Below are 55161 nucleotides of genomic sequence, written 5' to 3'. Positions count from 1 at the left end.
CCGACGCGACCCCCGAAGAGCAGGCCATGCTCGCGAGTGCCGGCCACTTCTGGGACAAGCTCTCGGGCTACGCCAAGGAACAGGGCACCCGCCCGCAGACCATCGGCTATTCCCTCGCCGACTCACCCGTCGGTCTCGCCGCCTGGATCTACGCGATGTTCCAGGACACCTGCGCCACCCCCGGTGACGCACCGGCGTCGTTCACCTACGACGAACTGCTCGACGCGATCATGATGTATTGGCTGCCCAACGCCGGCGCGTCATCCGCGCGGATCTACTGGGACATGCTCAACGGCGGCGCACCCGCGCCGGTCACGGCCGCCTCGCCGATCGCCGTGCCGACCGGGTTCATTCAGCTCGCCGGCGAACATGTCCGCAAGACCCGGCGTTGGATCGAGCGCCGCTACACCGACCTCGTCCATTTCGCCGAGGGCCCCGGCGGCCACTTCGCAGCACTCGAGAACCCCGAGGCGCTCATCGACAGCATCCGCGCGACCTTCGCCACCCTGCGCTGAGCCCCATCGCCCTCATCCCCAGGAGACCTCCTGTGTCCGGCACCCCCACCGTCCTGCTGCCCGACGACCTGATCGGCCTGCTCCGCCGACCCAGCCCGTGCTTCATCTCCACCGTGATGCCCGACGGCTCACCCCAGCTGACCCAGACCTGGGTCGATACCGACGGCCACCACATCCTGATCAACACCGTGGTGGGCTACCGCAAGGCCAAGAACATCGCCCGCGACCCCCGGGTGGCCATCAGCGTGACCGACCCCGACGACGTTTCCCGCTACTACGCGCTCCGCGGGCACGTCATCGACTCCACCACCGACGGCGCGGCCGAGAACATCGAGGAGCTCTCCCACAAGTACCTCGGCACACCCCACCCCGACTTCAGCGGCAAACCCGAGACCCGGTTGCTGCTCACCATCGCGGTGGACTCCATCGCCCACGCGCCCCGCACGTAGCGGACGCACCCTCCATCCCGGTCCCCAACTCTGCTTGTGGACCTGGTTGGAGCGTTACCGTTGACCGCCGGGGCTGGCAGGCTGCAGCCCGGGGTCGGACAGTGGTCTGTCGGCGAGACCGGCGGTGCGTCATGATCGTTGTTTAAACGGGCATTATCTCGACGTAGCGGCTGGACCATGGGCTATGACCACTCGGTCTATGTGCCGACCTCGAGTTGCAACCTTTGCCAGGCGCTTGGTTTGTGCAGGTCGACCTGGTTCGAGATTGATCTGCGGTTCGCGCATGAGACGCCGTCGACGCACGCCGAGCTGGCGCTGATCGCCGGGCCACCGACGACGACAGCTGCGGTGGGGCAAGTTGTGCTGCAGCGGGTCGGTCCGCACTCGGGGATGGTCGGCCAGATAGCTGGTCAGGAACCCGTCGACCGCGGCGTCCTGGGCGTGCCGCAGCTGCGCGGTCAGCAGATTGGTGGCCTCGATTTGTCGTTGTGCGGGATTGACCGGAGGGGCGTGATCGGTCCGCTCCGGGTCGATGCCGGCTACCGACGCCGCGGGTTCGGCACGGTCCTTGTCGCGGCGGCGCTGGCGCGCGGGCCAGGCTATAGGTGGTCGACGACCGCATTTGGCGAGTCGGTGGCTGCACGGGCATCTTGCGCAGCTCAGTGTTGGCCGGATGGTGCGCAGCTGGGCAGTCCGTTCTACTGCTCTCATATGAAGCTCGCGAACGGCGACGACGTCCAAGTCGAAATGACCACGCCAAGCCGATGGCGCTTCCCCGTTAGAATTATTGGTGTTTCCGGAAGGTGTCCGGCAGGAACAGTCCTGCGCCTTGACGCGTACGCCGCTCGTCGCGTTGGCATGAACGGGCGCTCAGCTCAGCCACTGAACAATCACAGCGGCCACTAGCGGTACGACAAGCCAGAGGGGTCCTATTCGCCTAATTCGACCCGCTTCGGTGGCATGCGGCCCGGTCATCCGCGTTGTCGGCGAGCACGCGAGACAGCCCAATTGCGCAGGCGTTCGGCGATCTCGATTTCGTAGCCGTTTTGGGTGGGCTGGTAGTACGTCTCGCGGTCCATGCCGGCGGGGAAGTAGTCGGCGCCGGAGAAGCCGTCGGCGGTGTCGGGGTCGTACTGGTAGTCCTTGCCGTAGCCGAGGTCCTTCATCAGCCGGGTCGGGGCGTTGAGGATGTGCGCGGGCGGCATGAGCGAGCCGGTGCGTCGGGCGGCGCGATGTGCCGCGTCGAAGCCGCGGTAGACGGCGATGGACTTCGGGGCGGTGGCGAGGTAGACGACTGCCTGGGCGATCGCCAGCTCGCCCTCGGGTGAGCCGAGCCGCTCGTAGACGTCCCAGGCGGCGAGCGCCTGCTGAACCGCGTGCGGATCAGCCATGCCGATGTCCTCGCTGGCGAAGCGGACCAGCCGGCGGGCCACGTACAGCGGGTCCTCGCCACCGTCGAGCATGCGGGCGAGCCAGTACAGGGCCGCGTCCGGGTCGGAGCCGCGCATCGACTTGTGCAGCGCGGAGATCAGGTTGTAGTGGCCCTCCTGCGCCTTGTCGTACAGCGGGGCGCGCTGCTGGATGTGGTGGGCGAGCGCGGTGGTGTCCAGGGGTGTCCCGGTGTCCGGAAGGGCCCGGAGCTGTTCGGCCATGTTGAGGAGGTAGCGGCCGTCGCCGTCGGCCATGGCGATCAGGGCGCGGCGGGCGTCGTCATCCAGGGGCACCGGGTGGCCGGTAAGCTGCTCGGCGCGGTCGAGCAGCGTGGACAACGCGGCTTCGTCGAGGCGTTTGAGGACGAGGACCTGGGTGCGCGAGAGGAGGGCGCCGTTGAGTTCGAAGCTCGGGTTCTCCGTGGTGGCACCGATCAGGGTGATCGTGCCGTCCTCGACGTAGGGCAGGAAACTGTCCTGCTGGGCGCGGTTGAAGCGGTGGATCTCGTCGACGAACAGCAGGGTGCCCTGACCGACGCTCCGCCGGTTTCGCGCGGCGGCGAAGACCTTCCGCAGCTCGGCCACGCCGGAGAAGGTGGCCAACACCGATTCGAAGACCAGGTTGCCGCCGTCCGCGAGGAGCCGGGCGATAGTCGTCTTCCCGACGCCGGGCGGCCCCCACAGGATGGCGGAGCCGAGGCGCTGCTGGGCGACCATGCGGCCCAGCGGGGCGTCCGGGGCCAGGAGGTGATCCTGCCCGACGACATCTTCGAGCCGCGTGGGGCGCAGACGGTCGGCAAGTGGCCGCGCGGGCTCCTCGTCGAAGAGCGGCAGGGTCGGTTCGGTCGGTTCCATCGGACTCTCGGGTCGAAGGCGGACGTGTGCGGGCGTGACAAGCGTTGCACGGGACACCGACGAGCGAGGGCTCAGCCGCCGGCGCGGAAGCTCTCGGCGCTCATCGAGCGCCGGGGCGGTCGCGGCGCGGCAGCCGCTCGACGACCAGGTCGTAGGAATTCGCGACGGCGTCAGTGATCATTCGCTCGGTGATGCCGGGACCCGGCCCCAGTGAGATCCAATGCCGTTTGTCGAGATAGCGGCCCGGGGTGATCGAGGCGTAGCCACGTTCTTGCGCGCGGGCGTATTCGGGTTCGCACTTGACCGTGATGATCTGGTCAGCCGGGTCGTCGGTGACGATCAAGAACACCTTGCCGGCCACCTTGTACACGTCCAGGTGCTCGGTGAACGGGTAACCGTGGTCGGTCCCGGGCAGCGCGAGGGCCGCGGCGCGCGCGGCGTCTTGGAGCCGGTCACCGGCCGCACTCACCTGGCTGCCCGGGTGCCGCGGCCGTAGGTGCGCGGGTCGACGGGCCGCTCGGCCTTGGACAGGTGGGAGACCACGAGCAAGTAGGAGTCGGTGACGAGCTCCTCGACCAGCCCCTCGTCGACGCCTTCCCCGGCCTCCAGCGTGATCCAGTGCTTCTTGTTCATGTGGTAGCCGGGGGTGATGTGGCGGTACTGCTCCCGCAGGGCGAGGGCCTCGCCGGGGTCCGCCTTGAGGATCACGACGGGGCGCCCCGGAACCTCGGTCATCAGCATGAACACCTTGCCGCGGACCTTGAAGACCTCCCAGCCGGGGCCGAAGGGATGCTCCAGCCGAGCTCCGGGCAGTTCCTCCGCACGATCGGCGGCCGTCTTCTGCAAGTTCGATCCGTTCATGGGTAGTGGGCCTTCTCAGGTGGTGACGGACTGTGGCAGCGATGGAAGAAGAGGGCGCGCCGCGCGTCCCAGTCTTCCCGCGCAGTCGACCAAGAGGGCGGTAGGCTGCGGACACGTGATGGTCGACAAGCGACACCCCAAGCCGAGCGAACCGGTCGCGGTTCCGTTGTACGGTTTCCAGCCCTCGGGTCGGTACTCCGTACGGCCTTGAGGTGAGCACCGTCGAGGACTTCTTCGCCCAGCACGACGACTGGCCGTGGAATCCACCCCATCCGGTCCGCGTCACCTTCCACTACCTGATCCTGGTCACCGAGGGTGAGTTGCGGCACGACGTCGACCACGTCACGCGGACCGTCGCGCCCGGCCAGTGGCTGTGGGTGCGTCCCGGGCACGCGCTGTGCTTCCATCCGCCCGGCGACGCCCGCGGCCCGTTCATCCTGTTCGAGCCGGACGTGCTGACGCCCGCCACCGCCCGCCTCCTGGCCCCGCTCACCGCACACGCGGCGCCCGCGGTGTTGAGGCCGCACCCCGATGACGCCCCCTGGCTCCAGCAGACGGCGTTCCAGCTCCTGGACGAACACCGCGCGCTCGGGCGCCGCCCTCTCGATCTCCACCACGCCCTGCGCCGCAGCCTGCTCGAATCGCTGCTGCTGCGCCTCGCCAACGCCGCCGGGATCGCCCCTGCCGACGCGACGGCCGGCACGAGCCGTGGTGACCTCTATGGACGGTTCGTGGACACCTTGGAGCTGCGTTTCCGCGAGCTGCACCGGGCCGCGGACTACGCCGAGCTGCTCGGCTGCTCGGTCCGCACCCTCAGCCGCGCCGCTCAGGACGCCACCGGCAACGGGGCGCGTGAGCTCATCAACGAGCGGCGGCTGCTCGAAGCCCGGCGCCTGCTCGGAAGCGCCCGGTGGGACGCCCGGGCCGTGGCCGCCCACCTCGGTTTCACCGATCCAGCGAATTTCGGCCGCTTCTTCCGCGACCGCACCGGCCTCACCCCGGCCGCCTACGCGGCCCGCGACACCACGACCGATCCGTGAGCAGAGCGCGGCGGCCCGCTCGGGCTGGGGTCAGACCCAGTCGGGGATGTGCTCTTCGGCGTAGCGGGCGCCGAATCCGCCGGTCGGGAGGACCTCGTGGATCGCGGCAAGATCGGCCTCGGTGAGGGTGACGTCGGCCGCGTGGGCGTTTTCCTCCATACGGGCGGCGCTGCGGGTGCCCGGGATCGGGACGATGTGCTCACCCTGGGCGAGCAACCAGGCCAGGGCGAGCTGGGAGACGGTCATGCCCTTGGCCGTGGCCAGCCGGCCGAGCCGGTCCACGGCTTCGACGTTCTTCTCGAAGTTGCCGGGCTGCCGGCGCGGGTTGGCGTGGCGGAAGTCGGTGGCGTCGTACTCTGCCGCGGGCTTCGCGGTACCGGTGATGAAGCCGCGGCCGAGAGGCGAGTAGGGGACGAATCCGATGCCGAGCTCCTGGAGGCGGAAAGAGCTGTTCGACGTCGCGCTCGAAGAGCGAGTACTCGGTCTGCAGGACCGAGACCGGCTGGACGGCGTGCGCGCGACGGATGGTCTGCGGACCCGCCTCGCTGAGGCCGAAGTACTTCACCTTGCCCGCGTCGATCAGTTCCTTGACGGAGCCCGCGACGTCCTCGATCGGCACGTCCGGGTCGACGCGGTGCTGATAGAGGACGTCGATCCGGTCGACGCCGAGGTAGCGCAGGCTGTTGTCGGTGACTGTGCGATGTTGTCCGGGCGGCTGTTGAGGCCCAGGCCCTGCTCGGTCTGTGCGAAGCCGAACTTGGTGGCCAGTACGACCTCGTCGCGGAAGTCGCTGACCGCCTTGCCGAGCAGAATTTCGTTGTTGCTCGTGCCCCAGCCGTAGAGCTCGGCGGTGTCGAAGAAGGTGACGCCCAAGTCGTGGGCGCGGCGGATGGCGGCGATGCCCGCTGCCTCGTCACCGGGGCCGTAGCCCATGGTCAGGCCCATCGAGCCGTAGCCGATCGCCGAGACGGTCAGCGGGTCGCAGTGGAGGCGCGCGACACAGCCGCCTCACCCACCGCCATGTCGACCGCGTGGAAGGCCCCGCCCCACATGTGGAAATCGACGCTCACGCCCGCCTCGGACAGACGGCCGGCGTAGCCGAGCCGGTGTCGATGTAGGTGCGCGGCAGCCGGCTGAGGTCTTGGGCGCGGGCAGGCGCGGCGGTTTCGAGACGATGTGTGCGATGACCTTCAGCGGCCCAGGTCTCAGTCGTCCAGGACGACGACGTGCTTGCCTGGAGTGGCGCCGGACTCGACGTCGGCCTGGGCGTCACGGACCTGCTCCAGGCCGTGGTAGACCTTCGCGATCGGGACTGTGAGGCGCCCTGCGGCGATGGCCTGGAGCTGGTGGGCGAAGACGTCGGCTGGGAGGTCGGCCGCCTGACCGCCATAGGACGTCAGCCGCACCCCGAAGGGGATCATGAACGGGGAGAAGTCGGGGATCGTCCACTGGCCCGCCAGGGCTCCGGTGAAGCAGACGGTGCCGTCCCGGCGGACGGTGCGGAGGGTGTCGGCGAGGACCGAGCAGCCCACCAGTTCCAGCGCGGCGTCGACGCCGTCCGGCACCAGCTCGCGCGCTTGTTCGGCGATAGTGCCGTTGTCGATGAGGGGATGGTCGACGCCCGCTGCCCGCAGTTCCCCGGCCCTCTCCGCGCTGCGGGTGGTGGACAGCACGGTGGCTCCGATGTCCTTCGCGATCGTGGCCGCGCTCAGCCCGACCGTGGAGGTGCCGCCGCGGATCAGCAGCGTTTGTCCCGCCTGCAGCCCGAGGCCGGTGGCGAGGGAGCCGTACGCGGTCTGGAACATCTCCGGTAGCGCGCCGACGACCTCCCACGGCAGGCCGGTGTCGAATGGGATGACCTGCTCCGCGGGCACCGTCACGTACTGGGCGTACGCGCCGTCGTAGGAGCGGCCCATGCCGCCCATCATCGTGGCCACCTGCTGTCCCGGCCGCAGCCCGCTGTTCTCGTCGGCCTCGTCGACCACGCCGACGCCCTCGATGCCGGGCACACGCGGGTAGGTGACCTCCGGGCTCGACTCGCCCTTGCGGGTGGTGACCTCGGACTCGTTGACGCCGAACGCTTTTACCTTGATCCGCACCCAGCCGGGCTTGCGAACGGGCACCGGCACATCCTTGATCTCCAGTGCGTCGAGGCCGCCCGGCCGGGTGACGACGACGGCTCGCATCGTCACCGGTGCGGTATCGGCCGCTGCTGTCGATGGGTTCATGCCGAACTCCTTCTCGCGTGCTCAGGGGCGGTCGATGTTCGCCCACAAATCGAGGGCCGCCTGGTAGTGGGCGCCGGCCTCGAAAGGCGGGTGGCCGACGCTTTCCGCGGTGGGCCGGTCGATGACGGCGGGCCACAGACGGGTCTGCTCGCCGGTGGCGAAGTCGAGCACGATGTCGCGGATGCGCGTGTCGCGCTCGGCTTGGCCGGGGCTGCGGCCCGGTTGTTCCTGGCCGACCAGGGCATACATCTCGGTGCCGTGCACGGCGGGCGCGCCGTCGGCGGGCCCGATCGTGAGGAGGTGGGCGTTGCCGCCCGCGGCGGTGTGAGTCAGGGCGCCGCGGGCGGCGGGGAGCGCGAAGATGTAGTCGGTCAGGAGCGCGGCACGAACCTCGGCGGGGGTGCGGCCGCGCTGGTCGTAGGCGTCGACGATCTTCTTCGCGCGGGAGCGGGGAATGCGCCAGCCCGCGACTTCGTCGGTGATGCGGTCGATGGTGTGCGGGTCGAACCGGTCGAGGTCGTTGGCCACCCACCAGCCCATGTCGTCGCTGGCGAAGCTGAGGAGTACGTCGATGTCCCGGTGCGAGCCCGAGGCCAGGACGTCCATGGGGTGGGCGTGCAGCACTGCGCCGGGCTGGCCGGTGTCCAGGACGACGCCGAGGCTCTGGCAGTCCATCCCGCCGCGGGCTCCGAGGTCGGTCGGGGTGACCTGGTGCAGGGCGGTCACCAGGGAGGCCGGGTCGAGGTCGATCAGCTTGTCGGGGTTTTCCGCGACGCCGAGTTCGGTGACGAACCGGTGCGCGAGTTCCTCGGCCCACCAGGCGGGCTGGAGCCGGGTGGGCCCGGCGGAGAACCCGGCGAGTCGCCGGTACAGCCCGTCCGCGGACGACGCACCGAGCAGCCCGAACGTGGAATAGGCGCCGGCGCTGTGGCCGAAGACGGTGACCTGGCCGGGGTCGCCGCCGAAGGAGGCGATGTTCTGCTTGATCCAGGTGAGCGCGGCGATGATGTCCTGCAGGCCGAGGTTGCTGGCCTCGGCGAGCCGCCCGCCGTATTGCGAGAGCGAGACCGCACCCAGCGCGCCGAGCCGGTAGTTGACCGACACGCCCACCACCCGCCCCGACGAGGCGAGACCGGCGGCGTTCGAGGTGATCTGGGTGTTCGCGCCGAACTCGAATCCGCCGCCGTGGACGTACACGGCCACCGGTAGCGCCTTCCCCACGGGCTGCGCGGGAGCCCACACGTTCAGGTTCAGGCAGTCCTCGCCGGTCCCGCTGTCCGCTTCGAGCCAGTCGCCGGTGTCGGGCTGGACGGGGGCGACGCCCTTGCGGTCGTAGGGGCGGTCCGGGTCGAATGCCGCGAGCGCGGGGCGGCGGTACCGCTCGGCGGTGGCGTACGGGATTCCCCACCAGGACCGCACCCCTGGTGCAGTCGGGGCCGTGGGTGCGGTGGCGGTCATGACGTGTCCTTCCGGCGCGGTTGCTTGTTCTCGATCATTTCCCGGGATTCGGTAAGTGGCCCTGCCGGCAGCGGTCATCTGGTGGTCAGCAGGTGACACTCTTCGCTGCCCCTCGTCGTCCCGTAGTCCGAGTTCGGCGGGTTCACCGGTTCGAGTTGTCGATCTCTGTGGGCGACCTGCCCTGTTCGCCGGCGAGCAGGGCCCACGAAGCCCTTCAGGTCCTGCCCAAGCCGCACCAGAGCAAATCGATCAGCGCGGCCGTCTGCTCCCGCCAGTCCTCGCCGGGGCTGAGGTAGAGCAGCCCGGCCAATCCCCGCAGGACCGTCTCCGGGTTCAGGCCGTCGCGGACGGTCCCGGCGTCGACGTTCGCCTTCAGCAGGGTCGAGACCGCGCCGACCATCGCGTGGTACCCGCTCGTGGGCAAGTTCCCCGCGGACGGACGTCTCGACGCGCAGGGCATCGGCCAAGCCGATTTTGGTCATCATGTAGTGCGCGAGATGGTCGGTAGTCCAGACCCGGAACGCCACCTCGGGCGGGTGCGCGGCGAGCAGGCGCGGCACGATGTCCACCAGGTGCCGGACTTCGCGCTGATAGACCGCCAGGATGAGCGCTTCGGACGTCGGGAAATGGCGGTAGACCGTGCCGACCCCGACCTCCGCCTGCTTCGCGATGGCATTGAACGACAGCTCGGCCGAACGAGACAGCGATTCCGCCGCCACGGCGAGGATGCGCTCGTGGTTGCGCCGGGTGTCCGCCCGCCGGGGGCTGACCGATCCCGTCATCATCGTGCCTCCGGTCGTCGAGGTAACCGCACCCCTGGTGCAGTGGGTGCTGTGGCGGTCATGACGTGTCCTTCCGGCGCGGTCCGGGAGTTTCGCGGCGGGTCGCGGCCGGTTGCTTACGGTGACGCTTCGCCATCATTTCCCGGGATTCGACAAACGGCCCTGCAGGCATCGGTCATCTGATGGTCTTCAGGTGACACTTCCGCGGAGAAGTCGAGCCGGACGTTCCTCGCGTGCTTTTGCAGGATCGAGGGGCCGAGCTCCCACACCGGATCGGCAAACCCGGACGTCGTCTCCAGCGCGACGCCGGAGCGCAGCGGCCGCCCCGAAAGCACAAGATCTTCGTCGGCCGGCCGATATGCGGGCGTGCGAGCAGCGAGCGTCACGGGTGCTCCCATGGGTATCCAGCAAGGTCGAGCAGCACATCAGGTGTGGGCTCGCGGCGCGCGCGTTCGACCTCGGCGGGGGTGAGCTTCGGCAGGACGTGGCGGCGGATCGCCGCCCACGTGGGCCCGTAGCGGACCCACCAGCGGTCCGTGCCTCGAGGGTGCGACGCTGATCCAGGGCCTGCTGCAAAGCCAGGATCGCGGGCAGGTGCGCAGGAGTGATCAGGCAGTTCCCGCAGTGGAAGCAGTCCAGAAACGACACCTGACGGCACGGCTGCTGGGCGGCCGGATGCGACTGCGGGTTCGCGCACGCGTTCCACGCCGCCTCAGCCGCGCCCGCGACCTCGGGAGCCACGGTCGTGGCGTGAACTTGCAAAGCAGCGTGGCCGCTTGCGGCCACCGCGCGCTGGTGGGCTCCCAATGCCTCCCGCTCGGCGTCGATGTCGCGGGCCCACTCGATCGTTGTCTGGTCCCCGCGCAGGTAGTCGGCGAACAGCACGGCGACGCTGTTGGACCGTGCTGCCGAGGGCAGGTGACCGCCGACGGCGCGGGTGCGGCGTACCTCCATGCTGGCGCGGAGCCGGACACAGTCGATGATCAGCGGGTCGGTGGAGCCGTCAAGTCGCGGGTCGGTGCGCAGTTCGTGGCGTGCGCTCCAGGCGGGCAGCTTCAGGCTGGCGTCGAGCTTTGTGCGAACAGGTCGCCATGTTCGGAGACCGCGGGCCGGCCGCGGTCGGCGTTGCGCCAGATCGACCAGATCGAACTCGCGGCGCTCCAGGTGCGGCCGTGGGCCATCAGCCGGTGCGCAAGCAGATAGAGCCCGCCCGGCGTGTACAGCTCCCGGTGGGGTAGCCCGATCTCCCACGTGACCGTCTCGGTCCAGTGCTGCCGCCCGCGGCGTCGTTTGATCACCTGCAGCTCGACCGCGCGGTCTTCAAGAATCCGGTGCTCGACGGGCAGTTCCTTGATGGTTTCGACGTTCCGTTGCGTCAGCGCGGTCAGCAGGACGAGCAGCGGTTCCAGGTCGGGCCGAGTGACGAACAGCTGCCCGCCAGCGCGCGCCGGCGAAGGTTCTCGGTGACCACGTCGGTCCCGCTTCTCCGCGGTATCTCCCCTGTTTCGACGATTCCCCGGAGTGCCGCTCGGGCGCCGGACGGGTCGTCGTCGAGGGAGTTGAGGAGGCGTTCGCCGGCGTCGATCCGGTCTCGGAGCGCGGCGACGTCGGCGCGGGCGGCCTGGAGGATGAGGGCGAGTTCGCCGTCGCTGTAGCCGGACTTCGTCGACAGGGGGGATCATGGCTCGGCGGCTGAGATGATCCAGCACGTCAGCCGTGAGCTGTTCCTGCAAGGGTGGGGTGCGAAACAAGCTGCGCAGCCCGAGCAGCTCGACACCAACCGACTGGGCGGACACCGATTGTCGCCGGTGCCGGAAGTACACCTCGACCTGCCTGATCGTCAGCTCCCGCGGACGGGCCGGAGGATCCGGAATCTGTTCGAGGGCGCGGACGAATCGGGCCATCGTCCCCCATACTCCCCGCGCCGACGGCAGCGTCCGGCGGCTGCCCGCCGGGCCGATCAGCCGAGCGAGGGCCGCCGCCAGCGCTCGATGCCAGCCCGGCAGCGGTAGCGCACCCACATCGAACACATGTCGGCGTCCGTCCTCTCCAACGAACGGCACAGCAAGACCAACTTCACACGGTCGGCGACGCGCGCTCCAGGAATCGCAGCACAGCCAGGACTCGCCGGTGATCGCCCTCCGAGGCGGGCAGGTCGAGCTTCGTGAAGATGCTGTTGATGTGCTTGGCCACAGCGCTCTCGCTGACCACGAGCTTCTCCGCGATCCCGGCGTTGGACCGCCCCTCGGCCATCAGTCCGAGCACCTCCCGCTCCCGCCCGGTGAGCCGGTCCAGCGGGGTGTTCTGCCGCCGCACCAGCAGCTGCGCCACCACCTCGGAGTCCAGCGCGGTGCCGCCCGCGGCCACCCGGCGCAGCGACTCCAGGAAGATGCCCACGTCCGCGACCCGGTCCTTGAGCAGGTAGCCGACGCCGGTGGTGCTCGTCGAGAGCAGGTCGGCAGCGTAGCGCTCCTCGACGTACTGGGACAGCACCATGATCGACACCTCGGGCCACTGCCGCCGCACCACCAGGGCGGCGCGGATCCCCTCGTCGGTGAAGGTCGGCGGCATCCGCACGTCCGCGATCACCAGTTCCGGGCGGTGCCGCTCCACCGCGGCCAGCAGCCCGGCGGCGTCATCCACCGCGGCGGCCACCTCGAAGCCGGTGGTCTCCAGCAGCTTGGTCAGCCCCGCGCGCAGCAGCACCGAATCCTCGGCGATCACAGTTCGCACGGAAGCTCCACCACCACCGTGGTCGGCCCGCCGACCGGGCTGACCATCTCGAACCTGCCGTCCACCGAAGCGGCGCGCTGCGCCAGGCCGGCCAGCCCGGAGCCGCGGGCGGCGTCGGCACCGCCGATCCCGTCGTCCGCGACGGACAGCCGCAGCAGGGCGTCGTCCAGCCACACGTCCACCCGGGCCGCGGACGCCTGGGCGTGCTTGGCCACGTTGGCCAGGGCCTCCGAGACCATGAAGTACGCCACCGCCTCGACCGTCGGCGGGACCCGCCGGGGCACGTCCACCGCCAACCGCACCGGCACCGGCGAGCGGGCCGCGATGCCGGAGAGCGCCGCGTCCAAGCCGCGGTCCTCGAGGACCACCGGGTGCAGGCCGCGGACGAGGGTGCGCAGCTCACCCAGGGCCTCCTTGGCCTCCTCGTGCGCCTCGGCCAGCGCGGTCCGGGCGTCCTCGGGCAGGTCCTTCAGGGTCACCCGGGCCAGCCCCAGGTTCATCGCCAGGGACACCAGCCGCTGCTGGGCGCCGTCGTGCAGGTCGCGCTCGATCCGGCGGCGCTCGGCGTCGGCGGCGTCCACCACCGCGGCCCGGCTCTCGGTCAGGTCGGTCACCCGGCGGGCCAGCCGCTCCGCCCGGCTGGGGCCGAGCAGGGTGGTGGCGAACTTCAGATCCCAGCGCACCGAGGCCATGACCAGCCAGGGCGTGAGGTAGACCACTACCAGGCACCCGAGCGCCCTCCACATCGCCAGGGATGTCGGCATGGACAGCCAGTTCCAGTTCGGGCCGAAGACGATCGCCGCGCTCAGCCAGCCGAAGCAGATGAGCCCGGAGATCCACATGGTGCCCGCGATCACGCCGACCAGGTGTGCCGCCGGTCCCGCGATCAGGTGGTAGCAGGCCTGCCGCCAGGTGCGCGGGTGGCGCAGCCGCGCGCGCATCCGTTGGAGGAACGGCGCGTCCGCGGACGCCTTGTCCCGGGCCGTGTGCGGGGCCCGGGGGATCTGGGCGCCCCGGATCTCGTAGTACGCGTACCGGCGCAGCGTCGTGAGCTGTGGGCCCAGCAGCACCGCCGCCAGCGGCGGGAGGAAGGCGCAGGCGAGGATCGACGGCAGGTAACTGGGTGCGAAGAACGCCCACGGCAGCCCGATCAGACCCAGCGGCAGCAGGCTCAGCGCCGAGGAGAGGAGCACGAACCACAGGTCGCGCCACGCCCGCCCGCGCCAGGGCACCAGCAGGAAGCGGCCGATCAGCGCCACGGTGTTCATGGCCCCCAAGGTATCGACCACGTGACCGGTGCTCCATGGCTCTGGCGCCCGATTCGGCCTGTACCTAGCACCCCCCCCGGAACGGAAAGCCGCATTACTGATTCGCCGGGTCACGGCCGCCAGAGTGGTGATCGTGCCCGGCGCACCATCAGACGCCGACGCCGGGCGGAGAGGGGACGACCGCCATGCTCGCCGCCACGGACAGCCTCGGCCGTGACCCCGTCCTCAGCCGGATCGGGTCCCGGCCGAGGCGCGGGCGTCCGGACGCCCGCGCCGACCGCCCCGGCGGACGCCGGCCGGGGGCGCTCGGTGTCGCCTTCGTGCTGGCCGGGCTCGCGATGATCCCGTGGGTGTTCTACCTCTCGGTCACCTTGCCGGCCAGCGCGCGGGACGCGCACTGGTCGCTCGCCTGGGTCGGTCTGGACAGCTGCGAGGCCCTGGCGCTGTTCGCCACCGGCCGGTTCTTGCTGCGACGGGACAACCGGTGCGTGCTGACCGCGGTCGGTACCGCGGTGCTGCTGCTCGTGGACGCCTGGTTCGACGTCACCGCGGCGGCACCCGGCTCGGACCTGGCCACTGCGATCGGTATGGCGGTCTTCGCCGAGATCCCGATCGCGCTGGTCTGCGCCGTGCTCGGCGCGCGTGTCCTGCGCGCGCCGTTCCCGCGCGGCTGACCGGCCACCGCGACCGGTCAGGGCGGTGTGCCGATGCCGACGTCGTGAACGCCGCCGACGCAGGTCAACCACACTCCGACCGGTGTCACCTCGATCAAGTCACGGCCAGACCCCCGGCAGCGGCCTGGAGATCGACGCAGTCGCCCTGGTTATCGACATGCATGAACTCCCGGCGAGTCGGTACTCGGTCGTGGTTCCCGATGGCTCGTTACGCGATCTCCGACCGAACAGAGCTGCTGGTCGCTTGGTCGGGCCGGTGACCTCGTGGGCCGCGACGCACGCTCATGGCCGGACCCCAGTCCTGCTGCCCAGTCTCAAGTAGCCGAATTGCGGATGTCCATTCAACGCTGAGGTCGTTCTTCGCGCGGCTACCAGATTCCGCGTCTGTAGCGCGCTTCTCGTTCCCTTTTGGTCAAGACACGGTTGGGAGACCGGGCTGGGATGGGCGGGGCCGGCCGGCCAGGACGAGCACGTCAGGGCTGAAGTGGCGGGCGGCGGTCGCGGACCGGGCTGACCGACTCGAGTCGTTCGGCCAGTGCGAGGAGGTCGTTGTCGGCCCACCAGGTGCCGATGAGCTGGACACCGATGGGCAGGCCGCCCGCGGTCGTCCCGAACGGCAGCGAGACGGCGGGCAGGCCGGTGAGGTTGAATGGCACCGTCGCCCGCATGACGTTGCGGGCCGGCACTTTCTCCCCGCCGACAACGTAACTGGATTGCGCATGCGGCGGCGCCGGGATCGTCACCACCGGGCAAACGAGCACATCGTAGGCCTGGAACCAGTGCGTGAACACCGACCTCAGTTGTTCCACCTCGCCTTCGGCAGCAAGGTAGTCGGCGATCGTGACGTCCGGTGCCTGGAGCGTCCGCGCGATCACCGGGTGCAACTCCGCCTCCCGCCCGGCCGTGATGCCGCGCAGGTAGGGCAGCATCTCAGCGGTGAACAGCGTCGCCGAGATCCGCGTGCAGTCGTGCTCGGCAAGCCACGGGACGCCGACCTGCTCGACCTGGAGACCGAGGTCGGACAGAGCCACAGCCGCCGACGCCACCGTATCGGCCACCTCCGGGTCGATCGGGCCGAACGCGTCGGTGGTCCAGCCGATCCGGGCGGGCCCGCCGGGCCGGGCGGCGGCCAGGGCGCCCGCGTAGGGGTCCCGCCCGTCGGGGCCTTCCAAGAGCGACAGCGCCAGCCGCAGGTCACGCACGCTGCGCGCCATCGGGCCGGCATGCCACCAACGCCGCAGCGCGTGCGGGAAATGACCGGTGCACGGCACCCGCCCATGGGTGGGTTTGATCGAGGCGATGCCGGTGTCGTGAGCCGGTCCGCGCACGGAGATCGCGACATCACTGCCCAGGCCGAGCGGCGACAGACCCGCCGCGATGGCCGCGGACTCGCCTCCACTGGAGCCGCCGGGGGTGCGCTCGGGGTCGTAGGGGTTGAGCGACCGGCCGGCGACCAGGTTGTCGGTCTCGGTCCAGTACGACATCTCCGGCAGGTTGGTCTTCGCCAACGGGATTCCGCCCGCAGCCCGCAGCCGCGCCACGGCGGTGGCGTCGGCGTCCGGGACGTGATCGGCGAACAACGACGATCCCCGGGTGGTCCGCACGCCTTCGGTGTCGAACGAGTCCTTGATCGTGAACGGCACGCCACCCAGCGGCCCGGTGCGCGGGCGGGCGGCAGCGGCGAGGGCCTGCTCGCCCAGCACGGTGACGAACGCGTTGACCCGCTCGCCCAGCGCCTCGATGCGATCCAGATGCGCCTGCACGACCTCGACCGCGGTGACCTCGTCGACGGCTATGAGGCGCGCCAGCTCGGTCGCGTCGAGCCAGACCAAGTCCGCAGCGTCCATAGTCGATGATCGTAATGATGGGAGCCGGCACTCATCGTGGGCGGCGCCCCGAGCCGCGCAACGCGGCGGCGAGACCGTGACCGCTGCACGCACCGCCTGTGCCGCATGATCAACACACTCATCTGCCGCGGGTCACGCGCAAGAAGTACAGCCGTTGATCGCCGCGATCACCGGCTTGCGGCACGCGTGGATCGCGAGCGTGACGCGGCCGCCGGTGTCCCGGATGCGGCGCAGATCCGGATCGGTGAGGTCGGCCATGTCGTCCAGCGTCGGGCGGCGGGTTTCGTCGAGACCGAACACGTTCCCGGGCCGGTTCAGGTCCATCCCGGCGCAGAACGCGCGGCCGGCGCCGGTGACGATGATCGCGCGGACGTCGTCCTGCTCGTTCACTTCGGTGAACGAGTCGTCGACCGGTTCGCGGGGTTTCGCCCGGACGGCGGCCACCCGGCGCGACGTCACGGGCAGAAGCCTCACCGCGAGTCTCCTGCCTGCGACGTCGCAGGCACCTACGGCGATCGCCGGCCTAACCTTCCAAACGGGACCAGAACGCGGTCAAGGCGCGCGCCGGCGGGTGCGGGTCCGTCTCCGGCCACCAGTGCCCGGTATCGGCGAGTTCGGCGATCTCGGCACCGGCGGCCTCGCCGGCGGACCGGTGCTGCGCAGGCGTTCCACTGGCCTGGTCGACGTCCGCGAGGGCGATCAGGGCCAGGCCGGGCCGCTGCCGCGCCTTCGCGAGGCCGCGGCCCGCGTCGGCCATCACCGGCTGGGCGGCTGACCGCAGCAGCGAGAGCACCGCCCGCCCCATGCCGTCGTCCATCCCGGCGGCCACGCGTTCCGCGGCCGGGCCGGTCATCCCGAGCGCGCCGACGACCTCCAGCCGCTGCGCCAGCGTGCCGCCGAAGATTTCCTTCACCGAGGCCTCGCCCGCGCCTTCCTGTTGCCACACCTGGGCCCGCGCGTGCCAGACGTAGCCCGGATCGAATAGGCCGAGCGCGTCCGATGCCCAACTGCGGATCAGATCCGGGCGGGTCATCGCGATCTGGACGACGTGCGCGCCGCCCCAGTCGTGGCCGACGAGATCGACGGGTTCCCGGAACTGCTCCAGCCGCGCGGTGAGCCAATCACGGTAGCCGTCAACGGTGGCGGAGAAGCCGTCCGACGCGGGCACCCCGAAGCCGGGCGGGGACAGCGAGACCGCATCGTCCCGGCCGAGCGCCTCGATCAGCGGTCCCCACACGCCGGCGTTCTCCGGATTGCCGTGCACGAGCACCAAGGGAACAGACATCCTTACTCCTAACTTGCGTGTATGTACGCAAGTAAGTGTAACAGCGGCCGCTGCCGAGGACCACCGCCGGAAGCTACGGCGTGACCGCGAACGCCGCGCGTACCGAGCGCATGGCCTCCCGGATGAGGGCGGGGACGCCCCGAACCGGAGGTTGGGCGATGAGTTGCAGCCCGGTCCCGCGGACCAGGGCGAGGATCAGCACGGCGGCCGCGGCCGGGTTCGCGTCAGGTCGGATGGACCCGTCGGCGACGCCCTGGCGGACAACGTTCGCCAGAAGCTGCCGGAAGTCGGCGTCTCGGCGCGCGAACAGCGGAGCCAGCATGGGGTCGGCCGCGATCGCCTCGCCCCACAGCTGCAGGAACGCGCGCGCCGACGGCGTCCGCCGCACGACGTTGCGCAGGTACGCCTCGACGATCCGCACCAGGTGGTCCAGGCCGTCTCCCTGGTAGGCGGGGACGTCGAACCGCTGCGCCTCGTCGACCACGGCTTCCAACAGCCGTTCCCGGCTGCCGAAATGGTGGTAAACGATGCCGCGGCTGTACCCGGCGGCTTCGCCGACCTCGGCGAGCGTGACGGCACGGGACCCGCTGCGCGCGATAAGCGCCATCGCCGCGTCCAGCACGCGCCGCTCGGTCTCGGCGCGTCGTTGTTCCTGCGTTCGCCTGGCCGGGCGATCGGTCATGCGTCGTGCTCCCCTGACTGGCATCGTGGTCAACGAAGTGTGCCACGGCGTCCTCCCGCAGGCCTCCGCCGCCCGACCTCGATACCGTTCGTCGGCCACGCCGGGTGTCAGCCGCTATCCGGATCTCGTGGGTCAGCTGGATTCGACCAGCGTCCACGGCTCGTCAGGGACCAGACGCAGTCAGTATGCTGATCACGGCCACGCTTCGTCGATTACCTGGGTGGCCGGATACTTCTCCTACGGGTGCCGGGAGTGCCCCGTTGCCTCGCGCGGTCGCGTGGCGGCGTTCATGAACCGAGCGACGCGCTCGCCGTCGAATCCCCTGCTCCACAGGACCGACTTACCCGACCGGGTGAACAGTACTCCCGACCGACTGTCAAGACCGCAGCCGACGGTGTCCAATGGCCCATCCACCCAGCGCGATGTCGGCCGAGGACCGCAGCGAGACCGGGGGCGCCGGGTTGCCCGCACGGGTCGGCCAGCTCGACCACTAGCCCAGGTCGCTGGTCTGTCTCGCTGCGTCGAAACACCGTAACTGAACCCGAGTGTCAGCACTGGACGCTTCTCGCCCCAGCCTGTGAGCTTTCGAGCGAACGGCCGGGTTCGTCCGCGGATTGTCATCGACGCAACCAACCGACCGATCGTCTCAGAAGGTCGTGAAGTCCAAAACGAGACGGCCGCGGACGCCGCCCTCGGCCAGCCGTCGGTGGGCGTCGGCGGCCCGGTCGGCCGGCAACACGTCGGCCACCCGCAGCGTCAGCTCGCCCGCGCCGGCCTGATCCCGCAGCCGCAGCAAGCGGGCGTGATCGGTAGCCGCATCGGTGACGAAGACCTTGTGCAGCCGGATATCGCGGTCAACCGGGCCGTCCCAGCCGCGGACGACGGCCAGTCCGCCGCCGTCACGGACCGCCGAGACGATCAGTTCGTGCTGCGCCGCGCCGTCGATCAACGCGTCCACGCCGTCGGGCGCGAGCGCGCCGAACCGGTCGGCTACGTCGTCACCCCGTGACACGACCGCGTCGGCGCCCAGTTCCTGCACAAGCTGGACGTCGGCCTCCGAGGCGTCCGCGAACACCCGCAGTCCCTCGGCCTTGGCCAACTGCACCGCGTACCCGCCAAAGGCGCCGGCTGCTCCAGTCACCGCGACGATGCCGCCGGCCGGCACGGCGACCAAATCCAGCGCGAGCCGGGCGGTCAGAGCGTTCATCAACAGCGTGCACGCGGCAGGGAAGTCCACCCCGGGCGGCATCGAGACCACCGATTCCACCGGCGCCACAACGAGTTCGGCGTAGGCGCCGCCGCGCGGACCGTAGGCCCGCAGGATCGCGATCACCTGGTCCCCGATCCGGAGTGAGCTGTCGGTGTCCGGGCCGATCGCGTCGACCACGCCGGCAACGTCCATACCGGGAACGTAGGGGCCGGGGCGGCCCTCGAACCACGCTTTTACGGCACCAGCGCGCAGCATGGTGTCGGTGGGGTTGACCGCTGCGGTGTGCACGCGAATTCGCAATTCACCAGGACCCGGGACAGGATCGGGCAAGTCGATCACCCGCAACACCTCGGGGCCGCCGAACTCGATCAAACCGATCGCACGCATGCCCAGTCCTCCATTCTTGATCGCGTTCTCGGCGCGGTTTCGGCGGTCATCGGCCGGTGGGGATCTTGGCAGCCGCAGGATTGCCCACGGACCAGCGCGAGCTGACCCGGTTGCGGCGGACCAGCCAGACGTGGTCGCGATCGCGGACCAGGTCGGTCTCGAACCGGTTGCCCAGCAGAAGGTGGTCCTGGAACTCGACCGACGGCCCTTCGCCGGTCCGGTGGTGTTGTCCGAGCAGATAGCAGGTCAGTTTGGCGGTGTCGCCGTCCACCCACACCCGGACGTTGGACAAGGCGTGAAATGTGTCCATCGCGGTTCCCACGGTCCGCATCAGCGTTTCGATGACCTGTTCGCGGCCGACGTAGGGCTCGAACACGTGGATGCTGGGGTCGATGCCACCGAGGTCGAACACGACATCCTCGCTGAAAGCGGAACGCAGCAGCTTCTCGTCGCCGAAGTCGATTCCCTCGACGACCCGGGTGACCGCATCCACGATGCCGTCCCGGTCGGTGTAAGCCGTCGCCTCACTCGGCTTCATCGGAAGTCTCCTGTCCTCGATCGAGCCAACGCCGACGTTGGTGTTGGTTCCGCAATGGTCGAGTTCGCCGCGCACGGGTCCGATGGCACCACCGTGACCCGCATCGCTGCCCGCGCCGGCGTCAATAAGGAACGGCGCTACGCCTACTTCGGCGACAAGGACGCTCTCTTCGACGAGGTGCTCACCGAAGCGCTGCAAGAACTCTCCCGCGTTGTCACGCCGGATGGCGTGAGTTTCGGCGACATGGGCGAAGTCGCCGGACGCACCTTCGACTACTACGACCGGCACCCTGAGCTGGCGCGCCTGCTGTTGTGGGAAGGTCCGCGCGACGCTCCACCGGTCAATGCCACCGTGCGCGTCGAGCACTACAGCCGCAAGGTCGCTGCCACCGGCCAGGCCCAACGCGACGGGTCCATCGACGGCGGCATCAACGCCGGCCGACTGGCGCCGAGGCCGACAACCCAGACGAGCGAGCCCGAAGGCGAGCCTTCGTCGTGGAGGCGGCGCGGCGCCTGACCCGGTCACAGGCGGACGTCACGGCTTCCTGAGAAACTCTCTGGAACGCGACTTCACGGACGCGCAGGAGCGCTCGGCCACAGCGAGTGGCAGCGGTGGGTGAAAGCCGCCAACCGCAAGGACCGCTATGCTGCAAAGTCACCGGCACCAGTGACCGCTACCTGAACCAACGATGCCCGCGAAGTCGCTCAGCGCTCTGGCAGGCATCATTCCGGCCGCCCCGCGTCGGCAGGCAGAGCTTGATCGGCCGGGTCCACGATCGTGACCTCCTCGATCGTCTCGAACCTGCCGTCCGGCGCGAGACTGCCGAACACATAGGACTCACGCACCTGCCGGGTACCGTCGCGCATCTCGATCGTGAGCACGTGGCGGTCCGCGTAGGCGGATCCGAGGACCAGCTCGTCCAGCAGTTCGATCTTCACCGAGCGAATCATCGTGCGGATGTGAGCGAGGTTCCGCGCGATCGCCGGCCACTCGGCCCAGACGCCGCCGGTCCGTTGCCGGTAAGTGGGAGTGAAATGTCTGGCCATCACCTCCTCCACCGGAGTCTCCCGCTCGTTCAGCAGCTCCTCGAGCACGATCCCCATACTCCTCATCGATTTCCTCCTTCAGTCGGGCAAGCCGAACAGACCTGACGACTGAACCACCGCCGGCCCCGCGGCACCATCCGTGATCGGCCCGGTTCCATACGCGTTCGACCCGCGGAACCCGGACTAGCATGGCGCTCGTGGACGCGATCAGCAGCGCCATCAACAGTGTCCGGGCGGGACGAGCCAACGGTCGTCGGCTGCGCGCGTCAGGTGCCTGGAGCATGCGGTTTCCCGGCTTCGTCGGCATCGGTTTCCACGTCCTGCTGAACGGCGAGGCATGGCTGATTGCCGACCGGAGCACGCCTGTCCGGCTGCGTCCCGGCGACGTCGTGATCGCACCGAACGGCGCGGAGCACGGCCTCGGTCACGCACCGGCCCGGCTCGGCGAGCTGCCGGAGTTTCCCCGGACCGACCGGCCGGTGTCCCGGCCGGACGCCGAGTTCATCTGCGGCGCTTATCGGCTCGACCACGGCCGGCTCCATCCGATGCTCCGCGGGCTGCCCGAAACGATCGTCGTCTCGCCGGACCACGCTCACTCCCCTGAGCTGAGAACGCTGGTGGGCCTGCTGGAGAAGGAGGTCTCCGAGGTGCAGCAAGGCAACTGGGTGACCCGGTCCGCACTGGTCGACCTCATCCTGGTTCACGCCCTGCGGCACTGGTGCGGCGCACCGGACAACGCGAGCTGGACGACCGGGGCCGACCCGGCCATCGCCGCGGCACTGGACCAGATCCACGAACGCCCGCAACATGCTTGGAACGTCCAGCGACTCGCCAAGGTGGCGGGTATGTCACGTACGTCGTTCAACCGACGCTTCACCGTCCAGGTCGGACTACCGCCGATGACCTACGTGACGTACTGGCGACTGGCCTGTGCCGCCCGCCTGCTCCGGCAGACCACCTTCGGGCTGGCCACGATCGCCCGCCAAATCGGCTACTCCACCGAGTTCGCTTTCGCCACTGCGTTCAGCCGCGAATACGGTCTCGCCCCCGGGCAGTTCCGCGACCACCCGGACCCGGTTCCCGCACCACACTGAACTTTACCAGCGTAAAGTATAGCGTGTCGCTCCTGGCGTCTGACGCCACGACACGACGAAGAGTGGGCGGCAGCGTCCTCCACCTGGACTCCGGCGGCGCTGTCATGTCGAAGCCGTACGGCGAGCACCCTGCGGGCCAGCGGCCGACGAGACCGGGGCGCTCCCAGCTCACTCGCGGGACTGGTCCGCGGCCGCGAACACGATTCTGTCGACCAGGTGCCAGTACGCCTCGGCGATGTCCGTCCGGTCGGCCGCAACGCCACTCGTGACCTGCATCTCGGGACCGAACTCCGACAGGGTGGCCGTGAGGCTGACCATCATGTAGTGGAAGAGGATCGGCTCGACCTCGGGCAGCAGGCCCTGGCCCTGGGCGGCCGCGATCTGCGGAAGCAGCCGGTCGAGCAGCGGCTTGAGGACCGTGTCAGCAGCCCACCGCAGGCGCGGGTTGCGCGTGGACGCCTCCTGACGCATGAAGCGGTGGAAGTCGGGAAACCGGACCGTGTGACGGAACAGCACCCTGTACTCGGCGCGCAGTCGTTCCAGCGGGTCCAGGCCCGAGTCGCGGACGGCCTGCTCGTCCCACTCTTCCCTGATCCGTGCGAAGGTCGCCTCGGCCGTCGCGCGCCACAGCAGGTCCTTGTTCGGGAAGTGGTACGTGATCAACGGGTGTTGCACACCCGCGCGGTCGGCGATGGCGCGGATGCTGGCCGTCTCGAAACCCTTCTCGGCGAACTCGGCGAAGGCCGCGGAGAGGATGGTCTCGCGCGTGGCCAGGGACCTCTGCTGTTCCGCGCGCCGGCGCGGTCGTTCGGCCTCCGTCGAAGCGCCCTGCTCCGGCCGCTTCCCGGCTGCGGACGTGCTTCCCGATACCATGCCGAACCCTAACACCGCAGGTCCGGCGGCCCTGTTCGTCATCGCTCCGGCGAACCGGCTTCCACCGGCGATGTGCGTGGTTTCCGTTCGTTCTCGAGCCGGAAGTCGTACTCGACGGCGTACCCCACGCCCCTGGCCTCCGGGCGCACGACGAGGGAATCTTTGACCCCGTACACCGCGTCACTGCCGAGATAGCGGTCATCCGCCAGGAACAGATGGGTGACGAGCGTCCGGCAGCCGGCAGCGCTGATCATGAAATGGATGTGGGCCGGCCGGAAGGGGTGCCGCCTCATGAGGTGCAACAGCTGCCCCACCGGGCCGTCGGTCGGGATGGGGTAGCTCTCGGGCAGCACCGTCTGGAACTCGTACCTCCCTTCGCCGTCCGTGCGGAAGGTGCCGCGGAGGTGACCCCGCGGCTGTTCGGGATCCTGGCAGTCGTAGAGCTGGTTGCTCGCGGTCTGCCAGACCTCCACGACCGCCCCCGCGACCGGTGTTCCGTCCACTGCGGACACCCGGCCGCCGACCGTGAGCGGTGGATTGCTCTCCGGCCGCAGGAGAATCGAGTCGCCGTTCGCGATCTCCCGTTGCCGTCCGGTGTAGAACGGCCCGAGCACCGTCGAGTCGGTGACGTCGTCCGCGTCGTGCCCGATCGCGTCGACCAATGTGGACACACCCAGGATGTCGGACAGCAGAATGAACTCCTGGCGGTCGTCCGTGCACGTCTGACCGGTCCGGGTGAGGAAGTCGATCGCGGCCGCCCACTCCTGCTGGGTGAGCCCGGCCTCCCTGACGAACGCGTGGAGATGGCTGACGGCGAGCGAGAGGATCTCACGCAGCCTGGGGTCAGCGGGCCGGATCTGGGCGACGACCTGCTCGGTCAGCTCGACGAACACAGCTTCCATGACCGATGGTCTCCTTTCTCAACGTGATGGTCGACGCCCGTGGTAGGCGTCGTCGAGGAGTTCTCTCAGTGCGTCCCTGTCCAACGGCCGCGGGTTCCAATACGGCGCCGTCACGGCGATCTCGGCCACGTCGTCGAGCGCGGCCTCGGACATCCCGATCGACTCGAGCGACGTCGGCGCACCGAGCGCCTCGGTCAGGTCGAACAGGCCCTGAGCCGCGTCGTCCGCCTCGACGGCGCGGGCCACGACCTCGACCTCCCGCGGTGCGGCGGCGGAGTTGTACGCGATGACGTGGGGCAGGACGATCGCGTGCGTCTCGGCGTGCGGCAGGTCGTACGTGCCGCCGAGGATGTGACAGAGCTTGTGGTGCAGGGCCATTCCCACCGAACCCAGGCAGGTGCCGCCCAGCCAGGCCCCGACCAGCGCGTCGGACCGCGCCGCACGGTCCAGCGGATCGGACACGATGGCCGGCAGGGCTCGCGCGAGCAGCGAGATCGCCTGTTCGGCCAGCGCCGAGGTGACCGGGTTCGCGTTCTCCGCGTAGAGAGCCTCTGCCGCGTGCGCGATCGCGTTCAGGCCGGACACGCACGACAGGCTCGCGGGAAGGCCCATGGTGAGATCGACGTCGTACACGATGACCTCGGGCAGCACGCGCTCGGAACGCAGGGTCGTCTTCCTGCCGCCGTCGGTCTGGCCGAGGATCGGGGTCGCCTCGGACCCCGCGTACGTCGCGGGAATCGCGATCTGCGGAAGACCGGTCCTGAACGCGAGGGCCTTGCTCAGCCCCGTGGCCGAACCGCCACCCAGTGAGACCAGGCAGTCGGGTTCCACCTCACGGACGGACCGCAGCACACGTTCGGTCACGTCGATCGGCGTGTGCATGACCACCTCCCTCGACACCCCCACGACGAGGTCGCCCAGCACGTCCAGGAGCCGCGCGGTCGTTCCCGTCGACTCCGGCGCTCCGGAGAGGACGAACACCCGCGCACCACCCAGGGCCCGCACCTCGCGCGGAACGTCGGCAAGGGTGCCGCTGCCGAAGACGACCCGGCCGGTCGGCGGCGTGTACTCGAAGGAACTGGGCGTCATCGAAGCGACCTTCCTGTTGTCTCGGCACCTACCTGCCGGCGAACTCGATCTCGGGTGGCTCGACGCCGGCGTCGAAAGCCTTGGCCGTGTTCACGAAACCGCGCTGGACGTCCGCGCCGTCGTAAAGTTCCATGGCCACGTCGAGAACCACTTCGTCAGTGGCCGCGACGCCCCCGCTGGACCAGACCTTGAGCAACGTCCGGGTGGCGACGTAGGAGCGCGTCGGTCCGACGGCGAGGCGTCGCACGAGTGCGTCGGCCTCGGCGTCGAGCCGGGACTCGGGGACCACGTGCGTGGCGATCCCGAGCTCCCCCGCCTGGGTGCCGGGGATGGGCTCACCGAGTGCGGCGAAGCGGTGGGCACGCGCCCGGCCCACGCGTTCGGCCAGCCGCTGGATGCCGCCGGCCACCGGCAGCATGCCCGTGGTGACCTCCACGCACCGGAAGACCGCGGTGTCGGCAGCCACGAGGAAGTCGCAGGCGAGCGCCAGCTCGAGGCCTCCACCGAACGCGAGGCCCCGCACGACCGCCACGGTCGGAACGCGCAAGGCCTCGATCGCCCGGTACGACGTGGCGACCTCACGGACGAACGTGCGGAACCAGGTGCCGTCCCTGCCCGGCCACTCGCGGACGTCACCGCCCAGGCTGAAGTTCGGTCCTTCCGCGACGACGGCGAGCACCCGGATGTCGCTTTCACCGGCCGCGTGCACCGCGTCGCGCAGGTCGGCGGCGTACCGGGTGCCGACCCGGTTGTGGGGTGGATCCGCGAGCAGGATCCGGCCGATGCCGCCCTGCCGCTCGAATCGAACGCTGCCCATGTTGCGCTCCTTCACTGACGGTTCCGGTTGTCTCAGGCTGTTTCGGGAATGACGGGGAGCAGGAGGTGCGACGGCCGGTCGGCGTCGTGGTAGACCCGGTGGGTCACGGTCTCGCTGCTGCTGACGTGGTAGGGGATGTACTCCACGCCGCTCATGGCTCCGGTTCCGGTCGGGACGTCCATGCTGGAGATCTCCAGGCAGATCCGGTGCCCGGCCCGGAACGTGTTGGCGGTCGCGAGGATCTGGATCCGGTACTCGGTGACCGCTCCCGGTTCGACCGGGGCGACGGAGTCACGGGTCAGTTTGTGGAAAGGCTCCCAGGGCGTGGACCGCTCCTCGTCCAGCGCCCGGTACGACGCTTTGAGCCAGCCGCGGGTGAGTTCCCGTTCGGGGAGGTCCGCGGGCAGGTCGCGTTCACCTTCACGCGCCGTGCGCACGGACACGTCGGGACCCACGTCCTTCAGGACGATGATCCAGTTCGTGTCGGGCTTGTCGATCTCGGCGTACAGGGTGAGGCTGATCGGCCCCACCACCGTCAGGTCGTGTGCCAGCGGCTCGCCGAGGTAACGCAGGCGCTCGACCGTCTTCGTCCTGGTGAGCGGCATCTGCGTGAAAACGTCGGGCTGCCGTGCGGACTCGCCCGTCTCGGCCGCGGGTCGCGGGGGTTCGACGCTCAGCGATTCCCAGGCACCGAGGTGGAACTTCGTCCACTCCGTCTGCGGTAGCGGCCAGTCCTCGCCGGTGCGCCACTCGTTGCGGCCCATGAGCCAATAGCGCACCGGCGGCTCGGACATGATGCCGGTGTCGATGCCCTTGAGCCAGTGGTCGTACCACCGGATGATCTCGTCGTGGTACTGGTGGAACGGCCGCTCGACGTGCGCTGGTCCGGTGAAGATCAGCTTCTTCGGCTGGTCGACGTTCCGGAAGTAGTGCTGCGCACCCAGCCAGTGGAGCTTGTACGTGTACGCGTAGGCACCTGAGCCGGTGTAGAACGGGACCTTGATCTTCTTGAAGGTCTCTTCGGCTTGCTCGACGACGCCGTCCGTCTCCCACGGATGGGTCATGGCGTGGTACATGACGAACGTGCGCTGGCCCTTCTGGGTCAGGATGTTGTACAGGTTGACGTACTGCTTGAAGTCGGGATTCGCCATGGCCTGCCGCCACAACGCCTCCTCCTCGTCCGGCAGCGGGCCGGGCCGGTCCCGCGACTCGTGCACGGTGCTGAACACGTCGAGCAGGTACGGGAACGTGTGCAGCACCCCGCCGGGGTGCAAATCGCGGAACCCGAACATCCCGCCGTACGCACTGCAGGCGTCGTACGGGAAGATCGCCTTGAGCGCGGGATGACCCTGCGCCGCGGCTCGCCACTGCTCCCCCGCGTAGCCGGAGATGCCGACCATCCCGACATTGCCGTCGGACCACGGCTGCTGCGTGATCCACTCGATCAGGTCGTAGTGGTCGGTGTCCTCTTCGCCGTAGTGCCCCTCTGACTTCGCCGATCCGCGCGGTTGCGCGATGACGTGCACGTAGCCGCTGGCGACGAATCGTCGCGTGTCCCCGGCCTCGATCGGCCCGAACCACAGGGGCGCGTGCGCGGGCTGGGGCGGCAGCACGTCCGCGATGTCGGGACCTTGGATGTCCTTGTTGTGCAACGCACTCGCGTAGAGAACGGGGTGCCCGCCCGGCGCCTCCGGACGGTAGACGTCCACCGCCAGACGCGTGCCGTCCCGCATGGTGACCAGGATGTCGCGTTCCTCGATCATGCTCCGAACTCCCTTCAGCGGGGCGCCGACGCGAGCGGCAGGCACCGGGCGGGTCGACCAGATCACTAACCTTTACGGTCGTAAAGTATATGACCGCGACCCCGACCGCAAGGACGCACCGGCGACATCGAGGCCAGCAAGCGCTTCCCGGCACGATCACCGAATCGCCGAGCATTCAGCGCCTCCAGGTACTTGACCTCCAGGACGTGAGGCAGGATCCAGCACGCGTCTTGTGACGATTGCCGCAGACCTGCATGTCGCACAGCGCCCGCGACCGCTCCGTGAGGTGTCATGGAACGCCCACCGGCAGTCCGGCGCCGCGCAGAGCCTGATCCGGCTCCACTCCCCGCGGTACACGGCCACGGCCACGGTCTCGACGATGACATCCAGCCAGGCCCTTCCTGACCGGGCGACGAGACGCAGCCCGTCCCGCCGGCCGGGCGCAAGCAGCAGCGGGTAGTCCGAGAAGGCCGTGGCGGCATCGAAGTCACCCTCGAGCGACTGGTGCATTGCCGTGCGAAGGCGGGTCAGTACGGCCAGATCTTCCTCCGTCACCGCCAGGCCGCCATCGGCAAGGCCGGTGCTCGCTCAACCAGGCCGCCAGCGGCTGCACCGACGTCAGCTGTTCGCCGCCAGCGCACTTGGCCGTGTCGGCTGAACGAACGCTCGTCGACGGTGTTGAGAACTCCTCGATCAATCATCAGCGAGGACGCGTTTTTCGGGGCCACCGACACAGAGGGCTTCAGCCGGCAGCAGGCCCCGACGCGAGCGTCGGGGCGACGAGACGCAGCCATCTGTTCTGCTTCTCGCACAAGCGCCGGAGCTTTCCCCGGAGGCAGCTAACGCCTCGCTTCGGCGGGATGAGCAAGGGCGAACGCAACCGGATCAAGATCCGCGTCCGCACCGCCATGGCCGCCCAGGCCTCCGTCGAAAGCCGACTCCTCGGCGGCCGACCGCCCTACGGCTACCAACTCGCCGACGCCGGCCCACACCCCAACCCGGCCAAAGCCGCCGAAGGCAAACGGTTGCACCGCCTCGAACCCGACCCCGTTACCGCGCCGGTCGTGCAGCGGATCCACGCCGAGTTACGGCTCGCGCACGAGGGCCGGTGCCGTAGATGGATTCGTGGGTCTGTCCCGCTCGGAGCGAATCTGGCCGCTACGCGCGCCAAGTGGCGCGACGTGTCGAACGAGCTGGCCACGACGAGGAACCGGCCGCCCGCGCAGCAGCGGCGCGAACTCGAAGCGCCCGAACGACTTCACCGCACACAAGTTCACGCCGGTCAGCGCGGCCATGAACAACAGCGCGGCGGCCCAGGTGGGTGCGCCTGGTACGAGCTGGTGAGCGATGGCGGCACCGGCGGTCGCCTCGAACGCGAGCACGACCGACCAGTGGCAGGCGTCGAGCCAGCCGATGGTCGCTGCACTGCCGTCGCCCGCCACGATCCCGTGCCCCGGCTTGCTCCGCGACCGCGACTGCGACCCGCAGCCACGCGATCCGCCGTTCGGACGACACAGAACGCCCTGACCCCGCCGTTGCCGGCGCGCCGGTTCACAAGGCCGGAGCGAGGTGCAGCACCAGCGGCTTGGTGAGAACCGCCATCTCGATGGGCGCGCGAGGACACCCGCGGTCCAACCAATCGACCGCGACTCCGACGAGGCCGCCGGCGGCGAACCCGGCAGGCACGTCGTAGTCGTCGTCGGCCGAGTCTGCGCCGGACAGCACGCAAGCGGAGGCGTGGATCGTCGCCGTCGCGCGGGCGAGAAGGTGGGCGAGGACGCGGGCGCTGCCACCCGGGCCAAGGAGGCTGCGGTACAGGCCGGCGTGCTCGGCGAGGTGAGCGAAGAACCTCGTCAGGGCGGGTGACGGGCAGGCGTCCGGATCCTCGGGGCCGACGGCCGCCAGAGAGTCGAGGAGGTCGTCGATCATCGCCGTGCAGGCGGCTTCGGCCAGCTCGTGGACATCGCGGTAGTGCGCGTAGAAGGTCGACCGGTTGACGTCCGCGTGCTCGGCGACGTCGGCCACCGTGAGCTGCGTCAGGTCGGTTTCTTCGACGAGTTCCAGCAACGCCTGCTGCAGCGCGGCCTGGCTGCGGCGGACGCGGCGGTCGGGAGCGGGGCTGGGGGACTTCACCACGCAGTCAGTGTACCTTTGACAACACACGCTGGATATCCGACACATGTCGGTTATCGTAAGAACGGAGACACCGTGACGAAAACCCTGGGCTTCATCGGCGCCGGCATGATCGGCGGCACCCTCGCGCACCTGGCCATCGCCGCCGGGATCGAGGTCGTCCTCAGTAACTCCCGCGGCCCCGAAACGCTGGCCGACCTGGTGGGCGAGCTCGGCGACGGCGCACGGGCGGCCACCCCCGCGGAGGCCGCAGCCGCCGGCGACCTGGTGGTGGCGACCATCCCTCTGGTGGCCTACGACCGCCTGCCCGCCGAAGCGCTGGCCGGCAAGACCGTGCTCGACACGATGAACTACTACCCGCAGCGCGACGGCCGGATCCCGGTGCTCGACAGCGGCGAACTGACCTCCAGCGCCCTCGTGCAGCGCCATCTGGCCGGCGCGCACGTGGTCAAGGCGAGCAACAACATCATCTTCAGCAGCCTGCGCGCGCTGGCCCGCCCGACCGGCGCGCCCGACCGCAGCGCCCTGCCGATCGCCGGAGACTTCCCCGAGGCGAACGCCGAAGCCACCGCCCTGCTCGACACCCTCGGCTACGACACCGTGGACGCCGGCCCGCTCGCGGACAGCTGGCGCTTCGAGCCCGGCACGCCCGCCTACACGCAGCCGTACCTGCCCGGGCAGCCGCCGGAGAACCCCACGATGGAAGAACTGCAGCACTGGTTCGCCGAGACGCCGTCCGTGCCCGTGCCCACCCAGCGGCTGCGCGAACTGCTCGACAGCGCTGTTCGCGGCCCAGTCGGAGGCTTCCTACCGGCGATCTTGTCCTGAGTCCCGACCGGAGCCTGTCCGGGCGGCCGGTGGATTCTTCATCGCCCGGCCGCCCCGGACACGATCGCTGACCACGCTCTGACGACTCGCTCACCCGTTCCGCGCACTCTTTCGCACCGCTGCTCAGGCTGACGGCGTCGTCGCGCATGACCTCGCGGCGTCGGCCGCTGAGAGTCCGCAGCCGGCGCCGCGCAGCGCCAGCGTCATTGCGTTCTTGATTGATGCGACGCTCGGTATCCGGAAGTGACACCTAGTTGGTCGCATATCTCCCGCTACGCGTCCACCCCCGAGTTTCGATACCACTGTAGGTAGAGATCGAACTACTGAGGACCATTCTTTCGTGTCGCAGTCGAAGTGGTCACAGAGGTTACCGAAGTTGTTAGGCTGCCAGCCGACGCGAACTCGTTCTGCTTTCAATGAAGTGCCGGAGGTGCGCGGCATGGCACTCGCAACCCCGCCTGGCCTTTTCACCGCCCGGACGTGGCGGCTCCCGGTCGCCTCCCCGGCGCGGATCCACAACGCCGCCCACGGCGGAACCGACAACTACGAGCTCGACCGCGAAGCACTGGCCGCCCTCGAAGAGACCGCACCCGGCTTCACCGAACTGCTGCGCGCCACCCGCGCCTGGCACGTCCGGGTCGTGCGTCACCTCGCCGGCCGCGGCATCGACCAGTTCCTCGACCTCGCCGCCGGCCTGCCGCACGCCCGCGAAAACACCCACCAGATCGCCCAGCGCCACAACCGCGACGCGACCGTCGTCTACACCAACACCCACCCGCTGCTGCTCAGCTACGGCCGTGCGCTGCTGGACGACAACGACGCCACCCACATCGTGTGCGGCGACCACCTCGATCCCCACCGGCTGCTCGACAGCGAACAGCTGTGGCCCGCCCTGGATCCGCGCCGCCCGGTCGCGGTGCTGATGACCCGCGGCGTCCAGCACGAACTCGACGACCACCGCCTCGGCGCCGCACTGGCCGGCTACCGCACCCTGCTGGCACCAGGATCGGCACTGGCGCTCAGCGGCTGGGTCGAACCCGCGCGGAACCGCGACCTGACGCGCTCGGTCGAGCGGGTGTGGCACACCCACTCCGGCCAGCGCGTCCGCTGCCGGACCGTCGCCGAGCTGCGGCGGCTGTTCGACGGCTACGACGTCCTCGCCCCCGGAGTGGGTCCGGTGCAGGACTGGTGGCCCGACGGACCGCAGCTGCGCCCGGCCGGCGCGGCGATGAGCCTCAGCCACGGAGGAGTCGGCATCATCGCGCCTTGATCCGCACACGTGGTTCGCAACCTCGCCCGGTCGGCCCGTCCGGAACCTTTCGGGCCGATCAGGCCTTGCGGGCGACCGCACCGGCGATGAGCCACTGCGATCCCCGGCTCACCAGCTCCAAGCCCGGCAGCAACTCGCGGACCTCCGCTTCGGTCCGCGCGGTCGCACCGCCGAGCGTTCCCTTCGCCACGGCCTCCTCGAAACGCGGCCATCGTCTCGTGGTCGCCACGGCAACGCGCCGTCGCGGGCAGGAACGATCAGCGCGTCGGGGTCCTTGTCGCCTCCCGCACCCAGTGGTGAGGCGACGTCCACCCGGGCTCTGTCACCGGCCAGCGAGAACCGGCTGGCGCAGCGACGCTTGGCGGGCGTCTCGGACGGTCCGTGCGGCGATGAGGCCGCTGCCGAGGACGAGGTGGCCGATCATGATCGGGTAGATCGCGGCGCGTTCGAACAGGCCGATGTTCCACGCCCAGCCGCTGAACACGTCGGCCATGAAGGCCGCGAACGCGATCAGCCCGAAGACGCCCAGCGCGATGCTCGCGACGCGGCGGCCACGACCCAAACCGATTCGGGTGGCACTGACGCCGACGGCGATCGCCATGAGGTTCCCGGCCAGCATCACGCCTTGCGCACCGTAGGTGTGGAAGACGATCAGGCCGTTCGCGACGTTCGCGTTGGACCCCTGGAAGATGCCGACGAGAGAGACGCCGACACCGGCCAGGACCGCCAGCACGACGATCACGATCGGCCGCGCGCCTCCGCGCAGGTCGAAGGTGAGCACCGCGCCAGCGATCAGCAGGATGCCGTAGAGCACCCAGCCGATGTCCATCACCGCCCCCAGCGGGGAGTTCCCGACTTGTCCGAACGCGACCTGACTCGGGCCGGTCAGGCCGAGGTGGCTGACCCAGTTGTAAAACGGCGAGTAGTGCGGCTCCTGCCAGGCCGACGCCGTAATGAGCTCGGCCACCCACGACACCAGCGGGCCGATGAAGAGCAGGACCGCTCCGAGGCGGGCAGCCGCGCCGGAGCGCACGATCGGCGTCACTTCAGCGCCATTCCCGGGACCCGAGCGCGGATCGCGTCCATGGTCGCCTCGTCCGAGACACCCTGCCAGTCGTACCGCGGCGCGTAGGGAGCGGTGAGCGCGCGGACGTCCTCGTCGGTGAGCTCGACGTCCAGCGACGCGATCGCATCGTCGATCTGCTTGACCGAACCGGCACCGACCAGCGGAGCGGTGACGACCGGCTGGCGGTGCAGCCACGCCAGAGCGATCGAGGCGCGGCTCACTCCCTGGTCGGCCGCGACCTTGCCGACCGCGTCGATGATGGCGTGGTTCGACGCCTCTTCCGCGGGCGAGTAGAGCAGGTCGGCGTAGCCGCCGTCGGTCTCCGAGCGAGCGGTCGACTTCGCGTCATCCCACGCGCGAGCGAGCCGGCCACGGGCCAGAGGGCTCCAGATGATCGTGCCGACACCCTCGTCGAGGCATAGCGGGATCATCTCGCGCTCTTCTTCGCGGGCGAGCAGGTTGTAGTGGTCCTGCATGGACACGAACCGCGCCCAGCCGTGCTGCTTCTGCAGGTGCAGGGCCTTGGCGAACTCCCAGGCGAACATCGACGACGCGCCCAGGTAGCGCACCTTGCCTGCCTTCACCAAGTCGCTGAGCGCTTCGAGGGTCTCCTCCAGCGGCGTCGCATGGTCGTTGCGGTGCACCTGGTAGAGGTCGATGTAGTCGGTGCCGAGGCGCCGCAGGGAGTGCTCGACCTCGGTCATGATCGCCTTGCGCGACAACCCTTTCCCGTTCGGCCCCGGGCGCATCGGGTGACGCAACTTGGTGGCGATCACCACGTCGTCGCGGTCGGCGAAGTCCTTCAGCGCCCGGCCGAGAATCTCTTCGCTCGACCCATTCGAGTACATGTTCGCGGTGTCGAAGAAGTTGATGCCCCCGTCCAGCGCGTGCTTGATCAGCGGACGCGCCTGCTCCTCTCCGAGGGACCAGACGGGGTGGCCGCGGTCGGGCTCGCCGTAGGTCATCGCGCCGATCGCGATGGGCGAGACGTCGAGGCCGGTGGTGCCGAGCTTCACGTAGTGCATGGGTGGCTCTCCCTGACGGAGCAAACACGCGGAGGATTCTCCGGATGTGTCCCGAAACTAGCGGAGAGTTCTCCGCATGTCAAAGATGGGGCATCATCGGGGTATGACCGACCAGCCGCCGGGCACCTACGGCACGCAGCGCAAGGCCGCCGCGCGCAACCGTGTCGCGATCATCGAGGCCGCCCACGAACTGTTCGCCCAGAACCCGCTCGTGCCGCTCAGCGAGGTCGCCAAGCGCGCCGGCGTCGGCGCCGGAACGCTCTACCGCCACTTCCCCACCCGCGAAGACCTGATCCTGGCGGCCTACCAGCACGACATCGAACGCCTCACCACCGCCGCCGACGAAGTGCTGGCGCGGCACTCATCGGCCAAGGCCGCCTTCGTCGAGTGGTTCGAAACCTTGTCGGCCTACATCCGCATCAAGCACGGCCTCGGTGACGCCCTGCACAGCGCGGCGGCCCAGGATGTGATCAGCGCCTCGTGGGCGCCGACCACCGCGGCAGTGAAGAAGCTCGTCGACGCCTGCGTGGCCGAAGGCACCATCGCCGCCGGCCACGACCCCGCCGACATCATCATGCTGATGAGCTTCCTCTGGCGAGTCGCCAACAACGACGAAGGCACCGCACAGGGACGGCGGCTGATCGCCGCCGTGTTCTCCGGCCTCGAGCAGACGCCCCGCCCACTGTGAACAGGCGGCGATCCGCTACCTGCGCCCGGCGGCAATGAGGACGACTGTCACAGCGACAGCTTTTGCCGATCATCGTCCCCACGACCACCATCGACATGCGAATTCACCGATTAGCGTGATCTCTTCGAGCGTCACACCCAGGTCGGGCATGAGCGCCGCAGCGACGGCACGAACCCGCACTCTGGACAACGACCTTGTCATGGCTTCCGGTGAGCGCTCAATCCGTCGAGAATGAGTCCAAGCATGGACGCTGACCGGTCCTCGGGCCCCGATGCGGCCCGCCAGAGGGCGCCGGTGAGCTGCAGCGGGCGCGGCGAGCTCGGCTACCCGCCGGCAGTGGTTGTGATCGGTGATGGGCCGGCATGCAAGATCCTCTCGGCGGCAGGCCCGTGGCTGGTCCGCTCGGCGCTGTCAGGTCGCGGCCAGCGGCCGCTGGTGCGGCTGCAGGTGGTGCTGGAACGCGGCGAGGACCAGGGCTGGGGTTTCGCGATCGCCAAAGTGAAGGAGCACCTCCGCAGCACCGGCGACAAAAGCTGACGATTCACCCCGAAGATCCGCTTCGACCGCGCCGGTCTGTGGGAACCCGAAGGGCCCGATCACGGAGGTATCGATGACCGACGCCATGCGCGTACTTGCCCTGGTCTGCACGCTCAAGCCGTCGCCGGCAGACTCCAGCAGCGACCTGATCACCCGCCAGCTGCTGGACTTGTTCGCCGAAAAGGGTGTTCCTGGTGAGGTGGTCCGCGTCGTCGACCACAACGTGCGGCCGTGTGTCGAGGCGGACATGGGCGAGGGTGACGAGTGGCCGCAGATCCGGCAGAAGATCGCCGCCGCGGACATCGTGCTCATCGCTTCGCCGACCTGGGTGGGGCACATGTCCAGCGTCGCCCAGCGCGTGCTGGAACGCCTCGACGCCGAGCTGTCCGAGACCGACGACGAGGGTCGGCCGGCGATGTTCGGCAGGTGGCGATCGCCGCGGCGGTGGGCAACGAGGACGGCGCCCACAAGATCATCGCTGACCTGTTCCAGGCCCTCAACGACACCGGCTTCACCGTGCCGGCTCAAGGCGGGACATACTGGAACGGCGAGGCCATGCAGGGCAAGGACTACAACGACCTCGACGAGACTCCCGAAGGGGTGGCGTCGACAAACGCGACGCTTGTGCGCAACGCCGTTCATCTGGCGCGCCTGCTCAAGGACGCGCAGTACCCCGCATCCTGAATGCACCCGAGCCGGCGAACGCATCAACTTCGCCGTCAGCGGCAGTCCGTGGCCAGTACCGACGAAAGGTGCCGCAGTCGCCGGCCCGACGGCCGTCACGAGGTCCTCACGGGTAAACGTGTTTCAGCTCATCGGCGAACGGACGGCACTCGGGCCACTGGTGCCGCCACCGGCTGGAGAGGTCGTCGTCCGACAAGGGATCACCATTCCGCGGCGCGGTCACGCCGCGTCCCAGCAGGCCGACGGAGTCCGCTGAGCTACGCGCGAAGTGATCCGCGTGCAGCCCATTTATCCACTCACCTGCATGAGTGTGCGGACGGTGCCGTCCGCCGGCGAAGCAACGCCCCGCTCACCCTGGTACCGGCGACGCGACAGCGCGATCAACGATGTGGGAGCGCGACGTGCTGGGCAGCCGGATACTGGGTAGATGGTGACCGGTGAACGCGTTCGCGATGTGACTTTCCCCAGCGTCGACGTGGTGCTCTCAGGAACATTTACCGGTCCCGACCGCCGTGACCCGGCTCCAGGGGTGGTCATGGTCGGCGGCTCCGGACCGTCTGACCGCACCAACGACAACTTCTTTCCGCCCATCCGGCGGGGACTCGTGGAAGCCGGGTTCGCCGTGCTCTCGTACGACAAGCGTGGTGTCGGCTCGTCTTCCGGCGACTGGCTCGCGGGAACGATCGACGACTTCGCCGTCGACGCTACGGCCGCACTGGACTTCCTCCGCTGCCAGCCTGGCGTCCAGGCCGAGACCACCGGCCTGTTCGGGCACAGCGAAGGTGGTTGGGTCGTTCTGCGCGCCGCGGCCCGGGGGAACGTGCCCTGGGTGGTCACCAACGGTTGCCCCGGCATGACACCCGCCGCTCAAGACCGTTACGCGCTGGCCACCGCCCTTCAGGCGATCGCCGGGATCACGCCCCATGACGCCGAGATGACCCTGGCCGTGTACGACCGACTCGTCGAAGCCGGTCGGCGCGGCGCCGACTTCGACGAAGTGACGCGGCTGGTTCAGTCTTTCTCGATCCCTGCCTCCGCCGAAGACTTGTTCGGCGAATACCGGTCAGAGACCGACGAGAGCCTCTGGGAGTTCACAAAGCGCAAACAAGACCATGATCCGATCCCAGACATGCTGAGTTTGCGCTGTCCGCACCTGGCGACCTTCGGCGGCGCCGACGAACTGGTTCCGGTCGCGGACAGTATCGGCCTGTTCGCCGCGGCCGCCTGCCATGCCGAACGTCATCCGCGAGCAACCCTGACAGTCGAGCTGTTTCCCCATGCTGACCACCGCGTTCAAGTGCACGGTGGGACCGCTTTGGTACCCGGCTACGTCGAAACCTTGGTCCGGTGGATCACCGGGCGGCGCGACACCAGTTCGCAGAGCTGAACGCAAGCTCATCGAGATGAGCGTACGTCCTGGGAGCGCAGCGCGCCCTGCGGCCGGTCTGACGCCGGAGCTGCGGCGTTAATCGTTGCGCGGACCGGACTCCGTCCGCCGTTCGCGGGATGCCCGCAGAACAGCGATGATTTCTCTTGCGCGAGAAGATCCCTGCCGCAGGAATTCCTTGATGTTGCCCGCGTAGTTGTTCAGCACGAACCGTATGGTCGGTTCGCCTGGCGGCAACGTCACTCCAATGTACTGCTCGTAAGCCCACTTGGTTTCCCACATCGCGCCGTCATCGCCGACTCCCCATGAGTGCTGCCGCCAAAGCCCGTCGGCCAAGGCGTAGCCCGTGCCGACGGCATGGATATCGCGGTCGAACCACAGCTGCGCAACATGCGAGTGACAGTCTCCGTCCTGCTCGAGGGACTTGCTGGGCTGCTCCTGCAGCACGCCACCTTCAAGCAGAAGACCAAGGTCCGGGTCGGGCTCGGTGGGGGGAACGACCAGATCACCGCCGTATGTCAAGACCGTCCGGCACCACCTCCGCCAATCGTCATGAAGCTTCTCGTCGTAGGCAGCGACCCGTGCGCGATAGAGCGCCGGCAAGTGATCGCGTTCTCTCGTCATGCGGCGAGCCTAAACTCCGACCCGCGGCGACGGCACTTGCTGTATCAGCATCCGCTCATCGGCTACTTAAGACTGGGCGACAGGACCAGGTCTGGCCAGACTCTGGTCCAGGTGCTCGGCGAGTCGCTCGCTCACAGCGGCTGCCCGCCAGCGTCATTGGCGTGGCTCTCTCATGGCATGCGTCTCACCGAGCACCGCGCGAGGAGTGGCTGGAAAGGGGTCTGCCCAGCTCGAAGTAGCGGTGCCCTCCTTGCTGACATCGTCGCGTCGAGGCAAGGAAACGGCATGCCCGTGATTATTGGAATGGATCCGCATAAGCGTTCGGCCACGATCGAAGTGATCAACGAACTCGGCGACAGGATCACGGCCGGGAAATTCGGCACGAATCAGGTCGGATATGCCGAGATGCTGACCGCCGGACGCCGATTCAGCGACCGGGTGTGGGCGGTCGAGGGCTGCAACGGCGTCGGCCGGCATATCGCCCACCGGCTGGTGCACGACGGCGAGACCGTCCTGGACGTGCCGGCGAAGCTGTCAGCGCAGGTACGGGTGTTCGCCACGGGCAACGGTCGCAAGACCGACCCGGTCGACGCGCACTCGGTGGCTCTGGTCGCGCTGCGGACCCCGAACCTGGTCCGAGTCCAACCCGACCCGGAGCTGGTCGTGATGGGCATGCTGGTCGACCGTCGCGACGAACTCGGTCGCGCCAGGACCCAGACTGTCAACCGTCTCCACCGGCTGCTCACGGAACTGTTTCCGGGCGGAGCGAAGAAGTTCCTGTCCGCGACGCAAGCCCGCGCGCTCGTCGCGACGATCAAACCACGCGACATCGTGGGCAAGACCCGCCGTCGGCTGGCGGTCGAGCTGATCACCGAGCTCGAGACCATCGACAAGAAGACCAAGGCTGCGGACAAAGATCTCCGCGAGCTGGTCGTCGCCCGCGGATCCACGCTGCTCGACCTGCACGGCATCGGCCCGTCCGGCGCCGCGCGGCTGCTGGCCGACGTTGGTGACATCCACCGGTTCGGCAACCGGGATCGGTTCGCGTCTTGGAACGGCACCGCGCCGCTGGACGCATCCTCGGGAGAACAGCAACGGCATCGCCTGTCCCGCGCCGGCAACCGCAGGATCAACCGGACACTGCACATCATGGGCATCGTTCAGCTCCGCAATCGCACCGCCGGCCGCGTCTACTTCGACGGCAAGAAAGCCGCGGGCAAGACCTCGATGGAAGCGATGCGCGCCCTGAAACGACGCTTATCGAACGTCGTCTACGCCCGCATGCTCGCCGATCAGAACCGACGTGAGGCGGCAGGCTCGGGAGGGCACTCGGGGACGACTCTGCAATCCAGCGTGACCGGCCTGACCCCGGACACCGGCCCTTCGGACAAGCCACAACCCGAACCTGCCGCCAGTCAGCTTACCCCCGTCAGAGCCGCCCCTTGACATAAAGGGGAGCCATGAGCGGACGTTCGATTGGGTGTCGCTCGACGACCGGCTATGGCGCTCACGAGGACAGCGCTCAGGTCATGGCTTTCGTCAGTGGGCGAGCTTGCCACCCCGTGAGCGGCGCTGCGCCGATCAGGCCCCGTCGTCTGCTTGTCCATGCCATTTCGTGGTCACGTCGGCCGTAGTCCTGTGTAGATGATCTCAAGTGTGCGGCGCCGGAGGTCCGCATCCCAGCCTGCGCGCAGCGCGCCACACGGCGGCCCGTCTGTGGCGCGACGACCTCGCATACGCCGAGCGCCGGTACGCGCTGCGGGCCTGAAGCGGCGTTTCTCCAGGCTCCGGTCACGAGGTCCGTCTGGTGCGTTGGGATGTTCTGGAACGCCATGCCAGGCCGGCGAGCACCGCGAATACCACCAGGGTGGCCAGGTGCAGGACGACGTCCGCCCAGTTGAGGTTCAGCCGGTCGCCGGTGCCGAGGATGAGCACGAGCAGGCTGTAGGCGTTGAGGCCGGCGAACAGCACGATGCCGGCCAGCGCGTAGAACGTCGTTCCGGACACGTTTCTCGCGGCGACCACGCCTGCCAGGCCGACAAGCACGTGCAGCACGTTCAGGATCGGTCCCACGCTGAAGATCACCAGCGTGTACTGGGTGGCGTGCACCCCGAACGGGCCGGCGGGCGTCGATCCAGCGTTGCCCGGGACGAAGAAGCCGGCGATGCCCAGCACGAGGTAGAGGACACCGATCACCAGCGACACGCGCGGGGAAGTCACTGGCCCAACGCCGTCCGGATGACGTCGCGAGCCCGGTCCATGATTGCCGCGGGCGGGCCCAGCAGCAGGTTGGCCTTCGCGCTCTCCACGCCCGGGTGCGGTCGCGTCGGGGCCACCGCCTCGGCCAGGAGGACGGTCGCCGCCATGGCCCGCAACCGCTCGGGAGCGTGGTGCGCGCGCAGGAGCGGGAACTCCTCTCGTTCCTCGTGCTCCGCGTGCGCGAGTACGTCTTCGCGCAGCTGGACCAGCAGAGTGTCGAACCCGTCGGCATCCGGGCCCATCTTCTGCAGCGTGGTCAGCAATTCCTTGGCCCGGTGCTCCTCGCCGAGCCGGGCCTCGACGACGGACTCAGCCGCCGGATCGAGATCGCGGCTCTCGGGGTGCACGACCATTTCCTCGGCGGTCTCGTGCACGGCGGTTTCCAGTTCGGCGAACATCGCGCGGATCTCCGCGTGCTACCGCTGCAACAGAGCGATGACATCCTCATCGCGGTCCGCCATGGAAACTCCTCTTCAGGTCTCGGGTGGGCACGGCGATACGCGGTCCCGTCTCCGGTACCCGCGGGCCTACCCGGTAAACGAGGTCAGGTGAGCTTGTTCTTCGCCGACTTGGCCTTTCCCTTCAACGTTCCGACAGCGTCCGTCGTCGGCGAATAGGTGCTGCAGAGCACCTACACGCCGCTCCAAAACGCCAAGGGCACCGCGAAAGGCAAAATCAAGGCCAACACCAAGAAGAAATTACACGGAGATTCTCGGCTGGTCCCGCTTCCCGCCCGGAAGCGGGACCAGCCGTCGTTTCCCAGCCGACCCCTTTCAGCCGAGCAGGTCGAAGGCGCGCAGGACAAAGAACGCGGCCACCCCGATGACGATGATCCCGACGGCGATCAGCGCGACGACCGGCACCGTCCTCGACGGCATCGGCTGCGGGTGGGAAAGGCCCGACGTCTGGCCGGCGTCCGGCGGAGTGTCCCCCGGTGCGACGGATCCGCCCGCCTCCAGGCCTGGCACGTCCTCCGGCTCCGGTCCCGGCGCGGTCACGAGGGGGTTCCGAGGCCGGTCGGTTCTTGGGAAAAGTTCATCGGTACCACCTGTTCTCGACGCATTTCGCTTCCGCCGGGCACGGTCAAGGTCGTTCATTCACACCGGTCGCCACTTGTCGCACCCACGCAGCGCCGGACGGGACACGGTCCCGGGGTCAGTGGAACTCCGGGAGCACGTGCTCCTGCCAGCCGCGGAAGAACGCGTCGTGGTCCGGGCCGATCTGCTGGACATACACCTCGTCCACCCCGGCTTCGACGTACTGCCGGACCCGGTCCACGTGGGCCTTCGGGTCGTCGCCGCACACGATCGCCTCGGCTACGGCGTCGCGGGACACCAGCTCCATCGCCGCCGCGAAGTCCTGCGGCCGCGGCATCACCTGCGCGAGCTGCCCTGGCAGCCCGTCGTTGGCCCACAGCCGGTGCGCGACGTCGAGCGCCGCCTCCGGGTCGGCGTCCCAGCTCACCTTCATCCCCGCCTGCACCAGCTTGTCGCCTCCCCCGGACTCCCGGAACGCGCGGACCAGGTCGGCGTCCGGGGTGACGGTGCAGTAGCCGTCCCCGATGCGGCCGGCCAACTCAGTGGCTTGCGGCCCGAAACCGGAGACGTAGATCGGCACCGGCCGGTCGGGCACCGTGTAGATCCGGGCCTCCTGCACCCGGTAGTGGGCCCCGCGGTGACTGACCCCCTCGCCGCGGATACCCGCCGCGTGCAGCTCGCGGATGACCCCGATCGCCTCCTCGAGCATCTCCAGCCGCTCACCCACCGATGGCCATGGATCACCAAGGACATGCTCGTTGAGCGCCTCCCCCGACCCCACCCCGAGCACGAACCGGCCGTCCAGCTGGACCGCCGCGGTCGCCGCCGCTTGGGCGATCACCGCCGGGTGCAGCCGGATCGTCGGACAGGTCACCGCGGTCGTCACCGGCAGGGAGACCGCCTCCGACAACGCGCCGATCACCGACCAGACGAACGGGCTCTGCCCCTGCTCGTCGTTCCACGGGTGGAAGTGGTCGGAGATCCACAGCCGCTCGAAACCGGCCGCTTCGGCCGCCCGGGCCTGGGCGACCAGCTCACGCGGACCGTACTGCTCGCAGGACAAGAAATACCCGATCGACGTCATGACCGCGTGTACCCGGCGCGCGGCCGGGTAAGCGTCCCGGGCGAGTGACGCGCTTATTTGCCGGACGCAACGATGCTCGCGAACGGGCGGAAAGACGCAGCAGCCTCGGCGAATCGGGCCAAGGCGGCCACCACGCCCGGGCGGACGTCGTCGCCGAGCCGATCGAGCACGGCGGCGAGCACGCGACGGCGCTCGTCGTCGACGCACTCGACGAGCTGCCGGCCCTTCGCCGTGGGCGCCAGCAGCGTCTCCCGCCTGTTCAGGGGGTTTTGCGCCTTTTGCAGCAGCTCAAGGGCGGTGAGCCGATCGCAGGCGCGGGTCACCGTCGACGGGTTCATCGTCAGCTCCTCGGCTACCCGCCCCATGGTGACCGGCGTGCGCTCCCCCACCACGCGCAGCGCGCGGAACTGCGTCAACGTGAGGTGTCCGGTGGCGTCTTCGACCGTCCGGTCCGCGATCGCCACCATCGCGCGCAGCGCCGCCAGCGCGGCGTCCGGCTCGTTCATTTGCGTCACGCAAGCATGCTAGGCGAGAAAGCGGGTATCCGCAGGCGACCACGACGCACGGTTGAGGAGTTCTCATGGCCCAGACGGTCGGCGATTACCTGCTCCAGCGCTTACGCGAGTGGGACGTCGAGCAGGTGTTCGCCTATCCCGGCGACGGAATCAACGGACTCGTCGCCTCCTTCGGCAAAGCGGACAACCAGCCACGCTTCGTGCAAGCACGGCACGAGGAGATGGCCGCGTTTTCGGCGGTCGGGTACGCGAAGTTCAGCGGGAAGGTCGGCGTCTGCATGGCCACGTCGGGCCCGGGCGCGATCCACCTGCTCAACGGCCTCTACGACGCGAAGCTCGACCACGTCCCGGTCGTCGCGATCGTCGGGCAGACCGCACGCAGCGCGATGGGCGGCAGCTACCAGCAGGAGATCGACCTGCAGGCGCTCTACAAGGACGTCGCGAGCGAATACCTCGTCGAGGTCAACGTCGCCGAGCAACTGCCCAACGCGCTCGACCGCGCCATCCGCACCGCGCAGTCGTCCCGCTGCCCCACCGCGCTCATCATCCCCGCCGACCTGCAGGAAGAGCCTTACGAAGCGCCCAAGCACGCCTTCAAGCAGGTACCTTCCAGCCCGCCGAGCACGTCCTGGCCAGCGCCGGTCCCACCCGAGCACGACCTCGACGCCGCCGCCGAAGTGCTCAACGCCGGCGAGAAGGTCGCGATCCTCGTCGGGCAAGGCGCGCGCGGCGCAGCCGAGGAGGTCCGGCAACTCGCCGAGATCACCGGGGCCGGCGTCGCAAAGGCGTTGCTGGGTAAAGACGTACTGTCCGACGAGCTGTCCTACGTCACCGGCGCGATCGGGCTGCTCGGCACCCGGCCCAGTTACGAGCTGATGCGCGACTGCGACACGCTGCTGATCGTCGGCTCCAACTTCCCGTACAGCCAGTTCCTGCCGGACTTCGGCCAGGCGCGCGCGGTGCAGATCGACCTCGACGGCCGGTTCATCGGGATGCGCTACCCCACCGAGGTCAACCTCGTCGGCGACAGCGCGGCCACGCTGCGCGCCCTGCTGCCCAAGCTCACCGCCAAACCGGACCGCTCGTGGCGCGAGACGATCGAGAAGAACGTCGCTTCCTGGTGGGACACGGTCGAGAAGGAAGCCGCGGTGGACGCCGACCCGGTGAACCCGATGGCGATCGTGTCCGAGCTGTCCAAGCGGATCCCGGAGAACGCCATCGTCACCGCGGACTCCGGCTCCTCCACCAACTGGTACGCCCGCAACCTCCGCATCCGCGGCGACATCCGCGGGTCGCTGTCGGGCACACTGGCGACCATGGGCCCGGGCGTCCCGTACGCGATCGGGGCGAAGTTCGCCCACCCCGACCGGCCGGTGATCGCCCTCGTCGGCGACGGCGCCATGCAGATGAACGGCCTCGCCGAGCTGATCACCATCGCCCGCTACCAGAGCCTGTGGACCGACCCGACCTGCGTCATCTGCGTCTTCCACAACAACGACCTCAACCAGGTCACCTGGGAGCTGCGCGCGATGGGCGGCGCACCGAAGTTCGAGGAGTCCCAGAGCCTGCCGGACGTCGACTACGCCGGCTTCGCGCTCTCCCTCGGGCTGACGGCGGTCACCGTCGACAAGCCGGACCAGCTCGTCGCGGCCTGGGACACCGCGCTCGGCGCGGGCAAGCCGGCCGTGCTCGACATCCGCTGCGACCCCGAGGTCCCGCCGATCCCGCCGCACGCGACGTTCGAGCAGATGAAGTCCGCCGCCCAGTCGGTGCTCAAGGGCGACCCCGACGCGTTCCACCTCGTCGTGCAGGGGGTCAAGACGAAGCTGCAGGAGTTCCTGCCCGGCCGGAAGAACTGATGACCACGATCGAGCAGGTCCGTGCCCGGGCCTACCGGGTGCGTGCTCCGGCGCCCGAAGCCGACGGCACCCTCGCCTGGGACGCCACCACGATCGTCGTCGTGCACGTCGACGCCGGCGGAGTGCGCGGGCTCGGCTGGACCTACGCCGACGCGGCCTGCGTACCGCTGATCGACGGCGTGCTCGCCGCGGCCGTGCGCGACCGCCCGCTGCTCGATGTGCCCGCCTGCTGGGCGGCGATGCAGCACGCCACCCGCAACCTCGGGCGCCACGGCCTGGTCTCCTGCGCACTATCAGCGGTCGACATCGCACTGTGGGACGCCGCCGCCCGCTCACTCGGGGTGCCCGTCTGCCGGCTGCTCGGCCGGGTGCACGACGACGTCGCGGTATACGGCAGCGGCGGCTTCACCACGCTCACCGACGGTGAGCTGATCGCGCAGCTGGACCACTGGGTGCGCCGGCAGCGCATCCCGCGCGTGAAGATCAAGATCGGTGAGTCGTGGGGCACCCGCGTCGCCCGCGACCTGGAACGGGTGGCCGTGACGCGGGACAAGGTGGGCGACGAAGTCGAGATCTACGTCGACGCCAACGGCGCCTACTCCCCCCGGCCAGGCCCGCCGGGTCGCCGAGCGGCTCTTGGAGTGGGGCGTCACGTGGTTCGAGGAACCTGTCTCCAGCGACGACCTGCCCGGGCTCGCGGCGACGCGATTCCCCGGCGGGCCGGACATCGCCGCCGGCGAGTACGGCTACGACCTGCCCTACTTCGTGCGCATGCTGCCGGTCGTCGACTGCCTGCAGGTCGACGTCACCCGCTGCGGCGGCTTCACCGAGTGGCGGCGAGCCACCGCGCTCGCCGCGGCGGCGAACCGCGACGTGTCCGCCCACTGCGCCCCGAACCTCTCGGCGCACGCCGCGGTGGCCACGCAGAACTTCCGGCACATCGAATGGTTCGCCGACCACGACCGCATCGAACGCCTGCTCTTCGACGGCTGCCTCGACCCCACCGGCGGCACGGTCACCCCCGACCTGACCGCGCCCGGCCACGGACTCACCTTCCGCGCCGACGTCGCGGCCGACTACTCGATCTGAAGGAAGCCCGATGGGACGTACCGAACTCCCCGACCCGATCGTGCGCCGCCCGGAACGCGCCGAGATCGACCTCGACGGCCTGGTCGCGGCCCTGCACCGCCGGGTCGGTGGCGAAGTGCGGTTCGACGACGGCACCCGCGCCGCCTACTCCACCGACGCCTCCAACTTCCGGCAGGTACCCCTGGGCGTCGTCCTCCCCCGCACCCCGGACGAGGCGGTCGAGGCGCTGACGGTGGCACGGGAGTACGGCGCGCCGGTGCTCTCCCGTGGCGGTGGGACGAGCCTGGCCGGCCAGTGCACCAACACCGCCGTGGTGCTCGACCGGTCGAAGTACTGCACGAAGCTCGAGTCCGTCGACACCGAGGCGCGCACGTGCGTGGTGCAGCCGGGGATCGTCCTCGATGAACTGAACCGGCAGCTCGCCGACATCGGCCTGCGGTTCGGCCCGGAGCCGGCGACGCACATGAACTGCACCCTCGGCGGCATGATCGGCAACAACTCCTGCGGCGCCACCGCCCAGCGGACCGGCAAGGTCGTCGACAACATCGCCCGCCTGGAGGTGCTCCTCGCCGACGGAACCCGTTTCTGGTGCGGGAAAACCACCGACGAGGAGTACGCCGCGATCGAACGCCACGGCGACGCGCGAGCCGCTGTCTACCGGCAGCTCCGGCGCTTGCGCGAGGAGTACGGCGACGAGATCCGCCGCCGGTTCCCCGACATCCCGCGGCGCGTGTCGGGCTACAACCTGGACTCCCTGCTACCCGAACACGGCTTCGACGTCGCGGGCCTGCTGGTCGGGTCCGAGTCCACTTTGGTCACCGTGCTGCGCGCCCAGCTCAAGCTGGTGCCGGTGCTCCCGGAACGCACCCTGGTCGTGCTCGGCTACCCCGACATCGCCACCGCCGCCGACGCCGTGCCCGCGATCCTCCCGCACGAACCGATCGCCCTCGAAGGCGTCGACCACAAGCTCATCCGCGACCAGCAGATCAAGCACATGAACCCGCAAGCCCTGCAGGAGATGCCCGAGGGTCGCGCGTTCCTCATGGTGCAGTTCGGCGGCACGTCCACCGACGAGGTCGAACGCCGAGCCCATCGGATGCTCGACGCGTTGCACGACAACGAGCACGAAGCCGACGTCGCGTTCCTCGACGACCCCGCCCGCGAGACCGAACTGTGGCAAGTCCGCGAAGCCGGGCTCGGCGCCACCGCGCACGTCCCCGGCAAGGCCGACACGTTCGAAGGCTGGGAAGACTCCGCTGTCGCACCCGAACGACTCGGCGAGTACCTGCGGAAGCTCACCGCGCTGTACGAAGAATTCGGGTACGCCGGCGACACCGGGCCGAGCCTGTACGGCCACTTCGGCCAAGGCTGCGTCCACACGCGCATCCCGTTCGACCTCTACAGCGCCGACGGCGTCGCCACCTACCGCCGGTTCATGGAACGCGCCGCCGACCTCGTCGCGTCGCTGGGCGGCTCGTTCTCCGGTGAACACGGCGACGGCCAGTCCCGCGGCGAGCTGCTGCCCAAGATGTTCGGCACCGAGCTGGTGACCGCGTTCGGCCGGCTCAAGGCGATCTTCGATCCCGGCGACCGGATGAACCCCGGCAAGGTCGTCGCGCCGTACCGGCTCGACGAGAACTTGCGCCTCGGCGGCGACTGGTCGCCGGCCGACCCGCAAGCCCTGCACTTCCGATTCCCCGACGACGGCGGCTCGTTCGCCCAGGCCGCCAACCGCTGCGTCGGTGTCGGGCGGTGCCGTCAGCACACCACCGAAGGCGGCCAGGTCATGTGCCCGTCCTACCAGGTCACCGGCGAGGAGGAGCACTCCACGCGCGGGCGGGCGCGGCTGCTGTTCGAAATGCTCGACGGGCACGGCGACAGCCCCGTCACCGACGGCTGGCGCTCCACCGAGGTCCGCGACGCCCTCGACCTCTGCCTGTCCTGCAAGGGATGCAAGACCGACTGTCCGGCCAATGTGGACATGGCGACGTACAAGGCGGAGTTCCTCTCCCACCACTACGAAGGCCGTCCGTGGCGGCGGCCGCGGTCGGACTACACGATGGGCTGGCTGCCCGCCTTCGCCCAGGTTGTGAGCCGGTTGCGAGCCGGAAAGCTGGTCAACGCCCTCACCCACGCGCCCGGCCTGGCCCGGCTGGCCACGCTCGCCGCCGGCGTCGCGCACCGGGAAGTCCCGTTGTTCGCCGGGGAAACGTTGCAGCAGTGGTTCGCGCGGCGCGGACCATCCGGCACCGGTGCCCGCGGCACGGTGCTGCTGTGGCCCGACACCTTCACCAACTCGTTCCACCCCCACGTCGGACAGGCCGCGGTCCGGGTGATGGAAGACGCCGGCTGGCGGGTGACCATGCCGTCGGCCGCCCCGTGCTGCGGGCTCACCTGGATCTCCACCGGACAGCTGGGCGTCGCCAAGCACATCCTCGCGCGCACCGTCCGGGAGCTGGCGCCGCACCTGCACGAGGGCGGGCTCGTCGTGGGTCTCGAGCCCAGCTGCACCGCGGTGTTCCGCTCGGACGCCGCCGACCTGTTCCCGGGCGACCACGACGTCCGAAGGCTGCGCGCGCAGACCGTCACCCTCGCCGAGCTGCTCACCGAGCACTCCCCCGGCTACCGGCCGCCGCGACTCGACGCGAAAGCCATCGCGCAGGTGCACTGCCACCAGCACGCGATCATGGGCTGGGACGCCGACGAGAAACTGCTCAAGGCCGCCGGCGTCGACGCCGAGCACCTCGACTCCGGCTGTTGCGGCCTGGCCGGCAACTTCGGGTTCGAGAAGGGCCACCTCGAGGTCAGCGAGGCGTGCGCGGAGCGAGTCCTGCTGCCCCGGGTCCGCGAGGCGCCGGCGGAGACCGCGGTCCTGGCCGACGGGTTCAGCTGCCGCACCCAGATCCACCAGCTCGACAGCAACGGCCGCGAAGGCGTCCACCTCGCCGAACTGCTCGCCACCGCGCTCGACGACGAGCCCACCCGCCCGGCACCACCGAAGCTCCTGCCCGGGCTCGCCCTCGCCGCAGCCGCCCTGGGGATCGCCGTCGCCCGCCGGAGGACGCGATGAGGACGCGGCAGATCGCGACCGCGCGAGCCGTGTGGGGCGCCACGCTCCTGCTTGCCTCTCGCTCGGTCCCTCACGATCGGCACGGACTCGCGGTTGTCGCGGCCGGCCTGGGCGCGCGGCACTTGGCGCAAGCCGCCCTCACTCTGCGACGGCCGGACGGCGCCTTCGCCCGCCGGGCGTGGACGGTCGACCTCACCCACAGTGTCAGCATGCTCGCCCTGGCCGCGTTGTCCCCGCGGTGGCGGCACCTCGCCTTGGCCAACGCCGCGGGCGCGGCCACCTGGACGTGGGCGGCTAAGCGAGCACGGTAGAGAGGAGAAACCCATGTCAGAAAACAAAACCCAGAACCGGGTCGTCGTCGTGACCGGAGCCAGCGGCGGCATCGGCCGCGCGGTGGCCCGGGCCTTCGGCGGCCAGCAAGCGCGTGTCGCGCTGCTCGCGCGCGGCGAGAAAGGCCTGAAGGCGGCCGCGGACGACATCCGCGCCAAGGGCGGCACCGCCCTCGCCATCCCCACCGACGTCGCCGACTTCGAGCAGGTCGACGCGGCCGCCGACCGGGTCGAACGCGAGCTCGGCCCGATCGACGTCTGGGTGAACGTCGCCTTCACCTCCGTCTTCGCCCGCTTCGCCGAAATCCGGCCGGAAGAGTTCCGCCGCGTCACCGAGGTCAGCTACCTCGGCTACGTGCACGGGACGATGGCCGCACTCAACCGGATGAAACCCCGCGACCACGGCACCGTGGTGCAGGTCGGCTCGGCGCTCGCCTACCGCGGAATCCCCTTGCAGAGCGCCTACTGCGGAGCCAAGCACGCCCTGCAGGGCTTCCACGAATCGCTGCGCTGCGAGCTGTTGTCCGAGCGCAGCAAGGTGCACGTGACGATGGTGCAGATGCCCGCGGTCAACACCCCGCAGTTCTCCTGGGTGCTGTCCCGGCTGCCGCACCACGCGCAACCGGTCGCGCCGATCTACCAGCCCGAGGTCGCCGCGCGCGCCGTGCTGCACGCGGCAGACCACCCGCGCCGCCGCGAGTACTGGGTCGGGGCCAGCACCGCCGGCACGCTCATCGCGAACGCCGTCGCGCCCGGACTGCTCGACCGCTACCTGGCCAACACCGGCTTGCGGTCCCAGCAGACCTCCCAGCGCAAACCCGCTGACCAGCCGGCCAACCTGTGGAAACCCGCCGACGGGCCGGGTGGCCACGACTACGGCGCCCACGGCGAGTTCGACGGCAAGTCCACCCCGCGCAGCCTCCAGCTGTGGGCCAGCCAGCACCACGGCCTGCTCGCCGCCTGCGGTGGCGCGCTGGCCGCGGCCGGGCTGGCGGTATGGCGACAGGTCCGGCGGTGACCGGCTTCCCACCGCACGTCCTGCGCGAGTACGCCCTGCTCGCCGACGGGGAGCGCGGCGCGTTGTGCGGGCCGCGCGGCGACATCGCCTGGCTGTGCGCGCCCGGCTGGGCCGACAGCGCCGTTCTGTCCTCGCTCGTCGGCGGCCGCGGCACCTACTCCGTCAGCCCGGCGGGCACCTACGTCTGGGGCGGCTCCTACGAGCCGGGAACGCTGATCTGGCGCAACCGCTGGGTCACGACCGGCACCGTCGCCGAATGTCGCGACGCCCTCGCCTACCCCGCCGACCCGCACCGGGTCGTCCTGCTGCGCCGCGTCGAGGCGGTCGAGCGGGACGTCCGGATGAGGGTCCACCTCGATGTGCGCGACGGGTTCGGGGCGCGCTCGATGCGCGAGCTCGCCGTCCGCGACGGCGTCTGGACCGCCCGCAGCGGCGACCTGCGGATCCGCTGGACCGGCGCGGCCGCGGCCCGCCCCGGCGACGACGGCCTGCTCCTCGAGTTGCCCGTGACCGGCGGCAGCCACCACGACCTCGTCCTCGAGATCAGCGACCGGAGGCTGCCCGCACCACCCGATCCGGCCGCGCTGTGGAGTGCCACCGAGCACACCTGGCACGCCGCGGTACCCCGGCTCGAGGACACTGTCGCGCCGCGCGACGCCCGCCACTCCTACGCCGTCCTGCGCGGCCTCACGACGACAGGTGGCGGCATGGTCGCCGCGGCCACCCTCGGGCTGCCCGAGCGCGCCGAAGCCGGCCGCAACTACGACTACCGGTACGTGTGGCTGCGCGACCAGTGCTACGCCGGGCTGGCCGCCGCCGTCACCGAGCCGCACTCGCTGCTCGACGACGCCGTCGCCTTCACCACCGCCCGCGTCCTCGAGCACGGCGAAAAGCTCCTGCCTGCCTACACCGCCGACGGCGCCCCACCCCCGGACGAAACCACCCTCGGCCTGCCCGGCTACCCCGGGGGCAACCCGGTAGCGGGCAACCACGTCAACGGCCAGTTCCAGCTCGACACCCTCGGCGAAATGCTGCAGCTCTACGCGGCCGCAGCCCGCCACAACCGGCTCACCCCCGACACCGAACGCGCCGCCGACGTCTGCGTCGACCTGATCGCCCGCCGCTGGAACCAGCCCGAAGCCGGGGTCTGGGAACTGCAGGACGACTGGTGGAGCCACTCCCGCCTGGCCTGCATCGCCGGGCTTCGCACGTTCGCCCGCCACCATACGGCCCGCCGCGGCGCGGAGTTGTCCGGCCTCGCCGACAAGCTGCTGGCCGAAACCACCCGCCGCTGCATCGACCACCGCGGCGCCTGGCAGCGCAGCCCCGCGCTCACCGGCACGGACGCGGCGCTGCTGTTGCCCCCGATCCGCGGCGCGCTCCCGGCCGACGACCCCCGCACTATCGCCACGCTGGAAGCCGTCCACGCCGACTTGTGCGAGGACGGCTACGTCTACCGCTTCGCCTCCGACGACCGTCCCCTCGGCCGGGCCGAAGGCGCGTTCTTGTTGTGCGGGTTCACGATGGCCCTGGCTTGCCGGCAGCAAGGGCGTCACGCCGAGGCGTTCCGCTGGTTCGAACGCAACCGCGCCGCGTGCGGTCCGCCCGGCCTGCTGGCTGAGGAGTACGACGTGCGGCAGCGTCAGCTTCGCGGGAACCTGCCCCAGGCGTTCGTCCACGCCCTGCTGCTGGAAACCTCGCACCGGCTCGCCGACTGACATCTGCGGTCCACTCCGGGAAACCGATGTCCGACGAGCAGCATAAGGGCAGGCGCGACGGTGCTTTGCTGATCGCACACCCGCTATGCGACGTCGCACGGTCGTCCATGTTTGTCACGCTATCGACCGATGCAACGCTCTGTAGCAGAGTACAGCCCCCAGATGGCCGTCGCTCTCCCGATACACGCTCTCTCCCATGATTCGATATCCACTGCCGGTGGAAATTGAGGCACAGAGAAACATGCTTTCGTGTCACGAGCGAAGTGGTCACAGAGGTTACCGAAGTTGTTAGGCTGCCAGCCGGCGTGACCTCGTTCTGCTATACCGAATGCCGGAGGTACTCGGCATGACACTCGCAACATCCCCTGGACTTTTCACCGCCCGGACGTGGCGGCTCCCGGTTCCAGGGTTCCGTCGCCGACGAGCTTCAGCACATCGGGTACGTACGGGCTCGCGTGGGGCGGTCCCACGACAAGATTGACACCCGTGCCGTACTCGGCGAAGTACGACAGACGCGGCTCTCCCCTGAGGATGCTTGCCTCATCAGGCACCGGTGTCGACCCCCGACCGCCGGCTACTGATCGTCGACGTCGAGCCCGCCCAGTGCGTTGCGAGGAACGCGTCTCGGCGTTGCCCGAGAATGTCGGCGTCGAGGTCGGGTCGGCCCTGGTCGTGGAGCGCCGGAACGCAGAACGCCATGTCGGCCAGGGTGCCCAACTCCGCGACGACGTCCCAGTAGGCGAACCGCTCGGCTTGTCGGCCGGCGGCCCACTGCCAGCCCTCCAGCACCTGCTCGGCGGCGGGTATTCCAAACATCAGGGCCGCGTCGAAGCGCGCACCGCCGAGGTCGATTCCCGGCGATCCGGCCCCGGCGCAGTCCCAATCGACCAGGCCGGTGCAGTGGTCACCGGCCCAGAGGGTGTTCCCGAACCACAGGTCACCATGCACGAAGACCGTCGGACCGCCCGGCGCGGGAAGCTGTTCCAGGCATACTTCCGCAGCGGTCAGCAACGCGGTGGTGCTTTTCTCCCGGCGTTGGGCCGCGAAGTCGACGTCCGCGATCGAGCGGGTCCGCAGCGGCAGAGCAGCACGGGGCACCAACGGAACCGCCTGCAGAGCGGCGGCGGTGGCCCCCAGGCCCCGCAGCCCCTCGGTGGAGGCGACCGACGGGATCCGGCTGTGCCCGGGCAGGACGGTGGTCAGCACCGCCAAGACGCCTGATGCGGAACCGTCGGGATCTGTGGCGATCAGGCGGGCCACGGGCAGCCGGTGGTCGCCTGCAACGCGCAGTGCCGCGACCTCGGTGGCAAACCGCTGGCAACGGTCGGGATCAGTAGGGTCCCCGAGTCGCTGCACGGCCGCCTCGACGCGGCCGCCCGATTCGAACGTCAACAACCACGGATTGGCTCCCTGTCGCAGGCCGGTCGTTGTGGCCGCTTGGGTGCCTCCCACCGCGTCGCTCACCCAGCGCTGGACCTCCTCGGACAGCTCGTGCACCGTGATCACACCCCCGTGTCGCGCCTGATATCGAGCGACCTCGATTACACGAGCGCCGCGCGGATCTCGTATGCCGGGCCGCGGGCTCGGCACACGAGATCGTTGGTCTCGATGATCGACGCGTCGAAGGTCAGGCGCGGCGAACTCGGCTACCCGCCATCGCCGGGGACTGCCCCGCAGGGTCATCGGCTCGGCCGGCCCCTGGATGGTCTACCCGCCGCGGCGAGCACGCACTGGCCCGCATCCAGGTGGTCCTGGAGGGCGAAACTATGGCGGACGGCGATATCGCGCTGCTGCTCCGGATCACCCTCGGCGATACTCCACAGTGGATGGTCGAGGCTGCTACGACTAGCTCGAGTCCTCCGATCAGCAACGCCAGTAGCAGCGATCGCGGGATTGCCCGTCGGCCGGGAGCACCGTGCCGGTGGCGAGTGCCGACGGCTGGGCTGTGGGCTCTCCCAAGGAGCGCTGAAGTGCGTCGAGGTGCCGCTGGACGCGCTCGGCGTCCGCGGTGCGGTGCTGGCCTCGGTAGAGCAGCAGCGCTTGCCGCCACGCGGAACGGGCGTCGTCGTGCCGGCCGAGCGCTGAGTGGGGGTGGCCGAGGTTCTCGAGGGTGTTGGCGATCTCGTAACTATGGCCGAGACCGTGGAACAGGGCGAGGGCTCGCTGGTAGTGCTCGATGGCCCGCCCGGGCCGGCCGGTGTGGTGGGCGATGTACCCGAGGCGGTCTTGGGCAACGCCTTCGAGCTCGGGATGGACGTTCTCGATCAAGCGCAGTGCTTGCCGGCAGTGCGTGCCGGCGGTGTCGTAGTCCTCGAGCAGCAGGTGGCACCAGCAGGCCACGACGTGGGCGCTCGCTTCCAGCAGCGGCGGCCCGATGGCGCGGAAGAGCGCCAGCGCCTTGGTGGCGTGGTCCAGGCCGCGCCGGCTGTCTCCCCAGCCGTTCCATTCCCGGCTCAGCTGCAAGTGAACGTGGCCTTGGCTGGTGCGGTCGCCGTGTTCCTCGGCCAAGGCGAGGGCGGCGTGGAAGTGGTGGACCGCCTCGTCGTGCCGGTTCAGCAGGTTGTGTACGCGCCCGAGGTGCCAGTGCACGCCGGTGCGGATGGCCGGATCGCCGAGCTGCATGGCGGCCTCCAGCGCGGCCCGCCATGTGGTGAGTTCATGCTGGTGGCCTCCCGCGCGCAGGTGGAAGGTGCTCAGGGCCGCCGCCAGCGGCCACACCATGTCGGGCCAACCCAGGGTGGCGGCGGTGTGCTGGGCGGCCATGACGTTGCGGTGTTCGGCGTTCAGCCAGTCCATCGCCGCGACCGCGTCCGGCAGGGGACAGGGCTCGACGGCGGCGTCGGGCAGATCTCGTTGCAGGAGCGGGAGATTCGGCTCAAGCAAACGTCCCGCGGCGTGGGCGGTGTGGAGGTAGAAGCCGAGGGCGCACCGCAAAGCCGCCTCCCGGGCCTCCGGTGGGAGCTCGCGGGAGGCGGTGTCGGCGGCGTAGCCGCGAACGAGATCGTGCAGCAGGTAGCGTTCGTGTGCGTGGCGGGTGAGCAGCGACGCGTCTTCCAGCTGCCGCAGGGTTTTCCGCGCTTGGGCTCGTGGGCGGTCGACGAGATGGGCGACGGCG

At 69.6% G+C, this 55161-nt stretch carries 57 protein-coding genes and 4 pseudogenes (2 of these 61 only partly in view); 22 read left to right on the top strand and 39 right to left on the bottom strand.

The genetic code is table 11. The features are described from left to right. From ACZ7OU_RS48845 to ACZ7OU_RS48835, 3 genes are all read left to right on the top strand, one after another. Window positions 1–515 carry the end of an epoxide hydrolase family protein gene (locus ACZ7OU_RS48845; protein WP_470260562.1) on the top strand. It extends 652 nt beyond the left edge of the window, so 515 of the gene's 1167 nt are visible here — the last part of the coding sequence; the start codon falls outside the window, past its left edge; its stop codon occupies window positions 513–515. Between the two features lie 32 nt (window positions 516–547). After that, window positions 548–964, top strand: a complete 417-nt coding sequence (locus ACZ7OU_RS48840) for a TIGR03618 family F420-dependent PPOX class oxidoreductase (RefSeq protein WP_470260561.1) — start codon at window positions 548–550, stop codon at window positions 962–964. Window positions 965–1141: 177 nt separating this feature from the next. Beyond that, a complete protein-coding gene (locus tag ACZ7OU_RS48835; protein ID WP_470260560.1) occupies window positions 1142–1870 on the top strand; it encodes a hypothetical protein in 729 nt (242 codons plus the stop codon). A gap of 65 nt (window positions 1871–1935) precedes the next feature. Here the strand turns inward: ACZ7OU_RS48835 and ACZ7OU_RS48830 are convergent, their stop codons facing one another. The 3 genes from ACZ7OU_RS48830 to ACZ7OU_RS48820 form a co-directional block, all read right to left on the bottom strand. After that, window positions 1936–3249 carry a replication-associated recombination protein A gene (locus tag ACZ7OU_RS48830; RefSeq protein WP_470260559.1) on the bottom strand — a complete coding sequence of 438 codons (1314 nt, stop codon included), beginning with the start codon at window positions 3247–3249 and terminating at the stop codon, window positions 1936–1938. 100 nt (window positions 3250–3349) lie between these two features. After that, entirely contained in the window at window positions 3350–3718 is a 369-nt protein-coding gene (locus tag ACZ7OU_RS48825) for an MmcQ/YjbR family DNA-binding protein (protein ID WP_470260558.1), read from the bottom strand. Then, window positions 3715–4110, bottom strand: coding sequence for an MmcQ/YjbR family DNA-binding protein (locus ACZ7OU_RS48820; RefSeq protein WP_470260557.1), 396 nt, complete (start codon window positions 4108–4110; stop codon window positions 3715–3717). Before ACZ7OU_RS48820 ends, ACZ7OU_RS48825 begins: the two co-directional genes overlap by 4 nt. Before the next feature lie 212 nt (window positions 4111–4322). Here ACZ7OU_RS48820 and ACZ7OU_RS48815 point away from each other — a divergent pair, with 212 nt between their 5' ends. Next, on the top strand, window positions 4323–5150 hold the full coding sequence (locus ACZ7OU_RS48815; RefSeq protein ID WP_470260556.1) for a helix-turn-helix domain-containing protein: 828 nt from the start codon (window positions 4323–4325) through the stop codon (window positions 5148–5150). 30 nt (window positions 5151–5180) lie between these two features. Here ACZ7OU_RS48815 and ACZ7OU_RS48810 read toward each other — a convergent pair whose 3' ends face one another. From ACZ7OU_RS48810 to ACZ7OU_RS48765, 10 genes and pseudogenes are all read right to left on the bottom strand, one after another. Beyond that, on the bottom strand, window positions 5181–5573 hold the full coding sequence (locus ACZ7OU_RS48810) for an aldo/keto reductase (protein WP_470260588.1): 393 nt from the start codon (window positions 5571–5573) through the stop codon (window positions 5181–5183). Window positions 5574–5652: 79 nt separating this feature from the next. After that, window positions 5653–5787, bottom strand: a pseudogene (locus tag ACZ7OU_RS48805) (aldo/keto reductase); the annotation flags it as partial. Further along, on the bottom strand, window positions 5730–6110 hold the full coding sequence (locus ACZ7OU_RS48800) for an aldo/keto reductase (RefSeq protein WP_470260587.1): 381 nt from the start codon (window positions 6108–6110) through the stop codon (window positions 5730–5732). The gene ACZ7OU_RS48800 and the pseudogene ACZ7OU_RS48805, both read right to left, overlap by 58 nt. A gap of 245 nt (window positions 6111–6355) precedes the next feature. Beyond that, window positions 6356–7378 carry an alcohol dehydrogenase catalytic domain-containing protein gene (locus ACZ7OU_RS48795; protein WP_470260555.1) on the bottom strand — a complete coding sequence of 341 codons (1023 nt, stop codon included), beginning with the start codon at window positions 7376–7378 and terminating at the stop codon, window positions 6356–6358. 21 nt (window positions 7379–7399) lie between these two features. Continuing rightward, a complete protein-coding gene (locus tag ACZ7OU_RS48790) occupies window positions 7400–8914 on the bottom strand; it encodes a carboxylesterase family protein (RefSeq protein ID WP_470260554.1) in 1515 nt (504 codons plus the stop codon). 136 nt (window positions 8915–9050) lie between these two features. Further along, window positions 9051–9621: pseudogene (locus ACZ7OU_RS48785) on the bottom strand (TetR/AcrR family transcriptional regulator). 113 nt (window positions 9622–9734) lie between these two features. Continuing rightward, complete coding sequence (locus tag ACZ7OU_RS48780; RefSeq protein ID WP_470260553.1) at window positions 9735–10004, bottom strand: hypothetical protein; 270 nt, start codon at window positions 10002–10004, stop codon at window positions 9735–9737. Between the two features lie 669 nt (window positions 10005–10673). After that, window positions 10674–11522 (bottom strand): hypothetical protein, encoded by an 849-nt coding sequence (locus ACZ7OU_RS48775; RefSeq protein WP_470260552.1) that lies wholly within the window; start codon window positions 11520–11522, stop codon window positions 10674–10676. A gap of 172 nt (window positions 11523–11694) precedes the next feature. Further along, entirely contained in the window at window positions 11695–12351 is a 657-nt protein-coding gene (locus ACZ7OU_RS48770; protein ID WP_470260551.1) for a response regulator, read from the bottom strand. Next, window positions 12339–13619, bottom strand: a complete 1281-nt coding sequence (locus ACZ7OU_RS48765; RefSeq protein ID WP_470260550.1) for a sensor histidine kinase — start codon at window positions 13617–13619, stop codon at window positions 12339–12341. Before ACZ7OU_RS48765 ends, ACZ7OU_RS48770 begins: the two co-directional genes overlap by 13 nt. A 185-nt stretch (window positions 13620–13804) precedes the next feature. Between ACZ7OU_RS48765 and ACZ7OU_RS48760 the strand changes: the two genes are divergently transcribed. Continuing rightward, window positions 13805–14293, top strand: coding sequence for a hypothetical protein (locus tag ACZ7OU_RS48760; protein WP_470260549.1), 489 nt, complete (start codon window positions 13805–13807; stop codon window positions 14291–14293). 473 nt (window positions 14294–14766) lie between these two features. On the opposite strand, the gene ACZ7OU_RS48755 is transcribed toward ACZ7OU_RS48760, so the two are convergent. The 6 genes from ACZ7OU_RS48755 to ACZ7OU_RS48730 all read right to left on the bottom strand — a co-directional run bounded on the left by ACZ7OU_RS48755 (window position 14767) and on the right by ACZ7OU_RS48730 (window position 20317). After that, the gene (locus ACZ7OU_RS48755) at window positions 14767–16233 is read right to left on the bottom strand and encodes an amidase (RefSeq protein ID WP_470260548.1); all 1467 of its coding nucleotides are present in this window, start codon (window positions 16231–16233) and stop codon (window positions 14767–14769) included. Window positions 16234–16272: 39 nt separating this feature from the next. Next, entirely contained in the window at window positions 16273–16614 is a 342-nt protein-coding gene (locus ACZ7OU_RS48750; RefSeq protein WP_470260547.1) for an enoyl-CoA hydratase-related protein, read from the bottom strand. Window positions 16615–16663: 49 nt separating this feature from the next. After that, window positions 16664–17425, bottom strand: a complete 762-nt coding sequence (locus ACZ7OU_RS48745) for an alpha/beta fold hydrolase (RefSeq protein WP_470260546.1) — start codon at window positions 17423–17425, stop codon at window positions 16664–16666. 73 nt (window positions 17426–17498) lie between these two features. Next, window positions 17499–18107 (bottom strand): TetR/AcrR family transcriptional regulator, encoded by a 609-nt coding sequence (locus ACZ7OU_RS48740; RefSeq protein ID WP_470260545.1) that lies wholly within the window; start codon window positions 18105–18107, stop codon window positions 17499–17501. Between the two features lie 646 nt (window positions 18108–18753). After that, the gene (locus tag ACZ7OU_RS48735) at window positions 18754–19704 is read right to left on the bottom strand and encodes an NADP-dependent oxidoreductase (protein ID WP_470260544.1); all 951 of its coding nucleotides are present in this window, start codon (window positions 19702–19704) and stop codon (window positions 18754–18756) included. Between the two features lie 46 nt (window positions 19705–19750). Then, window positions 19751–20317 carry a nuclear transport factor 2 family protein gene (locus tag ACZ7OU_RS48730; protein ID WP_470260543.1) on the bottom strand — a complete coding sequence of 189 codons (567 nt, stop codon included), beginning with the start codon at window positions 20315–20317 and terminating at the stop codon, window positions 19751–19753. On the opposite strand from ACZ7OU_RS48730, the gene ACZ7OU_RS48725 reads away from it, so the two are divergent. Then, window positions 20297–20758: a TetR/AcrR family transcriptional regulator gene (locus tag ACZ7OU_RS48725; protein WP_470260542.1), complete on the top strand. Its 462-nt coding sequence runs from the start codon at window positions 20297–20299 to the stop codon at window positions 20756–20758. The two genes, ACZ7OU_RS48730 and ACZ7OU_RS48725, sit on opposite strands and share 21 nt — an antisense overlap. A 206-nt stretch (window positions 20759–20964) precedes the next feature. Here the strand turns inward: ACZ7OU_RS48725 and ACZ7OU_RS48720 are convergent, their stop codons facing one another. Further along, on the bottom strand, window positions 20965–21336 hold the full coding sequence (locus ACZ7OU_RS48720) for a hypothetical protein (protein WP_470260541.1): 372 nt from the start codon (window positions 21334–21336) through the stop codon (window positions 20965–20967). A gap of 140 nt (window positions 21337–21476) precedes the next feature. On the opposite strand from ACZ7OU_RS48720, the gene ACZ7OU_RS48715 reads away from it, so the two are divergent. Further along, on the top strand, window positions 21477–22382 hold the full coding sequence (locus ACZ7OU_RS48715) for an AraC family transcriptional regulator (RefSeq protein ID WP_470260540.1): 906 nt from the start codon (window positions 21477–21479) through the stop codon (window positions 22380–22382). A 168-nt stretch (window positions 22383–22550) separates the two neighbouring features. Here ACZ7OU_RS48715 and ACZ7OU_RS48710 read toward each other — a convergent pair whose 3' ends face one another. From ACZ7OU_RS48710 to ACZ7OU_RS48675, 8 genes are all read right to left on the bottom strand, one after another. Beyond that, window positions 22551–23255 (bottom strand): TetR/AcrR family transcriptional regulator, encoded by a 705-nt coding sequence (locus tag ACZ7OU_RS48710; protein WP_470260539.1) that lies wholly within the window; start codon window positions 23253–23255, stop codon window positions 22551–22553. 38 nt (window positions 23256–23293) lie between these two features. Continuing rightward, window positions 23294–24157: a dioxygenase family protein gene (locus tag ACZ7OU_RS48705; protein WP_470260538.1), complete on the bottom strand. Its 864-nt coding sequence runs from the start codon at window positions 24155–24157 to the stop codon at window positions 23294–23296. A gap of 18 nt (window positions 24158–24175) precedes the next feature. Further along, a complete protein-coding gene (locus ACZ7OU_RS48700; protein ID WP_470260537.1) occupies window positions 24176–25246 on the bottom strand; it encodes a maleylacetate reductase in 1071 nt (356 codons plus the stop codon). Window positions 25247–25274: 28 nt separating this feature from the next. After that, window positions 25275–26063 (bottom strand): enoyl-CoA hydratase/isomerase family protein, encoded by a 789-nt coding sequence (locus ACZ7OU_RS48695; RefSeq protein ID WP_470260536.1) that lies wholly within the window; start codon window positions 26061–26063, stop codon window positions 25275–25277. A gap of 32 nt (window positions 26064–26095) precedes the next feature. After that, window positions 26096–27826, bottom strand: coding sequence for a CocE/NonD family hydrolase (locus tag ACZ7OU_RS48690; protein ID WP_470260535.1), 1731 nt, complete (start codon window positions 27824–27826; stop codon window positions 26096–26098). A 156-nt stretch (window positions 27827–27982) separates the two neighbouring features. Beyond that, a complete protein-coding gene (locus ACZ7OU_RS48685; protein ID WP_470260586.1) occupies window positions 27983–28336 on the bottom strand; it encodes a CGNR zinc finger domain-containing protein in 354 nt (117 codons plus the stop codon). A gap of 575 nt (window positions 28337–28911) precedes the next feature. After that, entirely contained in the window at window positions 28912–29268 is a 357-nt protein-coding gene (locus ACZ7OU_RS48680) for a hypothetical protein (RefSeq protein WP_470260534.1), read from the bottom strand. 109 nt (window positions 29269–29377) lie between these two features. After that, window positions 29378–29962, bottom strand: coding sequence for a TetR/AcrR family transcriptional regulator (locus ACZ7OU_RS48675; RefSeq protein ID WP_470260533.1), 585 nt, complete (start codon window positions 29960–29962; stop codon window positions 29378–29380). A 72-nt stretch (window positions 29963–30034) separates the two neighbouring features. On the opposite strand from ACZ7OU_RS48675, the gene ACZ7OU_RS48670 reads away from it, so the two are divergent. Continuing rightward, entirely contained in the window at window positions 30035–30787 is a 753-nt protein-coding gene (locus ACZ7OU_RS48670) for an NADPH-dependent F420 reductase (protein ID WP_470260532.1), read from the top strand. Window positions 30788–31226: 439 nt separating this feature from the next. Continuing rightward, the gene (locus tag ACZ7OU_RS48665; RefSeq protein ID WP_470260531.1) at window positions 31227–32057 is read left to right on the top strand and encodes an SAM-dependent methyltransferase; all 831 of its coding nucleotides are present in this window, start codon (window positions 31227–31229) and stop codon (window positions 32055–32057) included. Window positions 32058–32115: 58 nt separating this feature from the next. On the opposite strand, the gene ACZ7OU_RS48660 is transcribed toward ACZ7OU_RS48665, so the two are convergent. From ACZ7OU_RS48660 to ACZ7OU_RS48650, 3 genes are all read right to left on the bottom strand, one after another. Continuing rightward, on the bottom strand, window positions 32116–32247 hold the full coding sequence (locus ACZ7OU_RS48660; protein WP_470260530.1) for a hypothetical protein: 132 nt from the start codon (window positions 32245–32247) through the stop codon (window positions 32116–32118). 132 nt (window positions 32248–32379) lie between these two features. Further along, window positions 32380–33102, bottom strand: a complete 723-nt coding sequence (locus ACZ7OU_RS48655) for a DUF998 domain-containing protein (protein ID WP_470260529.1) — start codon at window positions 33100–33102, stop codon at window positions 32380–32382. Then, window positions 33099–34148 (bottom strand): aldo/keto reductase, encoded by a 1050-nt coding sequence (locus ACZ7OU_RS48650; protein WP_470260528.1) that lies wholly within the window; start codon window positions 34146–34148, stop codon window positions 33099–33101. The genes ACZ7OU_RS48655 and ACZ7OU_RS48650 overlap by 4 nt, the downstream gene beginning before the upstream one ends. A 103-nt stretch (window positions 34149–34251) precedes the next feature. Between ACZ7OU_RS48650 and ACZ7OU_RS48645 the strand changes: the two genes are divergently transcribed. From ACZ7OU_RS48645 to ACZ7OU_RS48630, 4 genes and pseudogenes are all read left to right on the top strand, one after another. Further along, the gene (locus ACZ7OU_RS48645; RefSeq protein ID WP_470260527.1) at window positions 34252–34836 is read left to right on the top strand and encodes a TetR/AcrR family transcriptional regulator; all 585 of its coding nucleotides are present in this window, start codon (window positions 34252–34254) and stop codon (window positions 34834–34836) included. A gap of 243 nt (window positions 34837–35079) precedes the next feature. Continuing rightward, the gene (locus ACZ7OU_RS48640) at window positions 35080–35373 is read left to right on the top strand and encodes a hypothetical protein (protein ID WP_470260526.1); all 294 of its coding nucleotides are present in this window, start codon (window positions 35080–35082) and stop codon (window positions 35371–35373) included. 85 nt (window positions 35374–35458) lie between these two features. Further along, a pseudogene (locus ACZ7OU_RS48635) lies at window positions 35459–36057 on the top strand (flavodoxin family protein). A 427-nt stretch (window positions 36058–36484) separates the two neighbouring features. Next, window positions 36485–37444: an alpha/beta hydrolase family protein gene (locus ACZ7OU_RS48630; RefSeq protein WP_470260525.1), complete on the top strand. Its 960-nt coding sequence runs from the start codon at window positions 36485–36487 to the stop codon at window positions 37442–37444. Window positions 37445–37522: 78 nt separating this feature from the next. On the opposite strand, the gene ACZ7OU_RS48625 is transcribed toward ACZ7OU_RS48630, so the two are convergent. Next, complete coding sequence (locus ACZ7OU_RS48625) at window positions 37523–38068, bottom strand: hypothetical protein (RefSeq protein ID WP_470260524.1); 546 nt, start codon at window positions 38066–38068, stop codon at window positions 37523–37525. Between the two features lie 285 nt (window positions 38069–38353). On the opposite strand from ACZ7OU_RS48625, the gene ACZ7OU_RS48620 reads away from it, so the two are divergent. Both ACZ7OU_RS48620 and ACZ7OU_RS48615 read left to right on the top strand, forming a co-directional pair. Further along, on the top strand, window positions 38354–39514 hold the full coding sequence (locus ACZ7OU_RS48620; protein WP_470260523.1) for an IS110 family RNA-guided transposase: 1161 nt from the start codon (window positions 38354–38356) through the stop codon (window positions 39512–39514). 208 nt (window positions 39515–39722) lie between these two features. Beyond that, window positions 39723–39836 carry a DUF5914 domain-containing protein gene (locus ACZ7OU_RS48615; RefSeq protein WP_470260522.1) on the top strand — a complete coding sequence of 38 codons (114 nt, stop codon included), beginning with the start codon at window positions 39723–39725 and terminating at the stop codon, window positions 39834–39836. 23 nt (window positions 39837–39859) lie between these two features. Here ACZ7OU_RS48615 and ACZ7OU_RS48610 read toward each other — a convergent pair whose 3' ends face one another. The 5 genes from ACZ7OU_RS48610 to ACZ7OU_RS48590 all read right to left on the bottom strand — a co-directional run bounded on the left by ACZ7OU_RS48610 (window position 39860) and on the right by ACZ7OU_RS48590 (window position 42954). Further along, window positions 39860–40288, bottom strand: coding sequence for a DUF4383 domain-containing protein (locus tag ACZ7OU_RS48610; protein WP_470260521.1), 429 nt, complete (start codon window positions 40286–40288; stop codon window positions 39860–39862). Next, window positions 40285–40725 carry a hemerythrin domain-containing protein gene (locus ACZ7OU_RS48605; protein ID WP_470260520.1) on the bottom strand — a complete coding sequence of 147 codons (441 nt, stop codon included), beginning with the start codon at window positions 40723–40725 and terminating at the stop codon, window positions 40285–40287. Before ACZ7OU_RS48605 ends, ACZ7OU_RS48610 begins: the two co-directional genes overlap by 4 nt. A 375-nt stretch (window positions 40726–41100) precedes the next feature. After that, complete coding sequence (locus ACZ7OU_RS48600) at window positions 41101–41325, bottom strand: DUF6480 family protein (protein ID WP_470260519.1); 225 nt, start codon at window positions 41323–41325, stop codon at window positions 41101–41103. A 157-nt stretch (window positions 41326–41482) separates the two neighbouring features. Next, window positions 41483–42448, bottom strand: a complete 966-nt coding sequence (locus ACZ7OU_RS48595) for a TIGR03557 family F420-dependent LLM class oxidoreductase (RefSeq protein WP_470260518.1) — start codon at window positions 42446–42448, stop codon at window positions 41483–41485. 53 nt (window positions 42449–42501) lie between these two features. After that, entirely contained in the window at window positions 42502–42954 is a 453-nt protein-coding gene (locus tag ACZ7OU_RS48590) for a MarR family winged helix-turn-helix transcriptional regulator (RefSeq protein WP_470260585.1), read from the bottom strand. 74 nt (window positions 42955–43028) lie between these two features. On the opposite strand from ACZ7OU_RS48590, the gene ACZ7OU_RS48585 reads away from it, so the two are divergent. The 7 genes and pseudogenes from ACZ7OU_RS48585 to ACZ7OU_RS48555 all read left to right on the top strand — a co-directional run bounded on the left by ACZ7OU_RS48585 (window position 43029) and on the right by ACZ7OU_RS48555 (window position 52046). Then, window positions 43029–44822 carry a thiamine pyrophosphate-requiring protein gene (locus ACZ7OU_RS48585; RefSeq protein WP_470260517.1) on the top strand — a complete coding sequence of 598 codons (1794 nt, stop codon included), beginning with the start codon at window positions 43029–43031 and terminating at the stop codon, window positions 44820–44822. After that, a pseudogene (locus ACZ7OU_RS48580) lies at window positions 44822–45367 on the top strand (enolase-like domain-containing protein); the annotation flags it as partial. The gene ACZ7OU_RS48585 and the pseudogene ACZ7OU_RS48580, both read left to right, overlap by 1 nt. A gap of 91 nt (window positions 45368–45458) precedes the next feature. Beyond that, complete coding sequence (locus ACZ7OU_RS48575) at window positions 45459–45911, top strand: enolase C-terminal domain-like protein (RefSeq protein ID WP_470260516.1); 453 nt, start codon at window positions 45459–45461, stop codon at window positions 45909–45911. Window positions 45912–45921: 10 nt separating this feature from the next. Then, window positions 45922–48981 carry an FAD-binding and (Fe-S)-binding domain-containing protein gene (locus ACZ7OU_RS48570; RefSeq protein WP_470260515.1) on the top strand — a complete coding sequence of 1020 codons (3060 nt, stop codon included), beginning with the start codon at window positions 45922–45924 and terminating at the stop codon, window positions 48979–48981. Continuing rightward, a complete protein-coding gene (locus tag ACZ7OU_RS48565) occupies window positions 48978–49292 on the top strand; it encodes a hypothetical protein (RefSeq protein ID WP_470260514.1) in 315 nt (104 codons plus the stop codon). Before ACZ7OU_RS48570 ends, ACZ7OU_RS48565 begins: the two co-directional genes overlap by 4 nt. A 13-nt stretch (window positions 49293–49305) precedes the next feature. Next, window positions 49306–50328 (top strand): SDR family oxidoreductase, encoded by a 1023-nt coding sequence (locus ACZ7OU_RS48560; protein WP_470260513.1) that lies wholly within the window; start codon window positions 49306–49308, stop codon window positions 50326–50328. Beyond that, window positions 50307–52046, top strand: a complete 1740-nt coding sequence (locus ACZ7OU_RS48555; protein ID WP_470260512.1) for a glycoside hydrolase family 15 protein — start codon at window positions 50307–50309, stop codon at window positions 52044–52046. Before ACZ7OU_RS48560 ends, ACZ7OU_RS48555 begins: the two co-directional genes overlap by 22 nt. A gap of 543 nt (window positions 52047–52589) precedes the next feature. On the opposite strand, the gene ACZ7OU_RS48550 is transcribed toward ACZ7OU_RS48555, so the two are convergent. After that, entirely contained in the window at window positions 52590–53543 is a 954-nt protein-coding gene (locus tag ACZ7OU_RS48550) for an aminoglycoside phosphotransferase family protein (RefSeq protein ID WP_470260511.1), read from the bottom strand. Between the two features lie 366 nt (window positions 53544–53909). After that, a protein-coding gene (locus ACZ7OU_RS48545; protein ID WP_470260510.1) for an ATP-binding protein crosses the window boundary here: on the bottom strand, window positions 53910–55161 show its 3' portion. The gene runs 1076 nt beyond the window's last position; 1252 of the gene's 2328 nt are visible here — the last part of the coding sequence; its start codon lies beyond the right edge, outside the window; its stop codon occupies window positions 53910–53912.

This window comes from Amycolatopsis sp. NPDC114505, from assembly GCF_055633615.1.
Note: the sequence above shows the minus strand (reverse complement) of the source record. Positions and strands in the feature narration are given on the sequence as shown.

What these genes read in the sequence shown, in the direction of transcription:
- ACZ7OU_RS48835 (WP_470260560.1), top strand. Translation starts at nt 1,142, where the DNA reads ATGGGCTATGACCACTCGGTCTATGTGCCGACCTCGAGTTGCAACCTT.
- ACZ7OU_RS48830 (WP_470260559.1), bottom strand. Translation starts at nt 3,249, where the DNA reads ATGGAACCGACCGAACCGACCCTGCCGCTCTTCGACGAGGAGCCCGCG.
- ACZ7OU_RS48820 (WP_470260557.1), bottom strand. Translation starts at nt 4,110, where the DNA reads ATGAACGGATCGAACTTGCAGAAGACGGCCGCCGATCGTGCGGAGGAA.
- ACZ7OU_RS48795 (WP_470260555.1), bottom strand. Translation starts at nt 7,378, where the DNA reads ATGAACCCATCGACAGCAGCGGCCGATACCGCACCGGTGACGATGCGA.
- ACZ7OU_RS48790 (WP_470260554.1), bottom strand. Translation starts at nt 8,914, where the DNA reads ATGACCGCTGCCGGCAGGGCCACTTACCGAATCCCGGGAAATGATCGA.
- ACZ7OU_RS48775 (WP_470260552.1), bottom strand. Translation starts at nt 11,522, where the DNA reads ATGGCCCGATTCGTCCGCGCCCTCGAACAGATTCCGGATCCTCCGGCC.
- ACZ7OU_RS48765 (WP_470260550.1), bottom strand. Translation starts at nt 13,619, where the DNA reads ATGAACACCGTGGCGCTGATCGGCCGCTTCCTGCTGGTGCCCTGGCGC.
- ACZ7OU_RS48760 (WP_470260549.1), top strand. Translation starts at nt 13,805, where the DNA reads ATGCTCGCCGCCACGGACAGCCTCGGCCGTGACCCCGTCCTCAGCCGG.
- ACZ7OU_RS48745 (WP_470260546.1), bottom strand. Translation starts at nt 17,425, where the DNA reads ATGTCTGTTCCCTTGGTGCTCGTGCACGGCAATCCGGAGAACGCCGGC.
- ACZ7OU_RS48740 (WP_470260545.1), bottom strand. Translation starts at nt 18,107, where the DNA reads ATGACCGATCGCCCGGCCAGGCGAACGCAGGAACAACGACGCGCCGAG.
- ACZ7OU_RS48735 (WP_470260544.1), bottom strand. Translation starts at nt 19,704, where the DNA reads ATGCGTGCGATCGGTTTGATCGAGTTCGGCGGCCCCGAGGTGTTGCGG.
- ACZ7OU_RS48725 (WP_470260542.1), top strand. Translation starts at nt 20,297, where the DNA reads ATGGTCGAGTTCGCCGCGCACGGGTCCGATGGCACCACCGTGACCCGC.
- ACZ7OU_RS48715 (WP_470260540.1), top strand. Translation starts at nt 21,477, where the DNA reads ATGGCGCTCGTGGACGCGATCAGCAGCGCCATCAACAGTGTCCGGGCG.
- ACZ7OU_RS48710 (WP_470260539.1), bottom strand. Translation starts at nt 23,255, where the DNA reads ATGGTATCGGGAAGCACGTCCGCAGCCGGGAAGCGGCCGGAGCAGGGC.
- ACZ7OU_RS48705 (WP_470260538.1), bottom strand. Translation starts at nt 24,157, where the DNA reads ATGGAAGCTGTGTTCGTCGAGCTGACCGAGCAGGTCGTCGCCCAGATC.
- ACZ7OU_RS48700 (WP_470260537.1), bottom strand. Translation starts at nt 25,246, where the DNA reads ATGACGCCCAGTTCCTTCGAGTACACGCCGCCGACCGGCCGGGTCGTC.
- ACZ7OU_RS48695 (WP_470260536.1), bottom strand. Translation starts at nt 26,063, where the DNA reads ATGGGCAGCGTTCGATTCGAGCGGCAGGGCGGCATCGGCCGGATCCTG.
- ACZ7OU_RS48690 (WP_470260535.1), bottom strand. Translation starts at nt 27,826, where the DNA reads ATGATCGAGGAACGCGACATCCTGGTCACCATGCGGGACGGCACGCGT.
- ACZ7OU_RS48685 (WP_470260586.1), bottom strand. Translation starts at nt 28,336, where the DNA reads ATGCACCAGTCGCTCGAGGGTGACTTCGATGCCGCCACGGCCTTCTCG.
- ACZ7OU_RS48665 (WP_470260531.1), top strand. Translation starts at nt 31,227, where the DNA reads ATGGCACTCGCAACCCCGCCTGGCCTTTTCACCGCCCGGACGTGGCGG.
- ACZ7OU_RS48650 (WP_470260528.1), bottom strand. Translation starts at nt 34,148, where the DNA reads ATGCACTACGTGAAGCTCGGCACCACCGGCCTCGACGTCTCGCCCATC.
- ACZ7OU_RS48645 (WP_470260527.1), top strand. Translation starts at nt 34,252, where the DNA reads ATGACCGACCAGCCGCCGGGCACCTACGGCACGCAGCGCAAGGCCGCC.
- ACZ7OU_RS48640 (WP_470260526.1), top strand. Translation starts at nt 35,080, where the DNA reads ATGGACGCTGACCGGTCCTCGGGCCCCGATGCGGCCCGCCAGAGGGCG.
- ACZ7OU_RS48630 (WP_470260525.1), top strand. Translation starts at nt 36,485, where the DNA reads ATGGTGACCGGTGAACGCGTTCGCGATGTGACTTTCCCCAGCGTCGAC.
- ACZ7OU_RS48625 (WP_470260524.1), bottom strand. Translation starts at nt 38,068, where the DNA reads ATGACGAGAGAACGCGATCACTTGCCGGCGCTCTATCGCGCACGGGTC.
- ACZ7OU_RS48620 (WP_470260523.1), top strand. Translation starts at nt 38,354, where the DNA reads ATGCCCGTGATTATTGGAATGGATCCGCATAAGCGTTCGGCCACGATC.
- ACZ7OU_RS48605 (WP_470260520.1), bottom strand. Translation starts at nt 40,725, where the DNA reads ATGTTCGCCGAACTGGAAACCGCCGTGCACGAGACCGCCGAGGAAATG.
- ACZ7OU_RS48595 (WP_470260518.1), bottom strand. Translation starts at nt 42,448, where the DNA reads ATGACGTCGATCGGGTATTTCTTGTCCTGCGAGCAGTACGGTCCGCGT.
- ACZ7OU_RS48590 (WP_470260585.1), bottom strand. Translation starts at nt 42,954, where the DNA reads ATGAACGAGCCGGACGCCGCGCTGGCGGCGCTGCGCGCGATGGTGGCG.
- ACZ7OU_RS48585 (WP_470260517.1), top strand. Translation starts at nt 43,029, where the DNA reads ATGGCCCAGACGGTCGGCGATTACCTGCTCCAGCGCTTACGCGAGTGG.
- ACZ7OU_RS48570 (WP_470260515.1), top strand. Translation starts at nt 45,922, where the DNA reads ATGGGACGTACCGAACTCCCCGACCCGATCGTGCGCCGCCCGGAACGC.
- ACZ7OU_RS48565 (WP_470260514.1), top strand. Translation starts at nt 48,978, where the DNA reads ATGAGGACGCGGCAGATCGCGACCGCGCGAGCCGTGTGGGGCGCCACG.
- ACZ7OU_RS48560 (WP_470260513.1), top strand. Translation starts at nt 49,306, where the DNA reads ATGTCAGAAAACAAAACCCAGAACCGGGTCGTCGTCGTGACCGGAGCC.
- ACZ7OU_RS48555 (WP_470260512.1), top strand. Translation starts at nt 50,307, where the DNA reads ATGGCGACAGGTCCGGCGGTGACCGGCTTCCCACCGCACGTCCTGCGC.